Genomic DNA, 57,671 nt, shown 5'->3' with positions numbered 1-57,671 from the left:
ATAATCTCGATAGTACCATCAACCTTTTTTACGGTTAGCATTACTTTTGTGCCTTTTGGCCCTTTAATTAAACTTACAGCATCATCAAGGCGCATTCCAACAATACTTACAGGCTCTTCTTCATCTTCCTGTTTTACTTTCATGATAAGATCTCCTACTTCAACTTCATTACCTCTCCACGCAGGCCCTCCAGAAATGATCTCTATAATTTTTACATTATCATTTTTCTTTTGTAATCTAGCCCCGATTCCCTCTAATTTTCCTGACATGGCAATATCAAATCTATCTTTATCCTGAGGAGCAAAATAATAGGTATGAGGATCAAATTCTTCTACGATAGAATTGATATATATTGAAAACCAATCTTTTCGTTCTAAATCATCTGCAAATTCAAAATATTCTTTCAATGAAGTTTTTGTGATTTCACGAGCTTCTTTTTCTAAAACAATCGAGGTCTTACGGTTATAATTACTGTTTTTGGTAACAGAATCTATTTGCTCTTCAACTTTATCATAATAGCTAGATAATGCATTAAATTTAAGTTGCAGTCTCCAGCGGTCTTTCATTTCACTTTTACTCTCTACATAAGGTAAATCCTCATAGTTTGTATCGATACTTTCGTCTTTTTCGAAATTAAAAGGTTGTTCCAGGATTTCTTTATGCAACGTTCTAGCCTCTGCCATTCGTTGTTGTAAACGATCATAAGTTAGGTTAAAGAACGTAATTTCTTTATTTCTAATCTCATCATCAATCAGTTTTTCAAACTTCTTAAACTCTTCAATATCACTTTTATAAAAATATCGTTTCAGAGGGTCTAAGGCATCTACATAATCAGAGAAAACTTCCTTAGAAAAATCATCATTTATATCCTTCGCATCATAATGTCCTTTACCTAAGACATAGCTTATTAAATCGATTAGCAATTTATCTTTATCAGGATCATTTTCGACCTTTGTGGTAAAACTGCAAGAAGCTGCCGAAACGATCACGGTAAGCATCAAAATCAAAAAACTCTTTTTCATACGCTCATTTAATTTAGGGATTCTAGGCAAAATACATTAAAAATCGTGCCAATAACAGGTAATATTACTAAATTTTTCTTAAATGAGCTAATATTATTTCTTACTCTATTATTCTCATAAAACTTCATCTGTTTGTATTTATAGTTTTATATTTTTTGAATGAAATTTTTAGCATTGTCTTTTTAGTAAATATTGCTTTTTTTAGTAATGCTTATTTCGCATAAAAAAAGTGTATTTTTACTCTCGTAAAATTTAAAGCTATGCCGCAAAAAAGACCATTGATTTTAGTTACCAATGACGATGGGGTCACTGCCCCGGGAATACGCGCTCTGATAGATGTTATGAATGAAGTTGGTGATGTTGTGGTAGTTGCTCCCGATAGCCCACAAAGTGGAATGGGGCATGCTATTACAATTAACAGCACCCTCTATTGCGATCCTGTTGTGATTAATAACAATGCGCCACAAAAAGAATATAGCTGCTCTGGGACTCCTGTAGATTGTGTAAAAATGGCATCTCGTGAAATCCTTGACAGGAAACCTGATTTGTGTGTAAGTGGGATTAATCATGGGTCAAACTCTGCAATTAATGTAATCTACTCGGGTACAATGAGTGCGGCTGTCGAAGCTGGTATTGAAGGAATTCCTGCTATTGGGTTTTCATTACTTGATTATAGTATGGAGGCCAATTTTGAGCCTTCGAAGAAATATGTGAAAATTATTGTAGAAAATGTCCTCAAAAATGGGTTACCCAAAGGAGTAGTTCTTAATGTTAATATTCCAAAATTAACTCAGGAAGATATAAAAGGTATAAAAATTTGTCGCCAGGCGAATGCACATTGGGTAGAAGAGTTTGATAAGAGAACAAACCCAATGGGGCGAGAATATTACTGGCTTTCTGGTGAATTTATTAACGAAGACAAAGGAGAAGATACAGATGAATGGGCATTACATCACGGCTATATCTCTATAGTACCTACTCAATTTGATCTTACCGCTCATCACTTTATACAAGAATTAAACAATTGGTCATTACATGATTAAAAAAGAGATTATTATTGGTTTTACAATCGGCTTACTTACGAATATAATAGGGTTTATCATATGCGTATTTATTTTTTCTGCACTCAGTTCTCAGGGATTATCATTTACCGAAATGATAAAAGCTTCTGCAGAGAATGATTCTTTAGGAAGCTTAATTGCCCTAGGAGCAATGCCAAATTTGCTTATTTTCTTTCTTTTTTTAAGAAAAAATAATATATATAGAGCTCGTGGCGTGCTTCTTGCTACGCTTATTGCGGCTATTTGTATTGCAATTAGTAAATTTGGGTAATCTTAAAAAGATAATATCATTTTTTTTAGATAAAATCGATAACGTAAATATTAGTTTTTGATACTTCGGAAATATTAAATTTGTAGTTGTTCGATATTTTGTTTGCCCTTTAGAAAATTAAAAAACATGAAATACTACCTCATCGCAGGAGAAGCATCGGGAGATTTACACGGTGCAAATCTTATGAAATCAATTCTTAAAGAAGACCCTCAAGCAGAGTTTAGATTCTGGGGCGGGGATCTTATGCAGGCAGTTGGTGGATCGATGGTAAAACACTATAAAGACTTGGCGTTTATGGGGTTTGTAGAGGTTTTATTAAACTTGTTTACTATCCTTAAGAATCTAAAACTTTGTAAACGAGATATTACAAGTTTTGAGCCAGATGTGATTGTATTTATAGATTATCCCGGGTTTAATTTGCGTATTGCAGAATGGGCTAAAGAAAAAGGCTTCAGAACACATTATTATATTTCTCCTCAGATATGGGCTTGGAAAGAAGGAAGAATAAAATCTATCAAACGATGTGTGGATATGATGTACGTAATTCTACCTTTTGAAAAATCTTTTTATGAAGATAAACATGAGTTTCCGGTTCAATTTGTAGGACACCCATTAATTGATGCGATTGCAGATCATAAGCAAATCATGCCTGAAACTTTTAAGGCAGAACACAATTTAGATGATCGACCTATTATTGCCATACTTCCTGGAAGTAGAAAACAAGAAATTCGTAAAATGCTTGAGGTTATGCTTACTGTTGTAGACGATTTCCCTAATTATCAATTTGTTATTGCAGGAGCACCAAGTCAGGAAGCTTCTTTCTACGCTCCTTTTATTAAAAAACAAGGAGTTCATTTAATTATGAATCGAACATATGATTTATTAAGTCTTAGTAATGCTGCCTTAGTAACCTCGGGTACTGCAACCCTGGAAACTGCCTTATTTAAAGTGCCAGAAGTTGTATGTTACAAAGGAAACTCTATATCTTATCAAATTGCAAAACGAATTATTAACCTAGACTATATTTCTTTGGTAAACTTAATTATGGACAAACCTGTTGTAACCGAATTAATACAGGGGGATTTTAATCCTAAACGACTTAAAGAAGAGCTTACTATAATAATTGATGATTATAAAAGAGCAGTTATGTTTTTGGATTATTATGATCTCGAAAAAAAGCTTGGCGGTAGAGGAGCTAATGATAAAACTGCAAAATTAATAGTAGAATCTATAAAAAATTGATTTTCTATTTATCACAACACACCATAATAGTTTCATAAAGCAATTCTGGGTCTACTGGTTTATTAAGAACAGTATATATTCCTACTTCATTAAATTTTTCTCTGTTCAATTTCTCGGATATTGCTGTTAATGCAACTATTGGAATTCCTTTATCAAATTGTTTTATATATTTTGTAGCTTCAAAACCATCCATTTTTGGCATCATAATATCCATCAAGATCATAGAATATTTATTTTTCTTAACCATATCTACTGCTTCCTTTCCATCATTAGCAGAATCACAGTAAAAGCCATAATTCGAAATTATCTTTTCTGTAATTAATTGATTAACCTTATTATCTTCAACCAATAAAACATTAATTCCTTCTGGTGATTCGTCATAACCATTTCCCGAGAACGTATTTTTTTCTATCACTTGTTCGGGAATATCAAATTTCATTGTAAATAAAACCAGAGTTCCTTTTCCTGGTTTCGACTTTAAAACAACATCACTTCCTTGTAATTTCAGTATTTTTTTTACGATCGACAATCCCAGTCCCGTACCTCCGTATTTTCTATTGATTTTAACCGATCCTTGATGAAAAGCTTCAAAAGCCTTACTAATTTGCTTTTCTGACATGCCTATCCCGGTATCTCGAATAGAGAACTCTATTTCTGCTATATTATCTATTTTCGAAACCAATAAGGCCTCAACATAAATATCTCCGTCTCTCGTAAATTTTAAAGCATTATCCAATATGTTTAAGAAGATTTGAGAAACCCTAAGAACATCTCCTTTTAGATCATCAGGAATATTGCTATCAATTTTTTTATGAATTTGATTATTATTATCCTTCATTAACGCAGAAGAATCTACTAAGTTATTCAATAACACTCTTAGGTCGAATTTCTCATTTTTTAGTTCTAGCTTTCCTTTTTCAAGATCATTTAAGTGAATTACATCGGCAATCAGGTTTAATAAATAGTCACTAGATAAATTAATTAACTTCATTTGATTTACCTGGTGCGATGTTAATTCTTCTTTTTGCAGTAAGAATGTTGTGCCTTTTATTGTATTTAAAGGAGTGAGAAGTTCATGAGTTACAGAATCTAAAAACTCTGATTTAGCCTCTAGTGCTTCGTCTACTTTTTGATTAGCTTCTACTAATTCTTCATAATTCTTTTGGAGCAATTTATTTATTTTCGTTTTATATAAAGAAACTCTGTATTGAATTATACTCATTAGAATTAATCCGAGAATAATTATTACACTTAACAAAATAATATGTCCTCTATTTCTTAATTGTTCTGCTTTTAAATCATTTTCTAATTTTATCCTTTTATTTTCTTCTTCTTTCAGGTTTAACTGGTTGGATAGCGCAAGTGTGGTACTTACTTCTCTTGTTCTTTGACTGTAGTATTTTAAAAGATTATTGAAGGATTGACTATAAAAAAGTGCTGCCTTTTTATAATCCCCCGTTTTTTCATAATACAATCCTTTATTAGAATATAATCTTCCTTCAAAGTTCAAATCTCCAGAATAAGCAGATTTTTCCTTTTCTATAGTATCAAAATAACGTTCTGCTTTTTCAAATTCTTTTAGATTAATATAACTTTCTGCTAAGAAAAGATTTAAATTCTTCCTTCTATCCTTTTTAACCCCTGTCTTTTTTATTGCATTTAGCGATTTTAATGCATGCTCGATGGCCTCATTCCATCTTTTTACCATCATATATCGTGAACAAAGATTATAATTGATATCAATCACATCTTTAGTTTTCCCATACTTCCGTAATAGTTGTTCTGCAATAAGATAAGCTTGATACCCTTCTTCTTTTTTCTCTTGCATAGACTTGTGCACTCCAAGCCCTTCATAATACAACCCAAGTTGCCTTTTATTGTCAATTAATTTAATGATTTTTAGATTTTTGGCTAAATATTCTTCAACTCTAAGGGTATCTCGAGTACCAAGAAAAAAATCTATTTTCTTTCTATTAATATGAATCTCAAGCAAGGGGTCATTAACTTTTTTTATCAGTTTTTCTGCTAGTTCTAAAAAATAGATTCCTTTTTCTTTTCCTTCATTCGTTTGCGTTAAAAATGATCTTGAGGATTCTTCCAGAATTTCTTTTATACTGTCTGAGTTCACCTCTTTATCAGCAACTTGAGCAGTTAAAGAGGTAATAGTAAAATGTATTAAAACACACACACTATGTAAAAGTACCTTCAATTTCATCTGAAGAATATTAATAAGTATTTAACTAATAAGATATTAAATTATATTGTCTTTTACTCTATAACCTTAAACAAATACTGTAAAAGCCGTAATTACAAGGCATAAATAACAATTTATACTAGGATAAAACGCTTATTTATGGCAATAATAAAAATTGAAAGCCTCTTAAACAATTTTAAACTCTTGAACATTTTGACCAAAAACATGTATTTTTGTTATAAACCCAAGTCTAATGAAAAGAGTAATCTTTTATCTTTTAATTATTATAGTCATAACTTCTTGTGGAAGTTCTTCTAAAAACAAAGCGGTTATATCTTCAAAAAACAGAACTACTGCTAAAGTCAAAACAGCCAGAAGTTCCAACTTCAAAAAAATTAAAAGCATTGTAAGTTATGCCAAAACCTTTGGTGGTACCCGGTACAAGTTTGGAGGTACTACAAGAAAGGGAATGGATTGTTCTGGCTTGGTATATACTTCGTTTAAGAAAGAGAATATTATTCTTCCGAGAACTTCTAAAACTATGGCTACACAAGGGAAGGCAATATCATTAAAAAAAGTGAATGTGGGCGATTTGCTTTTTTTTAAAACCAATAAAAGAAAAAATGTTATTTCTCATGTAGGACTGGTAATTGAGACCAAAGGAGTCATTAAGTTTATACATGCATCTACATCAAGAGGAGTTATCATATCAAGCCTTAATGAGAAATACTGGAACAAATGCTTTGCCGGCGCCAGAAGAGTTTTATAGCCAACAGTATTGTTAAGCAAATAACTAAATCATCCTCTTAATAAATTTCTCCTTCCTTTCTAAACAGTATTGTTTCTATTTTTCTTATTAATCCCAGTTCCGAAAAATGAAACTGGAGTCTCTTATCATTGTACTATGAACGCTTTTGAGTAATTAATAATTACTCGACATAATCCTTTATTAAGTCTCTAATGTGAAACTTATTAATATTCCATTCATAGTCATCACTATTTCTACCCTACTTGGAATACTTGTAGGGCATCATTTGACTATTGCTCCAGAAATTGTAGTATTAAGTTTCTCAATCTCTATCTGTATACTCGGTGTTTCATGGAAACGATCAAAAAAGATGTTTAGCAAAGGACATTCTTTTATTATTACAATGGTGATTGTTTTTATCATTTTTGGCATCGCTTTAGTCAAAATTCACAATCCAAAGAATTACTCAAACCATTACAGCAATCATGTAAATCTCAAAGAGCAACCCGATGAAATAGGGATTCAATTTTATATTAAAGAACGATTAAAACCATCATCCTACTATAATAAATACATCGTATCTGCTAAGTTTTTAGAGGGTAAAGCAGTACATGGTAAAATATTACTTCAGGTCGCAAAAGATAGTACCCAAAATGTTTTGAATATAGGCAATACGTATACCACATTTACTGCATTAAAACCTATTCCTCGTGCTTTAAATCCATACCAATTTGATTACTCAAAATATTTACAAACACAATATATATCTCATAAGATCATTGTATTACCTAATCAGCTTATCGATAACCATAAAATCGAATATTCTCTGGGTTATGTAGCTGATCAAATCAGAAAAACCTGTACTTCAAAATTATTTAAATACAATTTTACCTCTACACAGTTATCTATTATTAATGCTTTACTTTTAGGACAAAGACAAGATATAAGTCAAGATGTTTTTGACCATTACAGAGATGCAGGAGCTATTCATATTTTGGCAGTATCGGGACTTCATGTCGGAATAATTTTACTACTATTAAATTTGATCCTAAAACCACTTCGCAGGTATTATAAAAACGGAAAAATAATCAAATTAATTCTCACCATTTTATCACTTTGGTGTTTTGCAATTATTGCGGGGTTATCCCCATCTGTACTTAGAGCTGTCACCATGTTTTCTTTTCTTGCTATAGGAATAAACATTAGATCCAAAACAAGTATTTATAATTCATTATTCATTTCTCTATTCATACTTATTTGTTTTAATCCTTTACTATTGTTTTCGGTAGGATTTCAATTAAGTTATTTAGCAGTTTTTGCAATCGTCTGGATACAACCATTAGTATCCAAAATATACAAGCCTAGGTTTTATCTTTCAAAAAAACTCTGGGAAATATTTACAGTTACTATAGCTGCTCAACTTGGATTATTACCCCTTACATTATTATATTTTCATCAGTTTCCTCTTTTGTTTTTTATTTCTAATCTTATTATTCTTCCTTTTTTGGGAGGTATTCTTGGTTTTGGTATTTTGGTCATTCTACTCGCTTATCTAAATATTCTCCCTGGATCTATAGCAGCTTTATTTGGTGGTTGCATTGACATTATGAACATTATTATTGAATGGATAGCCAATCAAAAAAGCTTTGTTATCAAAAATATTCCTTTCTCGATCGGTATGTGTATCATTTCATATATGACTATTATTCTTTTGGTCATGACCTTCAAAAAATATGACAGGAGAAAATTGTATGGGTTGGGGGTATCTATACTTATACTGTGCTCTGTTATGGTGTATGAAAAGTACATTACTTCGAACCTACAAGAATTAATTGTATTTCATAACCAACGTAATACTGCTTTAGGGATCTTAGAAAACCAGCAATTTAGAATATACAGCAAAGATTCTATTACAATAAAAACTCAGCATTTTTTATTTGGCAATTATCTTATTAAGAATCGGGCTACTTTAGATACAGTTATGCAATTAAAAAACATCTACCAATATAAAAAACAAACGATTATGGTTATTGACAGTACTTCAATCTATCGTATCAAAAGCTTTCATCCCGACATTATAATTTTATCAGGTTCTCCAAAAATTCATCTGGATAGAGTAATAGATAGTTTACACCCTAAACAAATCGTGGCAGATGCAAGTAATTACAAAAGTTATATCGATCAGTGGGAAATTAGTTGTCAAAAACAAAACATCCCTTTTCATCGTACAGACAAAAAGGGAGCATTTATATTAAAATAATCTTCTCAAAATCTTATAACAGTACTAAAGATTCCTTTAGTAATTGATCTTTCTGAGTCGTCATTATTTCTTGTATCATTTTATAAATGGTAGGTATACAATCTTTGGCCATTTTATTTTGACTATTAAAGAGCACACAAATCCCCAAATCTTCATTTGGGTAAATTGCAATCTCGCTTCTATAGTTATTAACACTTCCTCCATGGTGTACAATAGTACTTGGTTCTTTAGTATCGGCATCTACAAAAGAGTGTACACGCCATCCTAAACCATAAGAAGATTTTGAATATCCCGGCCATTTTTGATAATACTGTCTTCTTCCTCCTACTTCTATTTTTGGGCTAAATACAGTATGCATTGTATTAGGCATCATTACTTCTGGATTATTCCCAAGTAAAAATTTCATCCACTTTCCCATATCTGTTATACTGGCATTAATTCCTCCTGCAGCAATAGCATTGTTATAATATTTTTTATTAATACGTGTAGGTCGCCATCCGTGTCTAATACGCTGGTGTGGTAGTGCCACATTATCAGACGCTTTAAGAGCTTCATAACTTGCCGACGCAGAGGTCATTTGTAAAGGTTCGAAAATTTTATTTTGAATAACTTCTCTTAAAGACTTACCTGTAACTTGTTCTATCACCTTACCACTTAATGCAAAAACAGCATTTTGATAGCTATATATATTACCTGGCTGCTCTATAGGGAGTACTTTTTTAAAATAACCTGCTATTGTTGTTATCGGTAGCCCATCTTCTACAAGATTAGTAAAGCTATGATATGGTAAACCTGTAGTATGTGACAATACATGAGACAAGGTTACTTTTTTTGTTTGCTCTTTACTAGTCATTTGAAACTCTGGAACATAATCTACAATTTTATCTTCCCAATTTATTAGACCTTCTTCTACATGAATTCCTGTAAGAATACCGGCAAAACCTTTAGAAACCGAACCAATTCTAAATACAGTTTCTTTATTAATCTTGTCTTTTAAAGTTATATTCCTTTTACCATAACCATCTGCATAAATAATAGAATCACATTTTACAATGGCAACGGCTGCTCCTACAATTTGATGTTGATCTATTGCCTTGTTAAAATACGCTTTGATAGCATCTGCCAATCGTTCTTTATCTGAATTCGGAAAATAAATTTCTGCTGGTTGTGATATTTGAATAGCTTGAGATTCTTGAGATAATTCTGGTTGTTCTGTCGAAACAAAAGAAAAAAGTAGCGCAACAAACAACATAGATGGGACAGCTATGACTAGTATTCTTTTCATAAGTAGGTTTACGATTCGAAAAGTAGAATAAAATCAAAAAAAGGTAATTACAATTTGTAGGTAGGTATTAAAATCGAATTAAGCCAGATTAGTTTTTATTTTCATTTCCTGAATCAGATTTGGGTATTATATTTAGGTTTATTATTAACTAACGAATGGATCTTCAATTAATTGTACTATCCTCATGGTGAGATTAACACTAATGCACTTTGAATTTACTTAATTCTATGAATACAAAAGCTAATTACATACAAGCTTAATATCAAAATCATTCTATTTTTTTGAATTTGAAAGAAAAATCTTTCGCAAAAACAAAAAAACATTCTATTTGAATGTTATTACGGCCAATTTACGATAAAAAGACAAAAAAACAAGATAAAATACACAAATCTACAAACAAAGTTACTTTTGTAATCATACTAGTTCTGATTTGAAGTTGCTTATAAGAGAAATATTATGTCTTTAGTTTAGGCGAAAAAGAAAAATAAGCAGTCAAATAAAAAGACATGGTTTTTTATCGGGTAAATACTCACAGGATAAAAAAGCCTCCATTTGATCATATGATCAAATGGAGGCTTTTAAACGTATAGTAATTTGTATTAGTTCTCGAAAGTACTTACAAAAGATCGTTCATATTTCTGCCATGCATCTGTACTGGTTAACTTTTTATAATCGTTATTATGGATCATCTTAAGATATATCTCTAACTGTTGAGGTGTTTTATAACCCACCACAGGAGCAATAAGATTTCCTTTTTCATCAAAAAACACCATACTGGGGTATCCAGTTATTTTAAGTGCATTTGCAAAAAAATGTTGACTGTTTCTACCTTTCCTATTCGGATTATAATTTGGATTGGTATAGGTAAAATCATTATATTTTATTTCTTCTGTTCCTTCTGCATTAAACTTTACTGCATAATAGTTTTTATTCACATAAGAAACTACATCCTTATTATGAAATGTTTTTTTATCCAGAAGTTTACAGGGCCCGCACCAATCTGTATATACGTCCATAAAGATCTTTTTAGGTTCTTTCTTCTGAGCCTCTAAAGCATCATTCATAGACATCCATTTGATTTCTTGTGCCGGGGCGTAGCAGCTTAGTAGAAATCCAAAAATAAAAAGTAGGTTTTTCATAAATTCATTTTTTTAACTAGTCGGAAACAAAAACCATTCCTTATTAAAACTTATTTGCCTTTGGGAAACAAGTAAAGTTATATATTTTATTACATATTAATGCACTCCATGCATCATTTTCTTCATTTTTGAAGTAATTAAAATTAATATGACTCCAACAGTTACCGGAACAATAGTAAAGATCAAAAAGAAAGCCGACATTGAATATTTATTAACAATCACATCGATATAACTTCCTACAAAACCTGCTAATTTGTTACCAATAGCAATAGCCAAATACCATAGACCAAACATTAATCCTATCTTTTTCGCTGGTACTAATTTAGATACATAAGATAATCCTACCGGAGATAAACATAATTCTCCCATAGTATGCAACAAATAAGCCACAACTAGCCATACCAGGCTAACAGATGCCGTTTTTGCTCCCTGAGGAATCGATGCAGAGCCCCATGCTAGCATTCCGAACCCTACACCCAATAATATCATTCCTAACCCAAATTTCACAGTGGCAGAAGGGTTATACTTACTTTCCCACACTTTAGAAAATAAAGGCGCAAGAGTAATAATAAATAAAGAGTTCAAAATTAAAAACCAGGATGCAGGAATTTCAGTTGTTTCTTGAGGAAGAATTACAGAAAGTTTCCATAATGCAATTGCCCATACACTTAAAAAACTTATTCCCAAAACAATATTAGATAATGAGATTTTTTTAAATGTTTGTGCAAATAATTTCAATAAAACCCAGGTAATAACTCCTAGAGGCACTATTGTTATTAGTGTATCTACTATTTTAAATATTGATGCAGATCCACCACTTAGTACACGTTGTGTAAATTTATTTGCAAAAATAGTCATGGATCCACTGGCCTGCTCAAAAGATGCCCAAAAGAAGACAACAAAAAATGCCAGAATCCCTACAACAATATAACGATCTCTTTGGACATGTGCGGGTACTTTTTCCTCAACTTCTTCTGTCTTGTTTTCAATAGCATCAGATAAATCTACCTTTTTTGATGGCTCTACTCCTACTTCTCCAAAAATACTCCTACCAAACCAAAATTGTAACATCCCAAGCAGCATAAAAATACCTGCTAAACCAAATCCCCATGCCCAGCTCAAGTTTTCACCTAAAAAACCACAAAGCAAAACACCTATAAATCCACCTGAGTTTACACCCATATAGAATATGGTAAAAGCTCCATCTTTTCTTTCTGGAAATTTCTCATACAGACCACTAACAATTGACGTAATATTTGGCTTAAATAAACCATTACCAATGATCAAAAGGCCAACACCAATATACAATGTAGTCTCTGTTTCTAATGCCATAGCACCATGGCCCAAAGTCATAACCAGAGCACCCAGAGCTACTGCCTTTTGATATCCTGTAAATTTATCGGCAATCCACCCTCCTATAACAGGGGTTACATATACTAAAGATGTGTATGTTCCTAAAAGTGCTAATGCTCTTTCATTAGACCATTCCCAACCACCTTCTGCAAAAGTAGAAGTTAAAAATAGCACAAAAATTGCGCGCATTCCGTAGTACGAAAAGCGTTCCCACATTTCTGTAAAAAATAACACATATAACGCGGGTTTATGACCTAATAAACTAAAGTCATTTGAATCGTCTTGAACCGTCATGATATTATTTTATGAGTTATCTGCTAGTTCAAAACCTTCGGCCTCTTCATGTAAAGTTCCTTCTTTATCTTCTACACCATGTGTAAGAACTTCTAATTTTTTTCTAAAAATCATAACAAGTAATCCAAAGATTACACAAAAAACGGCAATCCCGGTAAAGATGGTAAACTCACCAAGGTTTTCTGCAGATTCTCCTAATAATCCAGCAAGTTTATTTCCTAAACCTGTCATAGCAAAATATACTCCCATCATTAAAGCTCCATATTTAACCGGAGCTAATTTTGTAATAAACGATAGTGCCACAGGCGATATACATAGCTCACCAATTGTATGAAACAAATATGCTAATACTAACCAATACATTGCAGAAGATCCATTAGAGTTAAACTCCATAGACGCAGCTGTCATGAAAAAGAATCCGGTTCCCATAATAATAAGTCCAATAATCATTTTGAATAAAGAACTTGAAACCTTTCCTTTTAGCTTTCTATTGGCCCAATACCATGCTACAGAAGTCCCGAGGAAAATGATAAACATTGCATTTAGAGATTGAAACCATGAAGCAGGTACTTCCCATCCCATTAACATTCTATTTGTCTTTTCTTTGGCATAAATATTCATTAATCCTCCAGCTTGCTCAAATGCTCCCCAAAACACAATTACCAATAAAAAAGAAATAAGAAGAACTACTATTCTATCTTTTTCAATTTTGGTTAGTGGTTTTTTCATCGCCTCTTTATCCTCTACTTTTTCAGAAGTTCCTAAAAAGTTACCTACATTGGCAAGGTATTTTTGACCCAACAAATATTGTAACAATCCTAATGCCATTCCTATTCCGGCAAGACCAAAACCATAATGCCATCCATGAACTTCTCCTACATAACCTACAATCAAACTAGATAAGAATGCCCCCAGGTTAATGCCTATATAAAAAATAGTAAATCCTTTATCTCTTCGAATATCTCCTTGTTTATACAAACCACCAACCATAGTTGAAATATTAGGTTTTAGCATTCCTACTCCTGCTATAATTAGTCCAAGACCAGAATACCACGCCCACATTTCTTCTACAGCCAAAATACTATGTCCGGCAACCAGTAAAATCCCTCCGACTAAGACTGATTTTTTTTGCCCCAAAAATTTATCTGCAATCCATCCCCCAGGAATTGATGCTACATAAACCAACATTGTATACCATCCATATAATGCTAAAGCTTCTCCAGATGACCAGCCTAAACCTGCATTTTCATCTACGGTTTTAGCTGTTAGATATAACACAAAAATTGCTCTCATACCATAGTATGAAAAACGTTCCCACATTTCTGTAAAAAATAAAATGTATAATCCCACCGGATGCCCAAAAAGCTCTTTCTGATGAGCTGCTTTAACTGTATTTGCCATTACGTTTGTTTAATTAATTATAAGTTGTTTTTAATGAAGTTAGTCATCTTATTGAATAAATGTAATCTAGTATTACCACCGTAAATTCCATGGTTTTTATCGGGATAAATTGCCCAATCAAAATCTTTATTTGCTTGTATCAATGCTTCAACCAATTGCATTGTATTTTGAACATGTACATTATCATCTGCACTACCATGTACTAATAAGAATTTTCCTTTCAATCCATTCACAAAATTAATAGGCGAATTATCATCATATCCTTTCGCATTTTCCTGAGGAGTCATCAAATATCGTTCCGTATAAATGGTATCATAAAATCTCCAACTTGTAACCGGTGCTACGGCAATTGCCATTTTAAAGGTATCCGGAGCTTTAAATAAGCAATTACTAGACATAAAACCTCCGTAACTCCATCCCCAAATCCCAATGCGGGATGCATCAATATACTCTAACCCTCCAAAATATTTAGCTGCGGCAATCTGATCCTGAACCTCTAGATTTCCTAAGTCATTTTGAGTAGCTTTTTTAAACTTGGCTCCTTTTAGGCCAGTTCCTTTACCATCAACACATACAACTATATACCCTTGTTGCGCCAACATCATATACCAATAATCATTTGCTCTGTTCCATGAATTTGTTACCGATTGAGATCCTGGTCCAGAATATTGATACATAAACAGTGGGTATTTCTTTTTTGGATCAAAATCTTTGGGTTTAATCATCCAGGTATTTAATTGTTCTCCATTAATTTCTATTGTAGAAAACTCCTTTGGTCTTACGTCATATTTTGCCAGTTTTTCTAGTAATCCTTTGTTGTTTTTGATTTCACGAACAACTTTTCCTGTCTTGCCATCATTTAGGGTATATTCATAAGGAGTAGTTGCGTTAGAAAAATAATTAATATATAAACTGAAATCTGCGCTAAAGTCTGCATCATTAGTTCCCTCTTTTTGGCTTAATCGTTTTTTGTCTTTTCCATCCAAGGTCACACTATAAATATCTCTATTGATACTCCCATTCTCTACACTTTGATAGTATATGGTTTTATTCTTTTTATTATAACCATAATAACTGGTTACTTCCCAGAGGCCTTTGGTTACCTGATTGATTAACTCACCAGTTGCCGCATGATGATATATATGATTATATCCATCTTTTTCGCTTGTCCATATAAAACTATTATCCTCTAAGAATGTAAGATTGTCTGTAATATCTATATAAGCATCATCTTTTTCATTAAGTACAACTTTTGCCGCCTTGGTCTTAGCATCTACAAAAATTAAATCCAGATTATTTTGATGCCTGTTCATTACCTGTACACTCAAAATATCTGGATTTGCAGTCCATTTTATTCTAGGGATATAAAAATCTTTATAATCGCCTAGTTTAATCTGATCCGAAGTCATTGCATTAATATCTGCAACAAACAAGGAGACTTTTGCATTTTTCTCTCCTGCTTTAGGATATTTAAATACTTCTTGTTTTTGATATAAATCTTTACCATATACATCCATAGAAAATTCTGGCACCTCTCTTTCATCAAATCGTAAAAAGGCAATCTTGTTACTATCGGCGCTCCAATCAAAGGCTCTAACAAATGAGAACTCTTCTTCGTACACCCAATCTGTAATCCCATTGATAATTTCATTTTTCTTACCATCATCAGTTAATTGTACCTCCTTACCGGTTACAAAATTTAACATATAAATATTATTATCCAGAACGTATGCTATCTTATTTCCATCAGGTGATAACATAGGGGATTGTATTTTTTTATCGCTAACTTTAAAAATACCTTTAGAAGGAACGTCATAAATATGATAAATCCCTTTTGAAGAACGACGATATATCTGTTCTAGCTCACTAGAAAGTAAAACTCTATTTTCATCTTTACTAAAAGAATATCCTTGAAACGTAGATAAATCATCAATAGAAGCAGTACTTATTAAAGTTCTTACTTTCTCACCTGTTTCATATGAATAGGCTTCAATATTAATTGCTCCAGAAGCTGCATCCCTTTCTATAACCGAATATTCAGTCCCATTTTTCATAGAGTGTAATGATTGCAACCCTTGAGTTCTAAAAGTTCCTCCCCAGATTTCCTGTAGAGTAAAAGCTTTGTCTTGTGCAGATGTTACAAGACTTATAAAAATCGTAATTGTAAAAAACAATTTTGTAATTTTCATTATGATATAATTTTTAAAAATTGCTGACGCCAAGAATACTAAAAAATCCGTGAAAAATACAACAATTGCTGTTAAATACAATAAAATCATAAAATCATAGGTGTTTTTTTTAGCATATTATCAATAACACCTAGAATTTTGCGTGCTCATTTTACTATTCTCAAACCATATTCTGCACAATTATTAATCAACTTAAAATTCATAAAACAATCATTTATAACAATTTATTGCATAAAATAGTACTATTAAAAAACTTCTATTTCTCAATTCATATCTATACCAGTTTATCAAGAATAATGTTTTCGATATATCTAAAATCATTTAGCTATGCGTATGACAAAACAGAATAGTATATTTGAAGCCACTAATAATAACAAACATAATGACACCTGTAGTTTCTGGGTTTTCTAAACTCTCTAAAGCTGATAAAATCAAATGGTTGGCAAAACACCATTTTAATGATGATCAAAATGCAGTAGATACTTTAGTAACCTATTGGAATTCTGATGACGGGCTTCAACAGCTTCATGATGAATTCACCGAAAACACTATTTCTAATTATTACCTGCCTTTTTCGGTAGCACCAAATTTTCTTATTAATAATAAGCGCTACACCCTGCCCATGGCTATTGAAGAAAGTTCTGTGGTTGCAGCGGCAAGTAAAGCCGCTAAATTTTGGCAAACCCGTGGCGGTTTTAAAGCCGAAGTATTATCAACTATAAAAGTTGGACAGGTTCATTTTACATATAACGGAAAACCTGAAAAACTACAACAATTTTTCTCTATAATTAAACCTAAGTTATTAGCTTCTGTGTCCCATATGACCAAAAATATGGAAAAACGAGGTGGTGGTGTAATTGACATAGAACTGCGGGATAAAACCTCAGAAATTGATGACTACTATCAATTGCATTGCACTTTTGAGACTGTAGATGCTATGGGAGCTAATTTTATTAACTCCTGCCTGGAGCAGTTTGCAAAAACAATGACTACAGAGGCAAAAGAACACCATGATTTTTCTGCCACAGAAAAAGATATTGAGATTGTTATGAGTATTCTCTCTAATTATGTCCCACAGTGTTTGGTAAAAGCTTCTGTATCTTGTAATATCAAGGATCTACCCAGCAGCCCATCACTTTCTCCTCTGCAATATGCCAACAAATTTGTGAGAGCGGTACGCATTGCCGAGGTTGAACCTTACCGTGCAGTAACACATAATAAAGGGATTATGAATGGTATTGATGCAGTAGTATTAGCTACAGGAAATGATTTTAGAGCGATAGAAGCAGGAGCACATGCTTATGCGTCGAGAGATGGTAAATATACAAGCCTTACTCATGCCGAAATACAAAATGAGATGTTAACTTTCTCTATCAAATTACCTCTTGCACTAGGTACTGTTGGCGGTTTAACTTCTCTTCACCCTTTAGTAAAATTCGCATTGCAGCTTCTCGAAAAACCTAATGCCAAAAAACTTATGGAAATAACAGCTGTTGCAGGACTCGCCCAAAATTTTGCGGCCATAAACTCACTGATCACTACGGGAATTCAACAAGGGCATATGAAAATGCATTTGATGAATATCTTAAATCAATTTAAAGCTACAGAAAACGAAAAAAAACAACTTATAAAATATTTTGAAACAAATGCGGTTACCCATAGTGAAGTAGTAACACAGATTGAAAAATTGAGGGCTTAAAATGAAAAAATCCTTTTATAGTCATGGCAAATTATTGCTTACAGCAGAATATTTGGTATTAGATGGAGCATGCGCTCTAGCGTTACCTACCAAAAAGGGGCAATGGTTATTAATTGAAGAAGATGATTCTTCTCAAATTATATGGAAAAGCTTTGATGAAGAAGGACATTGTTGGTTCGAGACTAATCTAACTCTAGAAGACAATACTTTTAAACAAACCCAAGATACTAGTGAAGAAAATAATATTGCTACTATTCTTATTGATATTCTTAACGTCGCAAAAGAATTAAATCCTAATTTTCTTTCTTCTGGGAAAGGATATCGTATAGAAAGTAGATTAGAGTTTCATAAGGAATGGGGACTTGGATCCTCCTCTACTTTAATTAATAACATTGCACAATGGGCAAAAGTAAATGCATTTACTTTACTCGAAAAAAGTTTTGGAGGTAGTGGGTATGATATCGCATGTGCTCAGCATGATTCTCCTATTTTATACAAACGAAATGAAGGTAATCCTACAGTAGAAACGGCTAATTTTGATCCTCCATTTAAAGAAAATATTTTTTTTATTTATTTAAATCAAAAGCAGGATAGCAAAGCTTCTATTAAGCATTATCAGGCATTACCATTAAAAGATTTTGATAATGCTGAAATCGGAATAAACGAAATTACGTCTAAAATATTAGATTGCTCTACTCTTGCTGAGTTTAATACACTACTAGATGTACACGAAGAAATTATTTCTAAAATTATTAAAACTCCTACAATAAAGTCTACCTTATTCTCTGATTATCCTGGTAGTATTAAAAGTCTTGGTGGCTGGGGAGGAGATTTTATATTGGTTACCGGTAATTCTTCAGAAATGGAGTATTTTAAGAAAAAAGGATACCATACTATACTTCCTTATGCTGAAATGATTTTATAATATTAATTGAAATATAGTATCAAAGAGTAACCCAAAATACATCATTTTTTTTGATGAGAATGTTTTACTAAGTCAAATACCTCCTAGCGCTCGATTTTAATTACCATCTAGCAGATGTGGCTATCTCTATAAAATTCTAATTAACCCTTCTTTTTTAATAAGTTACCCACTTATTAGGTATCAAAAAAATGTGTTAAAAAATTGTTTTCATTCAATTATTCAATATATTTGTTGAATAATTGAATGAATAATGAACAAACAAGAATTTAAAAACAGTATTTACCAGGAGATTGCCAATGTGGGGAAAGCTTTAGCAAATCCCTATAGACTTCGAATCCTTAACCTGATATCACAAGATGATTATTCTGTAGAACAAATTGCAGATGAGATAGGAGTGTCAATTGCCAACGCTTCACAGCATCTACAGGTGCTTAAAAAAGTTAAACTTCTTAAAACAACAAAGAAAGGACATTATGTGATTTACTCCTTATCTAATAAAAATGTATATACGCTTTGGAACTCTCTACAAAGTTTCAGCCTACAAAATAGCCTCGAAATACAGGCAACTCTACAAAACTTTAAACAAGAGAAATTTGCAACCGTACCTTCAATTAACATTGATAAAATAATGGCGAATAATAATCTTGATGATTTATATTTCTTAGATGTTCGACCAGAAAAAGAATTTAAAAAAGAAGCAATTGCAAATGCAAAATCTATACCTATAGAATCCCTCAAAGACAACATAGCTCAACTTCCAAAAAATCAACAAATCATAGTGTATTGTAGAGGCCCCTTATGTGTTTTTGCAGATGAAGCAGTTCAATACCTTCAAGAAAAGGGTTATGATGCAATTCGTCTTCAGGAAGAAGTCTTAGAATGGAAACAAAAAGGATTACCCGTTAATTAAAATAAAGAGTACTATGAATTTGAAAAATACAAAGACCATCAAAGTAGCAGATCTCAGAACCTTATTAGAAAATAAGATTCCTATTCAAATTTTAGATGTGAGACCTAAAGAAGAACGCAAAGAATGGAAAATTCCTGAAAGTGATTTTGTAGATGTCTATACGCAACTAAAAGCAGGAGAAAAAAATCTATTTTCTGGTATTAATTTTTCAAAAGACATACCAGTTGTGACGGTTTGTGGTGCAGGAAAAACCAGTTTAATCGCTGCAGAACAACTTCAAGAAAGAGGAATAAAAGCGTACTCTTTAGAGGGTGGAATGCGCCAATGGACAACAGCATGGAATACGGCACAAACCAAGGACAGCCAAGAAACTACAATTATTCAAATTCGAAGAACAGGAAAAGGCTGCCTATCTTATATTCTAGAAAACAATGGAGAAGCAATTATCATTGATGCTTCTATAGACTCTAATGTTTATACCAATATCGCTCAACAAAATAATTGGACAATAAAATATGTTATAGATACTCATATACACGCAGATCATTTCTCGAGAGGAAAACAGTTAGCAGAAAAATCCAATGCTATTTTATTACTTCCTAATCAAAATATAGTAACGTATAAGTTCGAACCAATTATAGATGGCACTATTCTTAATTTTGGCAATGCCAAGCTCGAAGCAATTCATACACCTGGGCATACACATGAAAGTTATTCTTACTTAGTAAATAATGAATCCTTATTCTCTGGAGACACATTATTTACAACAGGTGTCGGAAGACCTGATCTAAAAGCTACAAAAGAAATCGCGAAACAAAAGGCCAGTTTACTATACCAATCATTACAAAAATTAGTCAAACTTCAAAGCTCACTTATTGTTTACCCCGGTCATATTAGTCAACCTGTTTCATTTGATAATAACATGGTATGTAGTAGCCTCGAAGATATACATAACAATGTGAAGGTATTACAACTTAATGAAGAAGATTTTATTAATAGCTTACTTCAAAAAATTCCTGAAACTCCACCAAATTATGAAGAAATCGTAAAGTTAAATATAAAAGGAAGTGCAAAAGGAGCAGATTTAATTGAACTGGAAGCAGGTGCAAATCGTTGTGCCATATCTTAATCTTCTTTTTTAAACAAGTTAATTATAAACACATGGAAGAAAAAAACATACGACTAGGGCTGAAAGAAAACTGGAGGCAATTTACACTTTTGTTAATTGTAAATGCTTTTGTTGGAGGAATGGTAGGATTAGAACGTACTATACTTCCAAAATTAGCAGAAGAAGAATTTTCGATTATTGCTACTTCTATAGTATTATCATTCATCATTGTTTTTGGAGTTGTAAAAGCCTTTACCAATTATTTTACAGGAGTATTAGCAAATAGTATAGGGCGTAAAAACCTATTAATTATCGGTTGGTTAGTGGCTGTTCCTATTCCATTTATCTTAATCCATGCTCAACACTGGAACTGGATTATTTTTGCCAACGTATTATTAGGGATTAATCAAGGTTTAACCTGGTCAAGTACTGTAGTAATGAAAATCGATTTAGTAGGTGAAAAACACCGTGGATTGGCCATGGGACTTAATGAATCTTTCGGGTATTTTTCTATTGCTCTTGTTGCATTTACTACAGGATGGATAGCTTCTGAATACGGTCTACGCCCATATCCATTTTACCAAGGTATTGGTTTTGTTGTATTAGGTTTATTGATTAGTATTTTTTTCATAAAAGATACTGCAAAACATGTTGCAGCAGAAACAAAAATAAATGGCATAGAACCTCTTAAAAACATTTTTTGGGATACTACATGGAAAGACAATAATTTAGGATCTATCTCACAAGCAGGATTTATTAACAACCTAAACGATGGAATGATCTGGGGGGTACTCCCAATTATCCTGGCCAATAGAGGTTTTAGTTTAAAAAATATAGCAATCATTGTTGCTGTATATCCTGCTATATGGGGAATTGGACAATTAGTAACCGGAAAACTATCTGATCACTACAATAAAAAGATGATGCTATTTATAGGAATGGCATTACAAGGCTTGGCATTAATTTTAATGTTTTGGGCAACATCTTTAAGCCAATTTCTTATACTCTCATCGATCTTAGGAATAGGAACAGCTATTGTATATCCAACTTTTTTATCTGCCATCGCAAGCTTTACTCACCCTAAACAAAGAGCGCAAAGCATTGGAGTTTTTAGGTTATGGAGAGATTTAGGGTATGCTTTTGGTGCGTTATTAACCATAAGTATGGCTCAATTTTTTGAGGTAGATATCACAATAATTACAATAGGTATATTAACCATAATATCATCAATCATAATAAAAATAAGGATGACTTAATATGAACACACCATTTATATATTTAGACCATAACGCTTCTACACCAATCGATTCTAGAGTGGCAGATGTAATGTTTCCTTTTTTAACTAATCATTATGGGAACCCATCTAGTATTAACACCCAAGGAATAAAAGCTAAAGAAGCGATCAAAAAAGCTCGTAAACAAGTAGCAAATCTTGTAGGAGCCACTCCCGAAGAAATTATATTCACTAGTGGTGGAACAGAATCAAATAACTACGCAATTATCGGTACAGCATTGGCTCATAAAACAAAAGGAAATCATATTATCACATCCTCAATAGAACATCCTGCTGTACTAGAAGTCTGTAAGCACTTAGAAAATCAAGGGTTCAAAATTACTTATGTAGATGTTGATAAAAATGGAATTGTCGATATTAATAAAATTGAAAATGCAATATCGCCAGAAACTATTTTAATTTCTATTATGCATGCCAATAATGAAATTGGCAGTATACAACCGATACAGGAAATAGGTAAAATCGCAAAGAGACACAATGTTATTTTTCATACAGATGCCGCACAATCTATAGGTAAGGTAACAGCTAACGTTATCGACCTAAATGTTGATTTATTAACTATTGCAGGACATAAATTTTATGCTCCAAAAGGCATTGGCGCATTATATATTAAAAACGGAACCTCTTTGCATAAATTAATGCATGGTGCAAGTCATGAATTTAACAAAAGGCCAGGAACCGAAAATGCAATGTATATAGCAGGTTTAGGAAAAGCTTCTGAAATAGCTCATCAAGAATTTGAGATAAACACAACACAAATGCAAATAATGAGAGATTATTTGTTAGAACAATTAAACAATCTAAATCTAGATGCTATTGTAAATGGAGATTTACAAACAACTCTACCCAATACTCTTAATATCAGTTTTAGAAACGTTGATGCAAATGCGGTTATATTCAGTATAAGAAATGAAATAGCTATATCTGCGGGTTCAGCCTGTCATTCTGGCGCAACTAATGTATCTAACATACTGAAATCAACTTTGTCTGATTATGAATATGCCCAAGGGACGTTCAGGTTTTCGGTAGGTAAAAACACCACCAAACAAGAAATTGATCGTGCAATACTTATTCTTTCTAAAGCTTTTACAAAGCATCATACTGTATAAAAAGCAATACTATGAAAGACTCTATTACATCTCTACAAATTAAGCTATAGATTCTTATTTTGAATTTTTCAAAACAAAAGCGCTTCAGTTGAACAACTGAAGCGCTTTTGTTTTATACTAAAAACTTTATTTATAACTCTAAAGCTTTAGTTACATTATTATCCATAAGTAATTCTTCTGGGTTCTCTAATGCTTCTTTTACCGCTACAAGGAATCCTACGGATTCTTTACCATCGATAATTCTATGATCATAAGATAGTGCCACATACATAATAGGCGCTACTACAATTTGCCCATCTCTTACAATTGGACGCTCTACAATATTATGCATCCCCAAAATAGCACTCTGTGGTGGGTTAATAATCGGTGTAGATAACATACTACCAAAAACACCACCATTAGTTATAGTAAACGTTCCTCCCGTCATTTCATCAACAGTAATCTGACCATCACGTGCTCGAATTGCTAATCGTTTTACCTCAGATTCTACTCCTCTAAAACTTAAATTTTCTGCATTACGAATCACAGGTACCATTAATCCTTTAGGACCAGAAACTGCAATACTGATATCCTGAAAATCATAAGAAATCATTTCTTTACCATCAATCATCGAATTTACCGCCGGGAATAATTGCAATGCTCGCACACAAGCCAAAGTAAAGAAAGACATAAACCCTAAGCTTACTCCATGTTTACTTTTAAATGTTTCTTTATATTGACTACGAAGGTTAAAAATAGGTTGCATATCCACTTCATTAAACGTGGTTAGCATTGCCGTTTCATTTTTAACAGATACCAAACGTTCTGCCACTTTACGACGAAGCATCGATAATTTCTTACGCGACTCCCCTCTGCTTCCTAATCCTGGGGTTCCCATAGCTGGTTTTGCATCTAATGCATCAGCTTTAGTAATACGCCCATCTCTACCTGTTCCTTTTACCTGGCTAGCGTCTATACCTTTTTCGGCAAGTACTTTTTTAGCCGCCGGAGAAGCAGTTCCTGTTGCATAAGTTTCTGTTTTAGCTGGAGCAGCTGGAGCTGTTTCCTTTTTCTCTTCTACTTTCGGAGCCTCTTCAGCAGGAGCTGATTCTGCTGCACCACCTTCGGGTTTAGCTGCCTCAGTATCAATAAGACACACGACTTGACCAACCGCCACTGCATCACCCTCTTCTGCCTTGAGCGTTATAACTCCACTTGCTTCAGCGGGTAATTCTAAGGTTGCTTTATCACTGTCTACTTCGGCAATTGCCTGATCTTTTTCGACATAATCACCAGTCTCAACAAGCCATTGAGCTATTTCTACTTCTGTAATAGATTCTCCCGGTGATGGGACTTTCATTTCTAAAGCCATAATTCTGAATTTATCCTTTGTATAATTTCCTTCGGAAACTTTTAACTATACTTACTTATTTACTAAATTTTATCTTCTTTGATTATTTTTTGTTTTATCAAACACGTAATCAATTACTTGTTGATGTCTTCTCTTAGATCTGGTTGCACTACCTGCTGCAGGAGCCCCATATGATCTTCTACTTACAAATCTAAATGTTTTTGCTTCATCATAATTCATTAGCATATGACTTAACGCACCCATATTACGTGGTTCTTCTTGTGCCCAAACCACCTCATCTGCTTTATATTTTTTGATTATAGCATCCATTTCTGCCACTGGTAAAGGGAATAATTGCTCTATTCGTACCAAAGCAACATCTTTCCTTCCTAGTTTTTCTTTTTCTTCTAATAAGTCATAATAGAATTTACCTGTACAAAAAACCAGTGTTTTTACTGCTGTAGCTTTTGCATCCGGGTCATCTAAAATTGTTTGAAATTGCCCATTAACAAGCTCATCTACTGAAGAATGTACTTTAGGATGACGCAATAAACTCTTTGGTGTAAATACAATTAATGGTTTACGGTATTTTGCTTTCATTTGTCTACGTAGCAAATGAAACAAATTAGCAGGTGTTGTTACGTCGGCAACAAACATATTATCTTTTGCACAAAGTTGTAGATATCGTTCCATACGCGCCGAAGAGTGTTCTGCTCCCTGCCCTTCATAGCCATGTGGTAATAACATCACCAAACCGTTTTGCAATTTCCACTTATCCTCTGCAGAAGAAATATATTGATCCAGCATAATCTGTGCTCCATTACTGAAATCTCCAAATTGCGCTTCCCAGATCGTTAATGTTTTCGGACTTGCCATCGCATATCCATAATCAAATCCTACAACTCCATATTCTGATAACAATGAATTATAGATATAAAAATCTGACTGATCACCTTTTAGGTTATTTAGCAGCACTACCTCCTCTTCACTATCTTCTACTTTGATAACAGCATGCCTATGTGAGAATGTTCCTCTTTCTACATCTTGCCCACTCATTCTTACATCATATCCTTCTTTTAGCAAAGAACCATAAGCTAACAGTTCTCCCATTGCCCAGTCTAATTCATCTGTTTCAAAGAATCTTTTATATCGGTCATTTACTATTTTCTCTATTTTACGAAGAAACTTTTTATCTGAAGGAAGCTTAGTAATAACTTCTGCTATTTCGGTAAGTTTATCTTTTGGGTAAGTAGTATCAACTACTTCCATCATCTTATCTTCTTGTATTCTTTCAAAACCAGCCCATTCATCTTGCATAAATGGAGTTATCACTGTTTTTTCCTGCTTACGAGAATCTTCTAATTCTTCTTCGAGAGATGCTTTGTATTCTTTTTCAAGTTTAGCGACATAATCTTTATCTATAATACCTTCAGAAATCAATTTTTCTGCATAAATATCTCTCGGATTTTTGTGCTTGGCAATAGCTTTATATAGCTTAGGTTGCGTAAAGCGTGGCTCATCTCCTTCATTATGACCATATTTACGATATCCAAGTAAATCTATAAATACGTCACGACCAAAATTCATTCTGAAATCTAACGCAAAATTAGTTGCATGAACTACTGCTTCTGCATCATCTGCATTTACATGTAAAACAGGCGATAGGGTAACTTTACCCACATCGGTACAATACGTTGATGAACGCGCATCTAAATAGTTAGTGGTAAATCCAATTTGATTATTCACTATTATATGTATAGTTCCTCCGGTTTTATATCCATCTAGCTGAGCCATTTGAACAATCTCATAAACGAGTCCTTGTCCAGCTACAGCTGCATCCCCATGAACCACTATTGGCAACACCTGAGAAATATTTTCTTTATAATGTGTATCTTGTTTTGCTCTGGTTATTCCTTCTACAACAGCACCTACTGTTTCTAGATGCGACGGATTAGGAGCAATATTCATATTAATTGCTTTTCCAGAATCTGATTCTCGTTTAGAAGTCCAACCCAAATGATATTTTACATCTCCATCAAATATTGCTTCTTCGTAATCTTTACCATCAAATTCGCTAAAGATATCTTTTGGACTTTTTCCGAAAATATTTGTAAGTGTACTTAAACGACCACGGTGAGCCATACCCATCACAAATTCTTTTACTCCTAGATCAGCTGCCTTTTCTACCAGTGCATCTAAAGCAGGGATAAGAGACTCTCCTCCTTCGAGAGAAAATCGTTTTTGACCAACATATTTAGTATGTAAAAAGCTTTCGAACGAAACTGCCTGATTTAATTTCTTAAGAATATGTTTCTTTTGCTCTACAGAAAATTTAGTTCTATTGGTATTAAAATTAACACGGGCCTGTATCCACTCTCGTTCTTCAGGATTACGAATATACATATACTCGATACCAACAGAATCACAATATATTTGCTCTAGGTGAACAATAATATTACTTAATGTATTGGGACCAATCCCAATAATCTCTCCTGCATTAAAAACTGTATTAAGATCGGCCTGACTTAATCCAAAATTTTCTAAAGCTAATGTTGGGATATATTTTCTTCGCTCTCTTACAGGGTTTGTTTTGGTAAACAAATGCCCTCGAGTTCTATATCCGTCTATTAATCGAACTACCTGAAATTCTTTTTGAACATTTTGGGGAATAGCAACAGTTTCTCCTGGTGCCTGATCAACATACATAGTTTCTTCTGAACCATTAGCATTTTCTATTCCAAAATCAAATCCTTGAAAAAATGCTCTCCAACTAGGTTCTACACTATCAGGATTCTGTATATATTGATCGTATAAATCTGCAAAAAATGCGGTATTAGCCGCATTCAAAAATGAATATTTATCCATATGTAAGTATTCAACTGTCTTTTAAATAATAAAGCGCCACAAAAATACAATAATTACGGTATATTAGGTATCGAATTATTTATATTTATATTATAATTTTTTATAAAATTAACAATGAAAGTAAATGTTCATCAAAATATTAAAATCCTTGTCTTAGTTCTTTCAATTTTATTTTCCTTACAAAAAAGTTATTCTCAAAACGATAATTTTTGGTCTAATGTAAGTTTTGGAGGTAATTTGGGAATTGGTTTTGGCAATGATACTTTTAGTGGAGTAATCGAACCGTCGGCACTGTATAATTTTAATGAACAATTTGCTGCCGGAATGGGAGTTAGTTTTGGATATATCGAATCTAACAATTTTACAGCAACCAATTATGGAGGAAGTCTACTTGCTTTTTATAGCCCAATACGAGAAATTCGACTCTCACTTGAGTTTCAGGAAATGGGAGTATCGAGAACTCTTGAAATTGAAAACGCACAAGATCTGAAAGAAAATTATTGGTATCCGTCATTATTCGTTGGTGGTGGTTATCGTATGGGTAATGTAAGTGTTGGTATTCGTTATGACCTTCTTTATGATAGTGACAAAAGTATCTACGGAAGCGCTTACACTCCTTTTGTTAGTGTATTTTTCTAAAAAGTTATCTTACCACAAATAAAAAATACAATTATGTGGCTTTCCTCCATATTTTACGAGTTTTTTTTCAGCTTTGCGAAGTGTTCTATATTTATAACGTAGATCTTCAACATCTATAGTACAATCTGCTTTTTTAAAATTAAGGGTATTAAAAAAATCCTGATCCCACTCTGATTGTTTTTTCATATCCTGCCTTTCATGACACATTACAATATGATTTTGCCGTAAAAAAGTTCGATTTTCGGTAACATCTAACACTTTCTCCATTGAAAAAGACGATTCTCTTTCGCTCTTGGTATACCGAGTATTAGATCGAATAATCTCGGTAAATGTTGTAAATAACTGTAGTGTATCATTTTTGATATAGTAATATTCTAAACTATTATCCCAGTTTTGCTTATAGATATGTTTTATCAATTTTAATTGATCATCTTTATAATAATAATAAATGTTCCCTGAGAAATATTCTGAACAATGATATCTCTTAGATATTTGTGTAATCAAAGTGTCTCTTTCTTTTTTACCAACTTCTCTCAAAAACTCTTCGTAGGAAATGTTTATTTTATCCTGAGAAATATCCTGACCATAATTAATCGTTAATACGAAAAATAAGAAAATACTGCTATAGAACTTCATACATTTAAAATTTCTAGTTATCCTACATTCTATTTTACCTCTAAGATAGTTTTTTGATCCATCGAATCTCATCCTTTGTTTCTATACCAAACCTTTTGCCATTCTCGTTTTAAAATCAAATATGTAGCATGCTCTGCTATATCGACACTATCTTCAGAATCCAGGCTTCTTATCTTAGTTTCAGAAACATCTACAGCATACAATAAATTAAGATACTCATTAAAAGCATTCTGCAATTTTTCAACAAGCAAGTACGTCACTTCAGAAAACAAATCCTGAGGCGTTTTACTTTTGATATCATAATCAATCCCTGCGCGATTCAAATCTTTTTGTAACTGCGCCAGAAACTGAGGATACAAATCAGAATTAGAAACCTCATCTATTAATTGCTTTGTAGTAATAAGATTATACTTGTTAGACACTTCGATTCATTAATTGTTCTCCAAATGATTTCAATATGGCTTTTTTATCCTCTGTAATAGAGAGGGTTTCTAAAACCGAAAATGCTTTATTGGTATATTTTTCGATCTCTAATCGTGTTTTGTCTTTTGCGCCTGTAGTCTCAAAAAGATCTTTTACTGTATCTATTTTTTGAGACGGATCATTAGGAGAAAGAGAAAATAATTCTCTTAATTGTTTTTGCTCATCTTCACTCGCAAATTCTAAAGCCTTTAGATATAAAATAGTCTTCTTATTCTCTATAATATCTCCTCCTACTTGTTTGCCAAAAGTTTTAGGGTCGCCAAAAGCGTCCAAATAATCATCCTGAAGTTGAAATGCTAATCCTAATAATTTTCCAAAATCATAAATCGATGATCTGCAATCTTCTGAAGCATTAGCAACGATAGCTCCCATACTCATTGCCGCACCAACTAAAACCGCTGTCTTATATTCTATCATTTGGATATACTCGGGAATAGTTACATCATCTCTGGTTTCAAAATCAATATCATATTGTTGTCCCTCACATACTTCTATTGCTGTCTTCGTAAATAATTTAGCTAACTCTCTAAAAGTATCTCCTTCATAATTTTCAAACAATTGATAAGCATTAATCAACATGGCGTCTCCAGAAAGAATCCCTGTATTTATATCCCATTTTTCATGAACAGTTTCTTTTCCTCTTCTAAGAGGGGCATCATCCATAATATCATCATGTATTAATGAAAAATTATGAAAAACCTCTATAGCCAATGCTGCATCTAAAGCTTTTTTGTAATCTCCTCCAAAAATTTCGGAAGCCATTAATACCAAAATTGGCCGCAATCGTTTACCGCCAAGATTAAGAATATAAGATATTGGCTCGTAAAGATTCTTGGGTTCTTTAGTTATCGTTTTTTTAGACAGATATTCTAAAAAATATCTCTGATAATCAGAAATTGTATGCACAGTATTTTTTTATGCTAAAGTAATTGAAACTTTTTAAAAAACTAATGCTAATCGTAATCTGGTCTCTAAAACATTTTTGCCGATCAAAATCTGGGTGTTATGTTAAAAATTTGTGAAACCCAGGAAACTTTTATTGTTTTTAAAGTTTCCGTATGTACATTTGGCAAAAAATGAATCCCTTTAATGAAAGACAAAATAATAGAAAAAGCTAATGATATGTTTTTGAATCTGGGTTTTAAGAGTGTCACTATGGATGATCTTGCTACCGAGATGGGAATTTCTAAAAAGACAATTTACACACATTTTCAAAATAAAACAGCACTGGTAAAAGCAACTACAGACCATCTTTTTTGTACTATTTCTGATGGAATAGATGCTATTGTAGATCAAAAAAACGGGCCTATAGAAGAGTTATATGAGATTAAAGCCTTTGTATTACGACATCTTAAAAATGAAAAGACTGCACCGCAATACCAGCTTCAAAAATATTATCCCAAGATATACAAAGCTCTTAAAGCCCGACAATTTGATATGATGCAGGAATGTGTTATTGAAAATCTTGAAAGAGGAATTAATGAAGATGTTTTTAGAAAAAACATAGACATCCAATTTATTTCAAGAATATATTTTATTGGAGCAATTGGAATAAAGGATCAAGAAATGTTTCCGATGCAAAAATTCCCCATAACTCAACTTATGGCAGATTACCTCGAATATCATGTTAGGGGCATTGCCACAAAAAAAGGATTAGAAATTTTAAACAATCTACTAATAAAAGAGTAATATCTATGAGAAACAACCTTTGGTTAATTTGTTTGAGCTGGTTATTTACAACCACAATATTAGCTCAACAACCACCAGCAAATTCTTCATATTCCTTTACACTAGATGAGGCGATAGAATTCGCACTAAAAAACAGTTATCAATCTATTAATGCAAGACGTGATGTAGCAAAAGCACTTAAAAGAAAATGGGAAACTACAGCAGATGGTCTTCCTCAAATTAGTGCATCGGTCGATTATCAAAATCAATTAAAGCAACCTGTTTCGCTATTACCAGGAGAAGTTGTCGGTGGAGAACCTGGAACTTTTGTTCCTGTTGTTTTTGGAACAAAACAACAAGCATCGGCAACAGCAACTCTAAGTCAACTTATTTTTGACGGATCCTATTTAGTTGGTTTACAGGCTGCAAAGAGTTTTTTACAATATAACAATGATGTTGAAGAAAAAACCCAACTCGAAGTTCGTAAAGGTGTTATTAACGCATATGGAAGTGTACTTGTCGCTCAGGAAAGCGTAAAGATTCTTGAAAATAATGTTGCTACTCTAGAGAAAAACTATCTGGAAACAAAAAAGATTTTCGAGAATGGTCTGGCAGAAGAAGAAGATGTAGAGCAACTACAAATTACTTTATTACAAATTAAGAATCAGTTTAGTAATGCAGAACGGTTAGAAAAAATCGCTATGCAAATGTTTAATCTAACTCTTGGAGTGCCTGTTGATTCGAATATTGTGCTTTCTGATAATTTAGATGGTCTTGCTTTAAAAAACATGGATCAATCTGTTATCGCAAAACCATTTAACATAGAAAATAATATAGATTATAGATTAGCATATCTTCTTACCGAACAAACGCGGTTAGAGTTAAAACTAGAAAAAAGCAGGGCACTCCCCTCTTTGTCTGCTTTTGTTAATTATGGTACGCAAGCTAATAGTAATTCTTTTACTTTTTTAGATAGTGATCAACGTTGGTTTCAATCGTCTATTTTGGGAGCGAGCTTGAAGATTCCGATTTTCAGTTCTTTAAAAAGAAGCGCCAGAACACAACAAGCCAAAATAGCCGACGAACAATCGAGAACCGATTTTTTGAGAATTCAGCGAGAAATACAACTTAAGTATGATACTGCAATAAGTGATTATAAGTTTTCGATAGAAAGCTATAATACTTCAAAGCAAAATCTCACACTAGCAGAGCGAATAGAGAAAAAAAATCAGATCAAATATACAGAAGGCCTTGCCTCTAGTTTTGAATTGAGACAAGCGCAATTACAGCTATATTCTTCTCAAAATGAAGTGTTAAATGCCATGCTTGATATTATAAATAAAAAAGCTGAATTAGAAACGATTTTAAACACACCAAACAACAATTAACCATGATATGAAATAAGCCATCACTATTTTATTAACATTAACTATAATTAGTATTGGTGAATTCTATTTGGTCATTGAAAAACAATAAAACAAAAACAAATGAAAAAGGTACTTTCCATATTATCTATATCACTTCTTATCATTTCGTGTGGACAAAATAATACAAAGTCTATTGACAAAATTATAGAAGACGGTAATCTGCAAGCATTACGTGCAAAAAGAACCGAAATAGTAGCCGAGCAACAAGCTGTTGCTGATCAATTAAAACAATTAGACGAGGCAATCGCTTCTTTAGATTCTGTAAAAAAACTTCCTTTGGTAACTACAATTATGGCCAAAGATACTTTGTTTAATCATTTTCTGGAGTTACAAGGAAATGTTGAAACCAAAAAGAATATAGTTCTATATCCAGAAATGGGCGGTATCTTAACTCGAGTTTATGTTAAAGAAGGGCAAAAAGTCTCTAAAGGGCAATTATTAGCCAGAATTGATGATGGTGGATTAAGCCAGCAATTATCTCAGGTAGAGGTACAGGCACAATTAGCAAAAACAACATTTGATCGTCAAAAAAGACTATGGGATCAAAAAATTGGTTCTGAAATTCAATATCTTGAAGCTAAAACAAATTTTGAAGCTCAACAAAATGTGGTAAACCAGATCAAACGTCAATTAGCAAAAACAACTGTAACTGCTCCATTTTCTGGAGTTATTGATGATGTAATTACAGAACAGGGAAGTGTTGTCTCTCCTGGGCAGTCTGCATTAATACGCATTGTTAATTTAAATGATATGTATATCGAAACAGAAGTTCCAGAGCGTTATATCCCAAATATTACAAAAGGAAAAGATGTAGAAGTATACTTCCCAATTCTTGGAAAAACAATAAACACAAAAGTTCGTCAGGTAGGAAATTATATCAATCCAAACAATCGTTCTTTTATGGTAGAAGTTGGTATTCCTTCGAATGGAGGAACCATAAAACCAAATCTTACTGCCAAAGTAAAAATTAATGATTACACTAATGAAAAAGCGATACTAATCCCACAAAGTATCATTTCTGAAAATGCAGAAGGAGATCAATACACTTATGTTACTCTGGATAAGAATTCTGAAAATATTGCTGAAGCCAAAAGAGTAATTATTAAAACTGGAAAAACACAAGGAGATCTCATAGAGATCACCGAAGGCCTTACTAGTGGTGATGCCATTATTAGTGAAGGTGCAAGAAGTGTAAAAGATGGTCAGAAAGTTAAAATTTTAAACTAACACTCCTATGGAAGAAGTTAATAAGAAAAAGGTAGATAAGGAATTTAGATTATCGTCTTGGGCGATAAACAATCCAACTACCATCTATGTAATGATTGGTATATTCTTGATTTTGGGGCTTTCTGCATACTTTTCTATGCCACGAGAAAACTTCCCTGAGATTAATGAAACCAAAATATACATCAGCGTACCTTACCCGGGAAATACGGCCGAGGATATCGAACGTCTAATTATAGATCCTCTAGAGGACAAATTAAAAAATGTAAGCAATGTAGTAGAGATTCTTTCAACTTCACAAGAAGACTATGGTATTATAACTGTAGAATTTGACGAGGAGCTTTCTGTACCAGCAGCTAAGCAAAAAGTAAAAGATGAGGTTGATTCTGAGAAGGCAAATGAAGATTGGCCAACTTTTAATGGTGCCAAGGTAGAGCCTAATGTTTTTGATTTAAGTATTTCTGAAGAAACCCCTATTATGAATATCAATATTTCGGGGGATTATCCGGTAGAAAAACTAAAAGAATTTGCCGAATATCTTGAAGATGAAATAGAGGATCTTTCTGAAATCAAAAAAGCTGAAATTCGCGGTGCTCAGGAAAAAGAAGTAGAAGTAGCAGTAGATATTTACAAAATGATGGCTGCCAAAGTGAGTTTTGATAATGTTATTAATGCTATTCGTAATGGTAACATGACAATGTCTGCAGGAAATATGATTGCTAGTGGACAAAGACGTACCATACGAATCCTTGGAGAAATCGAGCGTCCATCACAACTGGATGATTTTGTAGTCAAATCTCAGAACGGAGCTGTCTATTTAAGAGATATTGCCAAGGTAAGTTTTAAAGAAGAAGACAAAACAACATATGCACGAGAATTTGGCCATAATGTAGTCATGCTGGATGTTATGAAGCGTTCAGGAAAGAATATGATTGAAGCGGTAGAAAAAATAAACGTAATTCTTGATGATGCCGCAGAAAATATATTTCCGAAAGATTTAGAAATTACAGTTGCAAATGACCAATCTGAAAAAACAAATAATCAAGTAAGTGATTTGGTTAATAATATCATCTTTGGTATTATCCTGGTAGTTGGAGTTTTAATGTTCTTTTTAGGATTTAGAAATGCATTATTCGTTGGATTTGCAATCCCAATGTCTATGTTTATGTCTTTCATGATTCTTTCTGCCTTAGGGTACACAATGAACACTATGATTCTTTTTGCATTAATCATGGGATTAGGGATGCTTGTTGATAATGGTATTGTGGTAGTAGAAAACGTATATCGTTTAATGGAAGAAGAAGGTATGTCTAGAATTCAGGCAGCCAAAAAAGGTATTGGAGAAATTGCGTATCCAATCATCATTTCTACAGCTACAACTATCGCAGCTTTTATTCCGCTGGGAATGTGGCCTGGAGTAATGGGACAATTTATGATTTATTTCCCAATCACATTATCTGTAGTATTAGGATCATCATTATTCGTCGCCATATTTATCAATTCTATGCTGGTATCACAATTTATGGAAATTGGCGAAAAGACATTAACTGTAAAACAGTTGATTCGATTAAGCATCATATTGGGAGGTATTGGGATTTTTATATTGATTTTTGGAGGAGCTGTAAGAGGATTAGGAAGTCTTATGATTTTTACTGCTGCAATGTTTTGGGTATATAAATATGTCCTTAAAAAAGGGGCAAATTTCTTTCAGAAAAGAATTCTGGCCTGGTTAGAAAATCAATATCAGCGTTTTCTGAGTTCTGCATTAAGAGGTTGGAGAGCCTATGGGTTTGTATTTGGTACATTTATGCTATTATTTATAGTTTTTGCTATGTTTGGAGCTTCTATCGGAAGTCAACGTACCAAAGTAGAATTCTTCCCCGATAATAAGCCCAATCAAATTGTTGTATATATTGAATATCCACAGGGAACTGATATCGATAAAACCAATGCTATTACCAAAGAAATTGAACAACGTGTTTATGCCGTTGTAAACGATGCAGAATATATAGAAGGAAAAGAGCATAATTTCCTTGTAGAATCTGCAGTATCACAAGTAGGAGAAGGAGCCGGAAATCCTCAAACTGATGGAGGCAGCAATGCCGAAATGCCTCATAAAGCAAAGATTACGGCAACTATGAGAGAGTTTAAATATCGAAAAGGAAAAGATTCTGAGGTCCTTCGAAGTAAGGTTCAGGAAGCACTAAAAGGAATTTATCCCGGTGTTGCTATTTCGGTAGAAAAAGATCCTGTTGGCCCTCCTGCGGGTTATCCTATTAATATAGAAATTGAAGGGCCGGATTATGACGAATTGATCAATATCGCAGAGCAGATGCGTAATTTTATTAATGAAAAAAACATTCCTGGTATAGAGGAATTAAAAATTGATGTTAATAAAGGAAAGCCAGCGATGCAAGTTGTTGTAGATCGTGAAAAAGCTGGTGAATTAGGTGTAGCTGCCGGCCAGGTTGGTAATCAACTGCGTCGTTCAATCTTCGGAGAGAAAGCTGGTGTATATAAGAAAGAAGGAGAAGATTATGATATCTATGTTCGATTTAACGAAGACAATAGATATAATACAAGTGCATTATTTAATCAAAATATTACATTTAGAGATCAAGCTTCGGGACAGTTAAAAGAAATACCAGTTTCTGCAGTAGCTTCACAAAGAAATACCTCGTCTTTTAGTGCTATCAAGCATAAAGATACAAAGAGAGTCGTTACTGTATATTCTGGGCTTCAACCTGGTTTTACCGATGCAGGAGCAATTGTATCTCAGATCCAGACCGAAATGGCTAGTTTTATTGAATTGCCTAGAGGTGTTAAGATTGATTATACGGGTCAGATAGAAGAACAAGGTAAGCAAATGGCTTTCTTAATGGGTGCCTTTTTCTCTGGATTAGGGCTTATTATGTTGATTTTAATTTTTCAGTTTAGCTCTATTTCAAAACCTACTATTATCATGATTGCAATTTTCTTAAGTTTTATTGGAGTGTTTGGAGGTATATTAGTTACAGGAGCTTCTTTTGTAATTATGATGACGATGATGGGAATTATTTCATTGGCTGGAATTGTAGTAAATAATGGTGTAGTTTTATTAGACTATACGCAGCTATTAATTGATCGTAAAAAAGTAGAACTTGGTGTTCTTGAAAAAGAGCTTTTACCTAATGAAGAGGTGATGAAAATCATTATTAAAGGAGGTAAAGCTCGTTTACGACCAGTATTATTAACTGCTATTACCACCGTATTAGGGTTAATTCCTTTGGCAATAGGTTTCAATATAGATTTCTTCTCTTTATTTTCTAGTTTTGATCCCAAAATTTATTTAGGAGGAGATAATGTGATTTTCTGGGGACCATTGGCCTGGGCAGTAATATATGGATTGATTATAGCAACATTCTTAACTCTGATTATCGTACCATGTCTGTTTTTTATCATACATAGAATTAAAGTAAGATTTAGTAAAAAGAAAGTTGCAGTAATACCAGCAGTCACTGCAACAGCATAACATTTTATAAAATTAAGTACAAAAAAGTCACGGCTTATACCGTGACTTTTTTTGTTTAGTTCTTATATCTTCTAGTTAATGGTGATAAATGAATCCTAAAAGGCGGCAGGAAAACTTCTATTACTACGAAACAGCGTCTATAACTTAAAAAAATAAACAAAAAACGGCCTCTATACTGTTGTATAAAAGCCGTCTGGGGAAAATATAATTTTGTTTCTCACTTGCTGACTATCTTTAATATAAGTGAGTTTGTATTATGCGACGAAATTAGGGATTCTTCTTCCATAATTAGTTTCACTTTTTAACAGTAATTATGTCACTTTTTGACAGTAATTCTATTTTAGTAAGTTTTTAAAAGTCTTGACCTTGTTTTATTTAAAATAGATTATAATCAATAATGAAGCTTCACTCATATTATTTGCTTTTCATTCTAACTTAATCATAATGAATTTATTATAAAGTCTACATAATGAAGTGATTTAATTCAAAAAATAATTCTAGGGCTGGGTTTTTACTTTTTGAGAATCTAAAACCTGCAATTTTCAATTCTTCTTGAACTGGGGTATCTTCTTTTATTATGGATACTAGATAATGAACACTTTTATCTGGATTTTCAATAGAAATAATAGTGTAGGTTACAACTTCTCCTATTTCAAAAACTATATGTCTCTAATCTTTGGAAATATTTTAAATTTAGATTGATCAAAGTTAACTGCTGCTAGACTAAAATTAAGGGTATCGGATTGATACCATTAGCTATAGGATTCAATTTAGATTTCTTCTCCATATTCAGTACAAGAGATCCCAAAGTACATTTAGATTGGTGGTAATATAATTTTATGGGAGTCATTAGCATGGACAGTTTATATGGGCTAATTATAGCTACATTTTTAACTTTGATTATTGTACCCTGTTTATTCTTTATAGTAACATTACATAAAAGTAAAATATAGCAAAAAGAAAGTTGCAATCATACTGTTTACAGTAAAATCAGTTTAATCACTTTTTCGCTATAGCTAAAGGTTCAATATTTAAAAATACTGCGCTTTTTTTACGGAATAACCTTATATAATTGCTTATTCCCCTTTTTAACAAAACAAACACAAGCTTTTCAAAATCTGCATTTTAACCACTAAAGATTTATAAATCTTTAGCACATTCTCATAAATTTAAAATAACACTTCTTGTTTTCAATAGGTCATTGATCTATATTTGTTATGTTAATTTTATAATAAAATTAATTCCCAACTTAGAGCTATTACATATTGAAACTAAAACTACTCATCCTTTTTCTAGGCGTTACTTTAATTGCTTCAAGTCAAAATCTCGAGCAAATAGGAAAAGTTCCCTTACTTCGTTTTAATGGTGGTATTTCTGGTAATGGTGTATTTTATGATGGTACTGCAAATCGAGATCCTTTTACATATTTTATAAATGGTAATCTTAATTTTAATATTAGCGGGGTATATAACATTCCATTATCTTTTTCATATACTAATCAAGATTTTGGTTATAGTACACCTTTCAAAATAAATCGTTTAAGTATTCATCCTTCGTATAAATGGGTTGCTACTCATATTGGAGATGTCGCTATGACTTTTTCTCCATACACCCTAAGTGGTCATCAATTTACTGGAGGAGGAGTTGACCTTACTCCTAATGGCCCTTTTAAGATAAGTGCATTATACGGTAGATTTCTTAAAGAATCTGAATATAATCCCGAAGTTCCTGAAGCAATACCCGCTTATAAGCGAATGGGATTTGGGTTTAAAACTTCTTATGCTTTTGAAAAAGCTTCAATCGGACTTATATTTTTTACTGCAAAAGATGACGAAACTTCAATTCAAAATTCATTTCCTGTAGAATTAGAATTAACCCCAAAGGAAAACGCCGTGGTAAGTGCAGAAACTAATTTTACAATATTTGAAAAAGCTAAAATAAATTTAGAGTACGCAATATCGGGAGTTACCGAAGATACTCAGGCATCAGAATCGCGAACGACAACAGGAATTCTTTCTTTTCTATTAAACGAGAACTTAACCACAAATTATTATAATGCATTAAAAGCCCAACTGGACTACCCTGCTGGCAATGGTTCTGTTGGTGTTGGATATGAACGTATTGATCCTGATTATAGAACTTTTGGCGCATATTACTTTAACAATGATCTCGAAAATATAACTTTAAATGCCTCTCAAAGTATATTTAATAATAAGGTTAATCTTAATGTTAATGCGGGACTTCAGCGAGATAATCTAGATGATACCAAAAGCTCAGAACTACAACGTATCGTAAGCGCGGTTAATGTTACATATACAAGTTCTGAAAAACTTTCTATTAATGCCGGTTATTCCAATTTTCAATCTTATACTAATATTCAGGATCAATTTGATTTTATTAACGAGGTTAATCAATTTGATAACATAGATACTCTTAATTATCGCCAAATATCTCAAAATGCAAATCTGGGAATTAATTACACGCTAAAAAAAACAGAAAGTCAACAACAAGCAGTTAATATAAATCTCACCTATCAAAGCTCTGACAATAAACAAGATGGAAGAACTATAGAGAATGGGTTATCAAAGTTTTATAATGTTGCTTCTGCATACACTTTGGGATATCCCAAAAACTCACTTAATTTTTCACTAGCTGCCAATGTTTCTTACAATACTGTAGGTGCGACCGACAATCTAACCTTGGGACCTACGCTTACTGCTACCAAATCTTTTTTTGATAAAAAACTAAGAACTAATTTCTCAAGCTCTTACAATGCTGCATTTAATAATGGTGAAAAACAAAATGATATTTATAATATTAGATTGGGAGGTAATTATTCTTTTTATGAAAGCCATAATCTAAATCTAAATCTGCTTTCACTATTTAGAAACACAACCACGGGAAGCAATACAGATTTTACAGCAACTTTAGGATACACATATACATTTGATACTTTCAAAATAAAGTTCAAGAAACGTAATAGAGAACTTTTAAATGAAGAAGATATAGCCAAGTTAGGCAAATTACAGTTTAGATATCGATCTGTAGTCTATAGTGGTACTATCCCAGAAATTACAGAGCAACTTACTAATGTAAAAAATAGCTCAAGATTTGTAAATATCCCTCAAGAAAAACAGGGAGATCTTAATTTCTTATTTGCTACAGTAAAAAAACAAACAAAATCAGAATTGTATAAAGAAAAAGCTTTAGAGTTTTTAGCAGCCCTTTATAGTTATGAAGATTTCTTAAAAGCTTACGACACTATACTCTATGAAGTTATTAAAAGTTTAAAAGAAGATATGCAGTTTATTGATTTTAAACTTGAAAGAAGTTTTGTAAAAACCAAAATAGAACTGGATGCACTTAAAAAAGAATCTCCTAATACTATAAAAGAAATAGAAAAACTTAAAAAAGAACTTGACAACAGACAGAAAAAATTAGTAGGCCACCGATGGATGAAAAAGAAATTCGACAGGTACACTAGTTTTGAAGTGGTTAAAAAACCAGATGATCTGATTGCTGCCTTTAAAAAACGTGAAGCAAAAAACGCTTTTAGGTTATACGAAAAAGAAAAAGATGTTAAAAAAATTAACTTATATTTGGAAGTCCAAATCATTGATTTCTACTACCATAAGTCGCTTGAAGAGGTAAATCCTGATAAGTTCGAACTTAGATATATAGATAAGATTTAAAACCAACTTAACCCATGAAGAAACGGTTACACTTTCTGTTCCTTATTGCACTCTTTGCATTGCAAGGTATACGATCACAGACTTTTCCGGTGACATTGCTACCTCAAACAATACCTCCTGCTCCTATTTATTTTTCTTCATATGCAGATGCATCCTCTACGAATAGTCCTTTACGACTCCAGATCATTCTAAATGACCTGTCTGTTGCAAATCGCGAGATTAAATTAAAGGCTTATTTTGAAGGTAATGGGATTGCTTTTCAGAGTAAAGATGTGGTTATTGGAGCCCCTTCTTTATTTATAGAAGGAGGTATCCCACTAACATTAACCAATGTAGAACTTGCTCCTTACTTTACTTTTGAAAATATCACTGGGATATCACCAACGGCTTATGGGCAAGTCATACCAGAAGGTTCTTACCAGTTCTGCTTTGAGGTTTTTGACTCACTTACCGGTGCACGTATATCTCAAAAAACATGTGCTACAACATATATTTTTCAGAATGAACCACCACTATTAGTCACTCCTTATAATCGGGATGATATTACCGAACAAAACCCATTAAACTTAATGTTTCAATGGACCCCAAGACATATCAATGTGAGTAATGTACAGTATGAATTGAGTATTGTAGAAATCTGGGATCAAACTATAAACCCACAAGCTGCATTTTTAGCGTCTCCCCCATTTTTTCAAACTACAACAACAAATACTTCTTACTTATATAGTCCTGCAGATCCTCTGTTTTTACCAAACAAACGATATGCATGGAGGGTACAGGCCAAAGCATTAAATGGTGCAGAAGAAATAGGACTATTTAAAAATAATGGTTTTAGTGAAGTTTACTGGTTTAATTATGTAGCACCCTGTGATACTCCTAATAATGCACGACACGAAGTAAAAGGAGCACAACAAGTAAATATATTATGGGATGACTTTACAACCGATGTCCCAGAATTTGTAGTTCGCTACCGCGAAAAAGGAAATAATAATGAATGGTTTTTCTCTAGAACCAGTGGTAATTGGATAACACTATGGGATTTACGCCCGGGGACAACCTATGAGTACCAGGTAAATAAAAAATGTCTTATCTCTGAAAGTGAATATTCTATTGTTCAAACGTTTACCACACTAGAAGAAAGTGATGAAACCAGTCTTATTAATTGTGGTATTTCTCCCGATATGAATATCGAAAATATGGAACCACTAGAACAGCTTTTACCTGGCAACATGTTTAAAGCAGGAGATTTTCCGGTTAAGGTAATAGAAGCTAATGGAAGTAATGGTCGGTTCTCTGGAAAAGGATATGTCTCTTTCCCTTATTTTAAAAACATTAAAGTAGCTGTAAACTTCACAAATATATTTGTAAATAATGAAAGCCAGCTTGCAGAAGGTACAGTCGTAACCGTGTATGATCCCTCATGGGGAAATATTCTTGATGTTGATGAGGTTATTGATGTTGTAGAAGATATTGCAGATGTCGTAACAGGTGGGGATAATATCGAAATTCCTCAATTGGATTATGATATCGACACCAATGATATTAGCATTACCGATGGACAGATAATCATTACAAAACCAGACGGCACTCAAGATACTTTTGATTATGATGAAGGAGATACATATACCATCACCGACGCCAGTGGAGATGAATGGACTGTAGATGATAAAGGTAATATTACACAGACTGGCCAGGGGGATCCATCCCCTCCATTGACTTCAAATAATGCAGATGGTATTAGATCAGGCACCCATGATGGTACCATAGATGATCCATATGTCGATACGATCACAAACGATATTGTTAATGTTACTTTTAGAACAGATAGTGATACTCGTTTTGCCCTGGATCAGGTTAATAATGATTATGAGACCTCAAAATACCCTAAAATAAATACTTCTGCCGATCAATCATATTACCCAGCTCATAAAGCAGCTGTACAAGGAGAAGATGATGTGTTTTATGCAGATATCGAAATTAGCGATGCCAAAATAAATATCGATAGTCTCATTATAAAAACGGTAGAAAATAAAGCGATAAAACATGAAAGAATAGCAGGAACAAATACCTATAAAATAACCGTATCTGGTGCTAATCCTTATCGTACCGAAGAGTGTGTTGTCACATATTTAGATCCTACTGATAATAAATATAAAATAGCTGCAAGTTTCTTTGTTCATCATATTAAGAAACATACAGAAGTACCAGTGCAAGTCGTAACTGTAAATGGAGGAAATGCTATAACTAATTTCGAAGCAGAGTTAAACGATATTTTTGGTCGTGCTGGTGGAAAATTCAAAGTCAAATCTGATGTTATAGATATTACAATAGCTCAAAACTCTTGGGATGAAAACAACAATAATATTATAGATTATGACGGAAGTGGGTTATTATCAGATTATCCGACTGAACTTAAGAATATTTATCAGGAATTTAAAAAACAATATCCAGATTACGACTCCCGGCAGTATTTCATTTTTGTATTAGGCAAAGACCTTAGTGTATCGAAACCATTAAGCGGTTTTATGCCCAAAACAAGGCAATGGGGCTTTATATTTGAAAGTCATTTGGGAGAAGGTTTAGAAAAGAAAGATTCTGCTCTTAAAGTTGCTGCTCACGAGTTAGGACATGGGGTATATACTCTAGCGCATCCTTTTGGTGAAGATTCTGATAATTCTGGACAGGCCAATACCTGGCTAATGGATTATGGTAATGGTACCGAACTAGGTTACCCTAATTGGGCAACGATGAGTGATCCTAGCCTAAAATTATACTTGTTTCAGGATGATAGTGGTAACGAATTTGCTGGCAGTTATGCCTTAGCCCCCAACTTTAAATTTGTATTTATAAGAGAATCTTCGACACTCTATGTAAACCCAACCAAGAAAAAAATAACAGGTACATTGCCCGGTTTTATTGTAAGAGGTAAAAATGGTGAATCAGACACATATTATAATTGGGATTTTACTCAAAACAAATATGTTGATAAAGATAATCCAGAAAAAAGTTACCCTGTGACCCCAGAAAATACCATATCATACGATTCAAAAATAAATTTATTCTACAATTTGGATGCAGGGTGTGGTCAAAAAGGATCAATACAATTAGAATATAAAGATATCAGCAAGCATTTTGAACAACTTACCTCCAATAGTTTAACCTCTGAACAAAAGGCTAATAATGTAAATGCTTTAATAGCCAATCACACAAAGACCAAGTCCCGCCCGGTTCCCTGTAGTAGTTCTAATATCAGTAATAATGGTTGGTTCGAAATACCTATAGATTGTTCATCAAGTGATATCAAAGAATTAGTAGAACCAGAAGTAGACAAGATCAATGCTTTGGTTACTGAAACGGATATTGACGTTGTTGTAAAAACTATTAATGATATTAAGTACAAATGTGTATTTAATAATGTCGCTTACGATATACTCGAAAACTTAATAGAGAAATTAGCAAAAGGTTCGATTAAAGAACAAAAGGAAAGAGCTCTTGTTAAACTTTTAATTTTTGTTAAAAAAGAAGATATACAAAGCTTATTCGGCCTTCTTAATAAAGATGGAAATCTAAGTAATGTATTTAAAGAAGTCCAAAATGCTACCTTCTCATTATTTGGAGAACAAGATAATCAAGATAGGTTGTTAAAAGTTCTTGCAAACAAATTTAAAAACCTTAAAGAAGACCCCAACAAATGGTTGGTAATAAACACTTTAATAAAAGCAAAGTATAACGATATAAAAGATGCCAATAAAAAAGAGTTTATAGGTTTATTATTGGCATCTATGAAAGAATATGAAAATAACCGAGAGAAAATTGGAGGTATTGTAGAATTTTTCTCAGAAATGCTAATCGATGATTGTAAAAATCTTACAGATTACAAAATAGTCTTTGAACTAGCTTCATTGAGATTTGAAAATAAAGAGGCTTTTTCAAGCTTTACCCAAGGAAATCGTATTAAGTTAAAAGTACCAGGATTTATTTTTGACATTGATTGTTCTGTTAATGACTCAGGGTTAGGAAGAAAATGGTCATGGGTAAAACCAGGAAGGTTTTATTCCTATTGCAGTAATCAACAAACAAACGATTTCACTCAAGCTCAAGTTGATAATGCATTTTCATGGGCTGGATATTTAAGAGATAATGAAATGGCAGCTAATTTATATCCAGATAAAACAGAAGAACTTCTTAACATATTTAAAACACAGTTTTCTTTACATATTCAAAATACTAAAGAAGTAAATCAAAACTTTTGGAGTACCGCGGATATAGTTTGTAATAACCTGAATAGCATTCTAAATCATATTAATATAAATGAAAGCTCTACCTCATTAAAAGATGTTGATAAACAAACTAAATTTTCGGTATTAGAAAAATATTTTGAATGTTCTAATAACTCTATATCTATAAATTTTGAAAAAATAGACAATTCTATATTAAAGTTATTAGCCAGTTTTGATAAAGAAGACGTATCTGTTTTACATACACTAGAAAACATTGGAATAGACAAAATTCATCAAAAACTAAAACAAGATGAAAATTTCACAACGCTAGCAAAAGCATTTGTATGGATGGGAGGACAAGCCTTTAACTCCAACTATTATAATAAAGTTGACCTTGATCAAATATTAAACAAAGACGGAAAAATCAAAAACTATACCTCAGTTCTGAGTTTAGAATCCAACATGTTACAATTTGATAATTTCAGTGCTTCTATAGAAAGTAAAACAAAAATAAAAATAAATGGTACGGGTAAATCATATGATTACAATCAAATGATGGTTGTATATGCTGCTGACAATTTTAAATTTTTAGATAAAAACTTTAAAAAAGGTGATGTTTTGGTTATGCCACTAATCCAGGCTTATGCAATGAGCAAAAGCAATAGAAAAATTGTTGCAGAAAAAATAGCCTGGACAGCTGTAGATGGTGTTTTATTGTTCGTGGGAGTAGGAGAATTTAAAATATTATTTACGGCAGGAAATTATATAAGAAAAGCCATTGTAGCTTCTGATTTAATAGGAAATGCAGCAGGTATTTTAGGAAATGTACTTAACGAAAGTGCTCTTAGTCCTCAAGACAGGTACAAATTACAAATGCTCGCCATTATTGCTTCCTTACCACAATTGAGTACGTCAATAAAAGGAATAGACAACATGGTAAGTTCCCTGGATTCAAAAATTAATAAACTAAATAATGTTTCGCATAGAAAAGCTCTGAATGATTATTTCTCTGAAGTAAAGGCAAAATTACCTGCTGCATCTGGACTTAGTGATTTTATTGCAATTCTAAAACAGAAAAAGCTATTTGCAAAATATGATGGTTTATCTGATAGTTTGAAAAAGCTCTTTAAAGAAGATTTTTTAACTGCTTCAGACGAAGTACTTGAAGCCTTAAAGAATGAAGACGCCTTTAGTGCCTGGAAGCATTTTAGAGGAATTAACAAGACTAACATTATTTGTAATTAAGATATTATATAAATTTTAGAAAAAATGAAAAGTTTATTTAAAATATATAAATCCTTTGTAATAGTATTCTTTTTACTATTCGCCTCTCACATTTTTGCTAATCAACCATGTTGGTTCAAAGAATTATTAAAAGATTTAGCAAAGCCAAATGTTTCTCAGGAGTTTAAAACTTTCTTTAAAAATGCTCCTCAAGAAAATTATGATGCGTACAAAATATTGCATTATGCAAACAAGACAAAACTAAGGTATAATATCGACGCTCTGAACACAGTGAGGAGATTACGGTCGAGTGATGAGTTTGTAAATTTTGTTCAAGGGTTACAAATTCCTAACATAAAAAACATTGATGATTTCTTGGCAAAAGCTGCAACTTGGTATAACAAATCCAGTGGAGGAAAAGGATATGTTGCTGTTCTTAAGAATATGGAAGATTTTGTATCTACCTTGAACAAATCCAATGTCCAGTGTGATAATTGTGTTTATTTATTCAATAGGTTTATTGTAAATGATATTCCTACAGGAGTTAACAGACAAGCATGCTATTGGCTAATGGAAGATGTAGCTGCTAATCCAAACTTAGTGAAAAACAAAAAAATAGCAGTAGAACATCCTGTTACAGGACTTGATGGGACCACTCAAAGAGTCGATTTAAAAGTTGGAAGCTCTCCAGGAATAAACCTAGAGTACAAATGGTTATCGAGTAATGCTCCATTAGGAAAAGACACCTTTATCCGAGAGTTTGTAAAAAGAGATATGCATTCTATTAACTCATTAGATGAAGTACAATGGCGTATTAAATGGAATACAAATCAAACTAATAAATTAACCAAAAATCAAGTTGTAAACTGGATAGAAAATTTAGATTTTCAACCTACTACCAATCTTAATTCTGCAAAAGATAAAATGATGCGGCTTTTTCAGAGTTACGGTCGTAAAAAAGATCCAAACCTAACAATACTTGACTATGATGATTTAATTACTTTTTTAAAAAATAATGATGATTGGTTTTCTAAAATTTTCCCAAATATATGAGACTTGTAAATAGATTAGAAAACATATTTAGCTTTGATTTTTTCAATAATGAGCTTGTTTTTCAACAAGAAAGTAAGTTAATATTACAACCGGAAGGCTCTATAATTGAAGAAGGTATTAGTTCATTTTTGGTTAAGAATAATAATCTAATTACGAATAACACAGAGCAAATAAAGCTATACTTTTCAGATAAGTCCATAAATCTTGAGGGAACTTTTAGATTAGCAAATGGTTTTTTGGTAGATGAGTTTTACTTCAACATAGGAAAAGTAAATAAAGAGCGAAAAACTTATGTAATAAACTTAGAAAGTGGTGAGATAAATGATTTTCCATCCAAACCATATTACCCTCATCAAATTCTAAAAAAAGATAAAGCATTTATTTTTTCTCAAAAAATAGAGTTTTACAACCCTTTTTCAGGTGAAGTTTTTTGGAATAAAGACATTTCTGAATTACTTAAAACAACTAACACTGAGATATATGGAAAGCCACAAATAATAAATAATAAATTATTCTTCTTTTTATTCGATAGTAGTCATCAAACCGATGAACGTATCACACTTTGTTTAGATGTAGAAACTAAAGAAGTATTATGGGAAAGTAAAAAATTTGGAGGCTGGTTAACCACATTTGAAGATAAAATATATGCTATCAAGGATAAACAAGTACAAATTTTAAATCCTGAAACATTTGAAGTAACAAATTTAGATCTACAGGAACAATTGTTGGTGTTAGATAAAAAAATACATAAACCAGAGGATCAAATGATCTGGCAAATACCATTTTCTTTTTCTTCCAGTACTTATGTGATCAAAGACAATCATCTGTATTTTACTCAAGAAAAAAATAGTACAGTTGGTATTATCGATTTAAAAACAAAAGAATTATTATGGCATACTGACATAGAAATAAATAGTGGAGATATAATCCCAATAATAACAGATATAAAAGTACATGGTACAAGGTTGTACATTTTAGATTCGAGTAATACACTCCATATTTTTGAAAAAGATAAAATAATATAAAGAATATAGATAACCACACCACAAAGTCTCTAAATTTTGTGGAGTAATCAAAGGCAAAAAATAAAAACATCAAACAATAGTAGAAAGTAAACCAAAATCGAATGAAAAACTACCATATACTCTTACTTACCCTGCTCCTATCGGTAGCCTGCTTTGCCAATACTGGTAAAGATTCGCTATCGGTTGCCAAAAAGAATATGATATCACCTCCATATAAAAGTCCTATAACCAAAGGACTAGATTCATTGGCAGTGCAACGATTAGCGGCTTTTAAAGCAAAACGTATAAAGGATCAGGTGGGTAGTGCCTATGCTTTACGTAAATACGACACTAAGCAGTTTCGGTCTTTTCCAGAGTTAGAAACCCCTTCGACAGGCGCTCCTACCGAAAATTTCTTTCAGGGATTGGCAGAGTTTACCAAAGATTATATTAAAAAAATCTATAAACCTACTCCAAAAACAGATTCTTTGGTGAGTAAAGCCAAAGAACTATTTAAAGAAATAGAAAAGCAGGAAAACTTTATCAATATTATAAGTGGTCAAGAATTACTTCAATTTCCCGTTGGAATCAAAAAACAGGTATCTACAAATTCATCGATTACTATTGGTATTGTAAAAGCCAAGTTACATGCCAACTATTCTGAAGTCGACTTATTTGCCAAACTTACATTGGGTGAATTAAGTACCGAATTGTTTTTTGGAGCCAATAATGTAAAATTATCTCATGAAGGAGGAATATATGGCGAAGCACAATTAAACCTGTTAGGTGATTTTCCGATAGGGCAAAGCGGCGGACAATGGATTCTCACATTTAAAGGAGGATTAGAGAGTGATGGTAGTGCAACAAAACAAACATATATTACCATAGATTGTACAGGTAAAGTAAAAGAAATAGGGCTAGAAGCCGATGTGCGAATTGCTAAAACAGTAGCAATCCCATTAAATGATGATGGTACCAAAAAATTTCCGGGAGAAACAAAACCACAAGACGGTAAAAATCCTGCCGGTAACGAAAGCTATGTTGGAGCCAGTTTCAGTTTTGTAGCCACCTCTTTACAAGATCTTTTAATCGAATTGGATTTACCAAAATTCGAACTTAAACCTCTACCGGGCTGGGCGTTCAAAATGCACAATGTAGTATTAGATCTTAGTGATACCAAGAACTCTCCGCTAGTAGATTTTCCTAAAATTTATGATGAGCAACAACTAATTCCTTCTAATCAAAAAGAATTATGGCGTGGCTTTTATGGTGATGAAGTAAGTGTTACCCTACCTCCAGAATTTCAGATTACAAAATCTGAAAAACGTATTTCTTTTGGAGCTAAAGGTTTACTCATCGATAATTTCGGAGTTTCTGGAAACTTTTTTGCATCCAATTTGTTTTCTATTAATGAAGGGAATGCAAGTAAATGGCAATATTCACTAGATTCTGTAAATGTAGATATACAAGTTAACCATTTTATAAAAGCTGATTTCAGCGGAGAACTGGTACTACCCATTAGTAAATCAGATTCTAGTAGTAATGGAGCTTTGGGGTATAAAGGATTGATTACAGCAGATCAACGTTATAGTGTTCGGGTAGAAGTAACAGATGATGTAGATTTTAATATTTTTAAAAGTAAAGCAAAGCTATTTCCCGAGTCCTACATAAAAATGGAAGTAGAAAACGGAAAGTTTTATCCCGAAGCCAACCTTACTGGGCTCATGGCTTTTAATAAAGCTCAAAAAGATTCCTTAAATGCCATATCATCACAAGATAAAAATAGAGATGCAAGTGATATAGAATCTCTTAATTTTGATGGTCTCTCCTTTCAAAATTTTAAAATTCAAACCAAAACACGTCCCTATCTCTCTATAAAATATATGGGATTCAAAGATACTATTGCATTGCCCAAAATTGCAGGGTTTCAATTAGGGTTTTATGATATCAAAGCAAAAGTATATGAAGATGATCGTGCAGAAATAGGCCTTAATAGTTACCTCAATCTCGATAAATCAGGAATCAAAGGAGATGTTAGGCTTCGTATCATAGGTAAATTACAGGAAGGTGATTATTTAAAATGGCAATTCGATAAAATTGAAATCGATGAAGTTGAGGTTGATGTAAAACGCAAAAATTTTGAATTTTATGGTAAGCTTGCCTTTTTTAGAGATAATCCAGTATATGGGAAAGGATTATCTGGTAAACTTAGACTATATGCCGAAAGTCTGAAAATCGAATTGGAGGCTAAAGGAATTTTCGGAAAACAAGATGATTTTAGATACTGGTATGTTGATGCTTTTGGCAGACCTCTTTCTAACAAAAGCACAAAGAGTTTAAAAATTCATGATATTGGTGGTGGAGTCTATCATCACATGCGAAAAGCAGGGATGGATGAACGTGCACAAAGCATGTCGGGAATCTATTATCGCCCCGATATAGATACTGATTTTGGTTTTAAAGCTATGGCTGCTTTTGAAGTAAAAAAATCTGCAACCTTCACAGGGCTTTTCGCTATCGAAATGAGCTTTAACAGCCCTTCTGCTGGTGGAGGGATTAGTAGATTAGGATTCTACGGAGGCGCTGCATTAATGACCTCTGGAGGTAGTAGTGGTAGTAACACCCCTTTTGGCACCGTAGATGGTATGCAGAAGAAATTAGCAGAAAAAGAACAATCAATCAGCAACTTTCATGAGATGTCTATTGATAAGGAAGGTATTAAATATTTTGCTACCGAAGTATTTCCTAATATCTTAACTGGTAAAGAACAATTTGCTGCACAATTAGCCATCGATTTCGATTTTAGAAATGACACATATTGGGGAATGTTTGATGTATTCCTAAATCTTGGTCAAATCAAAGGTGCTGGAGAGAAAAACAGATTAGGATATATAGAATTTTATGATGCCCCAGACGATTGGTACATCTATATCGGTACTCCTACCAAGCGTTTTGGTGTCGCTGGTATCCCTATAGGCCCGTTTGATGCTGCATTTGATTTGTACTATATGACCGGAACAATTCTCCCCGATCCTGCTTTACCAAAACCAGAAGTTATAGATATTTTAAACCTTAGTGGAGATGAACTTCTTTTTGGCAGAAACTTTAACAGTCAATTAGCACAAGGTACCGGGTATGCTTTTGGGGCATATGTAGAAATAGGAAAAAGTTTCGATTGGGGAATAATCTATGCATCGGTAAGAGCTGGTGTTGGTTTTGATTTAATGATCAAAGATTTTGGAGATGCTCATTGTAAAGGAAAAGCAGGACCATTAGGTATGGACGGATGGTATGCGACAGGGCAACTCTATGCATTTCTGCAAGGAGAAATTGGTGCACAAATCAAAATTTTTGGCTTTAGAAAAAGAATTCCTATCCTAAAAGCAGGAGTAGCAGTTTTGGCCCAAGGTCAGTTACCAAACCCATGGTTTGTAAAAGGTTATGCCGGTGTAAAAGTAAGGATATTAGGTCTTGTAACCGTACAGGCCCGACTTAAAGTTACTATCGGAGAAGAATGTGAAATTGTAGGTAAAACAGGGTTACAGGAAGTAGTCATTATATCTGATATTTCTCCAGAAAATAACAGTGACAAAGTAGATGTGTTTGAAGCAGTACAGGTTGCTTTTAATGTACCTATTGGCCAAGTTGTAGAAATTAGTGATGATCTTGGAACTAAAAAATATCAGGTAGAACTCAAAGAAATTGCAATAAAAGATGGATCTACTACCCTTGCCGGGGAACAAGTATGGAACAGCAATAAAGACATAATGATCTTTGAACCAGATGATATTTTGCCTCCCGAGAAAAAAATAACCGCTACTGTAAAAGTACAATTTAATGAATATAAAGGAGGCCAATGGGTAGCCGTTCTCGAAAATGGACAACCTATAGTAGAAGAGAAAACAGTAAACTTTACTACAGGTAAAGCCCCTACAAAAATCCCTTATAAAAATATCGAATACATGTATCCGATAGTAGATCAACGTTATGTTCTTCCTAAAGAAAGCAACACAGGATACGTACAGCTAGAACGAGGACAAGATTACTTATTTGGTACAGAAGGGTTTAAAGACGAACTGTTCTTTATTACCGAAAATGGACAATCCATGAAAGTCCAGTTTTCTTATGATACTACAAACAATACCCTAACTTTCCCTCTTCCTAAATTACCTAATGAAACAGGAATTGTTTATAAACTATTAACTTCAAAATTAAACTCGGGAAATAATGATGGTGGAGTTTCAGAAGAGACGTATACCAATGTAAATGATGATGTATCTATTTCTCAAAATACACTTACAGGAAATGCTTCTACGAATGCTTCTTTAACACGATTAGAGTTCAATTTTAGTACAAGTAGATTTAACACCTTCAAAGAGAAAATAAGAGCAATGAATATAACAGACTACTATACTTTTATGGATGGTTCTTCTAATGCTGCACAAATGGAATTACGAATTGCAAAATTCGAACCTTTTGATGTTAATGAAGTGTTGGGTACTCGATATAGTTTAAACAAACCTTTAATGTCTGGTGTAGGAATGAAATCTGATTATTATTATGAAAAAGAAATTTATCCTCTCCTCTATCAAAACTATCCTTTGGATACTGATATTCGAGTAAATAGAGATGAAGCTATTTTGGGAACACCTCCAATGAAAAACATTAAGCCTTCTCTAACCTATAGCGAGTACGTTCAAAATAATCCAGAGAATACTTATTTAAAAGAACGTTTTCCTTTTAGATGGAACCTTGCCGCAGCATATAAAGAAGATTTTGTACATCTACAATATGTAGTTGTAAACAGGTATTTAAATACTAATCCAATAGACGCTAATGCTTATCAAAAATTTAAATATATCATAGATGGAATATTCCCATATATTAATGTAGAAAAATACCAGGTAGAGTTTCAGTATACACTGCCAAACAAGACATCTGGTAACAAAATCAAGGTAGATTATAAAAATTATTTTTAATGAAATAAGCATAAGTAAGAATTTCTATACCATTGAAATGATTACGATGTGATAACATCTAACAAATAGAAAAAACAAATAGATGAGATTAAAATATTGCATACTATATATAATATTACTTTTTGGAAGCTTAAGCATTTGCTTGTCTGCACAAGAGAAAAGTGCAGAAGTTCCTAAAAAAATAGTAGTAAAAGCTTTCGCAAAAAAAGATGCAATACTATTGCGCTGGGCAGTAACTGATAAGTATGCCTGGAAATATAGCAATCAATACGGTTTTGTTGTAGAACGTACCACGGTTCTGCGTGATGGAAAACCTTTAACCAATCCTGAAAAGAAAATAATTTCTGGAGATACTATTAAACCCAGACCTCCTAAAGACTGGGAAAATTTCATTCAGGAAAACGATATGGCGGCTATTGCTGCACAAGCAATTTATGGAGAAACTTTTCAGGTAGATAATCAAGAGGAGAATCAATTGCTTAGAGTTTTTTATGAAAGTGAAGAGTTAGACCGTCGATTTGGATTTTCTTTATTCGCTATTGATCAAGATTTTGAAGTAGCTCAATATGCTGGACTGGGATATGTAGATACCGATGTTAATGAAAATGAAAAATACCTCTATAATATAAAAAGTGCTATCCCAAAAGAACGAATGGACTTGGAACCTTCTGGAGTATTTATCAGTACAAAAGATGTTGAAGAACTACCTAAACCATCTGACTTTTTTGGGTATTTCTATAAAAATGCATTTGTTTTGGTATGGGAATACGACCAGCTACTACCCTACTATACGGCTTACAATTTGGAAAGGTCTGAAGATGGCCAGGTTTTTAATAAAATTAATGACGTACCCATTACAAAATTAGCAGATACACCATATTCTGGCGTTTCCTATACCGACTCTATACCTCAATACGGTAAAAAATATTGGTATCGTATTGTAGGTATCAATTATTTTAGTGAAACCAGTCCTCCATCTGATCCAGCAGAACTAATAGGGTTTAAAGAAATAAAAACTGAACCTGTATTTTCAGCGACAAATATTATTTCTGAAAATGAAGTAGAATTAGAATGGACTTTTGCCGAAGAAGAACAGTGGAAACTTAGAAAATACGAACTTTTACGTGCCGAAAAAGCAGTAGGACCCTATAAAACTGTAATCGATAGTATCCCCCCAAATCAGAAAAAGATTACTTATGGCCCGCTATCTGACATTAATTATTTTAAACTCAAAGCTTTTGGGAAACATCAGGATTATAAAGAATCTCCTGCTACCATGGTACAACCTATAGATAGTATTCCTCCAAAAAAACCACAAGGCCTCGAAGGAATTGTAGATACATTAGGTGTAGTCGCATTAAAGTGGGTAAAAAACGCTGAATTAGATTTAAAAGGATATGATATTTTGAGAGCTTATCGTAAAGATCAAGAATTCACAAAACTAAACAAAGCTAATCTTATCAATGAAAGTTTTATTGATAGTATAGATATGACTTCTTTCGACAAAGCTGTTTACTACCGATTAATCGCAGTAGATAATCGCTATAATGAATCTGTACCTTCGGATACTTTAGTACTTAAAAAACCAGATCGCATACCTCCAACATCACCTGTATTTAAAACGTATGAAATAAAAGAAGGTGCTGTCATTTTTTCATGGGTTAACAGTTCATCTGATGATTGGGCAACCACTGTAGTATACCGAAAAAATGTAACAGATTCTGTAACTCAGCCTTGGGAGAAAATATATGAGACAAGTGTAGATTCTATCACTAGCTTTACAGACACAAAAGCTAATCCCGGTAGAAAATATCGCTATACCTTAATTACCGTAGATCGGAGTGGTTTGGAAAGTGAGCCAACCCCTCCAATAGTAATTAATATGCCCGGAAAATTAATACAACCTGGTGTAAAAGGATTGTATGCGACTGTAGATCGAGAACGCAAATTTGTACAACTCACCTGGCGCTTTAAAGAAGAGAGCGCTATAGAGATACAGGTGTATAGAAAGAGTTTAGAAGATTCATATACCTTGTATAAAAGATTAGCACCAGAAGATAAACGATGGATAGATCAAAACCTAACTCCAAATACTACATATACATATGCATTTAAAGCAGTATTTAATGATGGTAGTGTGAGTGAATGGAAGGAGATTGAAGTAAGATATTAAAACCAGAAAATAAAATGAGGGTAATAATAATTACAATAACAGGGAAGTCGTATTTTTATTTTAAAAATACATTTCTCATTGTTTCTTTGTTTTTTTGTTTTTTTACGATACAAGGGCAACACAAATACAAAATAGAGTATGATCTTACCATGACTGCCCCAAAGCCTTTAAATAATGGCTTTGAAATTGTTCATTATGAATTAAGTGCATTTAATGACAATCAATTATTAGATAGAATATATTCTGCTAGCCCCATATATCTTAATCCTATAACAGAAACAAAAGATGAAGTTGTTGAGTATGCTAACCCTATCAATAGATTTGGTCATATTTCTGTAATAGATAGAATACATCCTTATCCAACTTGTGGATCTTATGATTATTATTACAATAATTATGACAACTCTTGTACTATATTTCAATATCTTGGTTTTTGTGAGACCCCAAAAGGTTTTGGAAAGATTTCTCCTATTGTCACTTTACAATCTCAAAATGCTAATCTTATTTCTAATGGTTTAAAAAAATGCGAAACACAATCGTTACAGGTTTTTGATTGTGGAACATTAATGAAATATTCTGTTCATTCTTTTGTAGGTGGTGTTCGAACCGAGCTTCTACCTTACGGTGAACATTCAGGAAATTTTACTTTTGATTATAATGATATTCCAAATGTAGGAACTGCACCTAATTTCCAAATTCAGGTCTATTATGTACAAAATCCAACTCAAAATAAAGATCGATCTGATCTAATTACATTATCATTTATTGATTGTTCTCCTGCGCTAAATGGCCCAATAATAGACATCCAACCTTTATGTAGTAATAGTATCAATCATAATGACAATGACAATGGTAGTTTTACTGTAACTTTTGATAGAGAACTTGATGATAGTGTTTCAGAAAAAATGAATCTACAGGTATATCGACAAGTAGGAAGCAGCTTTGATGGTTATGCATCAAAAGTAGTAACTAAAAGTGATTTCACCGGGACTTCCTATACCTGGGAACCTAAAAACTTACCTGGTGGGGTCTATAAACTATTCTGGCAAACCAAAAGTAACAATGAAGGTTTTGATGATATTAATACAGTACCTGATGCCTATGATGAAAGTAATCCTTTTACACTAACTACTCCTCCCGCTTTATCTGTTAGTGGTACTCCTTCTCCCGTACAATGTTTTCGAGGAAACGATGGAAGTATTACAGTAACTCCAAATGGGGGAACACCAGGAACACCGCCTACATCACCTCGATACCAATATTCTATCGATAATGGAACTACATGGCAACAAGAAACACTTTTTGACTCATTAACCAAAGGAGATTATACCATTCTTATCAAAGATAATAATGGTTGTGAAGCTACTAGTGCACCCATAACTGTTAACGAACGATTTCCTACTATTCCTGATGTAACTGGATTATCTGCACTCATCACCAATCCTACTCTCATTAATGGTAATAATGGACGTATCGCAATCTCTGTATCTAGTGGATCTGGGAACTATACAAACTATGCCTGGACCAAAGATGGAAATCCCTTTATACCTCCTTCAGGGTCTACAAATACAAATATCATCAACCTTTATGAAGGGGTTTATACCATCGTAGTAACCGATAGTAATGGATGTAGTTCTGATATCGAAACATTCACTCTAACCGATCCAGAACCTATCGACATCTCTATCAATATGACGCCCAATACTGTTAACTGTTCGGATACAAAAGTCAACCTTATCGCCAGTGCAACAGGGGGATTTTTAAACTCTGGTGGAGATTACACTTATCTATGGGATGATGGAACTACCGAAGCATCTCTTACCAATGTAGGAATAGGAAACTACCAGGTAACTGTATCTGATCAAGGAGGAAATAGCCAATCTAAATCTTTTCAGGTACAAGGACCTGAGCCTATAACAGCCATACCTGCTGTAAGTAATGTAGGATGTAAAAATGGAAGTGATGGAACCATACAATTAACCATTAACGGAGGTACAGGACAATATACCGTTAACTGGACTAAACTATTCGATAACACC

General features: G+C 33.0%; 35 protein-coding genes (1 of these 35 running past the window's edge). 23 read left to right on the top strand and 12 right to left on the bottom strand.

Translation table 11 applies throughout. From position 1 onward, the window contains the following. A protein-coding gene (locus ATO12_RS23595) for a carboxy terminal-processing peptidase (RefSeq protein WP_034247376.1) crosses the window boundary here: on the bottom strand, positions 1 to 1,022 show its beginning. It extends 1,114 nt beyond the left edge of the window; the window shows 1,022 of its 2,136 coding nt (coding positions 1–1,022); the start codon lies at positions 1,020 to 1,022; its stop codon lies beyond the left edge, outside the window. A gap of 260 nt (positions 1,023 to 1,282) precedes the next feature. Between ATO12_RS23595 and surE the strand changes: the two genes are divergently transcribed. The 3 genes from surE to lpxB all read left to right on the top strand — a co-directional run bounded on the left by surE (position 1,283) and on the right by lpxB (position 3,596). Next, positions 1,283 to 2,065 carry a 5'/3'-nucleotidase SurE gene (gene surE / locus ATO12_RS23590; protein WP_034247375.1) on the top strand — a complete coding sequence of 261 codons (783 nt, stop codon included), beginning with the start codon at positions 1,283 to 1,285 and terminating at the stop codon, positions 2,063 to 2,065. Further along, entirely contained in the window at positions 2,058 to 2,354 is a 297-nt protein-coding gene (locus ATO12_RS23585) for a hypothetical protein (RefSeq protein ID WP_025667589.1), read from the top strand. Before surE ends, ATO12_RS23585 begins: the two co-directional genes overlap by 8 nt. A gap of 126 nt (positions 2,355 to 2,480) precedes the next feature. Beyond that, positions 2,481 to 3,596 (top strand): lipid-A-disaccharide synthase, encoded by a 1,116-nt coding sequence (lpxB, locus tag ATO12_RS23580; RefSeq protein ID WP_034247371.1) that lies wholly within the window; start codon positions 2,481 to 2,483, stop codon positions 3,594 to 3,596. Between the two features lie 4 nt (positions 3,597 to 3,600). Here lpxB and ATO12_RS25195 read toward each other — a convergent pair whose 3' ends face one another. After that, positions 3,601 to 5,811, bottom strand: coding sequence for a response regulator (locus ATO12_RS25195; RefSeq protein ID WP_051576057.1), 2,211 nt, complete (start codon positions 5,809 to 5,811; stop codon positions 3,601 to 3,603). Between the two features lie 232 nt (positions 5,812 to 6,043). Here ATO12_RS25195 and ATO12_RS23570 point away from each other — a divergent pair, with 232 nt between their 5' ends. Together ATO12_RS23570 and ATO12_RS23565 are read left to right on the top strand one after the other, a co-directional pair. Beyond that, positions 6,044 to 6,559, top strand: a complete 516-nt coding sequence (locus ATO12_RS23570) for a C40 family peptidase (protein ID WP_034247370.1) — start codon at positions 6,044 to 6,046, stop codon at positions 6,557 to 6,559. A 193-nt stretch (positions 6,560 to 6,752) separates the two neighbouring features. Then, positions 6,753 to 8,798 (top strand): ComEC/Rec2 family competence protein, encoded by a 2,046-nt coding sequence (locus ATO12_RS23565; RefSeq protein WP_034247368.1) that lies wholly within the window; start codon positions 6,753 to 6,755, stop codon positions 8,796 to 8,798. Positions 8,799 to 8,811: 13 nt separating this feature from the next. On the opposite strand, the gene ATO12_RS23560 is transcribed toward ATO12_RS23565, so the two are convergent. The 5 genes from ATO12_RS23560 to ATO12_RS23540 all read right to left on the bottom strand — a co-directional run bounded on the left by ATO12_RS23560 (position 8,812) and on the right by ATO12_RS23540 (position 16,459). Then, positions 8,812 to 10,083, bottom strand: coding sequence for a serine hydrolase domain-containing protein (locus tag ATO12_RS23560; protein WP_051576056.1), 1,272 nt, complete (start codon positions 10,081 to 10,083; stop codon positions 8,812 to 8,814). A 599-nt stretch (positions 10,084 to 10,682) separates the two neighbouring features. Continuing rightward, the gene (locus ATO12_RS23555) at positions 10,683 to 11,222 is read right to left on the bottom strand and encodes a thioredoxin family protein (RefSeq protein WP_034247366.1); all 540 of its coding nucleotides are present in this window, start codon (positions 11,220 to 11,222) and stop codon (positions 10,683 to 10,685) included. Positions 11,223 to 11,318: 96 nt separating this feature from the next. Continuing rightward, positions 11,319 to 12,869, bottom strand: coding sequence for a peptide MFS transporter (locus tag ATO12_RS23550; RefSeq protein ID WP_034247364.1), 1,551 nt, complete (start codon positions 12,867 to 12,869; stop codon positions 11,319 to 11,321). A gap of 9 nt (positions 12,870 to 12,878) precedes the next feature. Continuing rightward, on the bottom strand, positions 12,879 to 14,270 hold the full coding sequence (locus tag ATO12_RS23545) for a peptide MFS transporter (RefSeq protein ID WP_034247362.1): 1,392 nt from the start codon (positions 14,268 to 14,270) through the stop codon (positions 12,879 to 12,881). 17 nt (positions 14,271 to 14,287) lie between these two features. Continuing rightward, complete coding sequence (locus ATO12_RS23540; RefSeq protein WP_034247396.1) at positions 14,288 to 16,459, bottom strand: S9 family peptidase; 2,172 nt, start codon at positions 16,457 to 16,459, stop codon at positions 14,288 to 14,290. A 382-nt stretch (positions 16,460 to 16,841) separates the two neighbouring features. On the opposite strand from ATO12_RS23540, the gene ATO12_RS23535 reads away from it, so the two are divergent. The 6 genes from ATO12_RS23535 to ATO12_RS23510 all read left to right on the top strand — a co-directional run bounded on the left by ATO12_RS23535 (position 16,842) and on the right by ATO12_RS23510 (position 23,504). Further along, complete coding sequence (locus tag ATO12_RS23535; protein WP_034247361.1) at positions 16,842 to 18,158, top strand: hydroxymethylglutaryl-CoA reductase, degradative; 1,317 nt, start codon at positions 16,842 to 16,844, stop codon at positions 18,156 to 18,158. A 1-nt stretch (position 18,159) separates the two neighbouring features. Beyond that, a complete protein-coding gene (locus ATO12_RS23530) occupies positions 18,160 to 19,083 on the top strand; it encodes a GYDIA family GHMP kinase (RefSeq protein ID WP_034247359.1) in 924 nt (307 codons plus the stop codon). Positions 19,084 to 19,333: 250 nt separating this feature from the next. Further along, positions 19,334 to 19,993 (top strand): ArsR/SmtB family transcription factor, encoded by a 660-nt coding sequence (locus ATO12_RS23525; RefSeq protein ID WP_034247357.1) that lies wholly within the window; start codon positions 19,334 to 19,336, stop codon positions 19,991 to 19,993. A 13-nt stretch (positions 19,994 to 20,006) separates the two neighbouring features. Beyond that, positions 20,007 to 21,122, top strand: a complete 1,116-nt coding sequence (locus tag ATO12_RS23520; RefSeq protein WP_051576055.1) for an MBL fold metallo-hydrolase — start codon at positions 20,007 to 20,009, stop codon at positions 21,120 to 21,122. 32 nt (positions 21,123 to 21,154) lie between these two features. Beyond that, positions 21,155 to 22,357: an MFS transporter gene (locus ATO12_RS23515; protein WP_034247355.1), complete on the top strand. Its 1,203-nt coding sequence runs from the start codon at positions 21,155 to 21,157 to the stop codon at positions 22,355 to 22,357. 1 nt (position 22,358) lies between these two features. After that, the gene (locus ATO12_RS23510) at positions 22,359 to 23,504 is read left to right on the top strand and encodes a cysteine desulfurase family protein (RefSeq protein ID WP_034247353.1); all 1,146 of its coding nucleotides are present in this window, start codon (positions 22,359 to 22,361) and stop codon (positions 23,502 to 23,504) included. 130 nt (positions 23,505 to 23,634) lie between these two features. On the opposite strand, the gene odhB is transcribed toward ATO12_RS23510, so the two are convergent. Next, positions 23,635 to 24,855, bottom strand: a complete 1,221-nt coding sequence (odhB, locus tag ATO12_RS23505) for a 2-oxoglutarate dehydrogenase complex dihydrolipoyllysine-residue succinyltransferase (RefSeq protein WP_034247352.1) — start codon at positions 24,853 to 24,855, stop codon at positions 23,635 to 23,637. Positions 24,856 to 24,924: 69 nt separating this feature from the next. Next, the gene (locus ATO12_RS23500) at positions 24,925 to 27,699 is read right to left on the bottom strand and encodes a 2-oxoglutarate dehydrogenase E1 component (protein WP_034247350.1); all 2,775 of its coding nucleotides are present in this window, start codon (positions 27,697 to 27,699) and stop codon (positions 24,925 to 24,927) included. 114 nt (positions 27,700 to 27,813) lie between these two features. Between ATO12_RS23500 and ATO12_RS23495 the strand changes: the two genes are divergently transcribed. Further along, the gene (locus ATO12_RS23495; protein ID WP_034247348.1) at positions 27,814 to 28,338 is read left to right on the top strand and encodes a hypothetical protein; all 525 of its coding nucleotides are present in this window, start codon (positions 27,814 to 27,816) and stop codon (positions 28,336 to 28,338) included. A 9-nt stretch (positions 28,339 to 28,347) separates the two neighbouring features. Here the strand turns inward: ATO12_RS23495 and ATO12_RS23490 are convergent, their stop codons facing one another. The 3 genes from ATO12_RS23490 to ATO12_RS23480 all read right to left on the bottom strand — a co-directional run bounded on the left by ATO12_RS23490 (position 28,348) and on the right by ATO12_RS23480 (position 30,363). Then, positions 28,348 to 28,974, bottom strand: coding sequence for a hypothetical protein (locus ATO12_RS23490; RefSeq protein ID WP_131248891.1), 627 nt, complete (start codon positions 28,972 to 28,974; stop codon positions 28,348 to 28,350). A gap of 68 nt (positions 28,975 to 29,042) precedes the next feature. After that, complete coding sequence (locus ATO12_RS23485; RefSeq protein WP_034247344.1) at positions 29,043 to 29,396, bottom strand: hypothetical protein; 354 nt, start codon at positions 29,394 to 29,396, stop codon at positions 29,043 to 29,045. Next, the gene (locus ATO12_RS23480) at positions 29,389 to 30,363 is read right to left on the bottom strand and encodes a polyprenyl synthetase family protein (RefSeq protein WP_034247342.1); all 975 of its coding nucleotides are present in this window, start codon (positions 30,361 to 30,363) and stop codon (positions 29,389 to 29,391) included. Before ATO12_RS23480 ends, ATO12_RS23485 begins: the two co-directional genes overlap by 8 nt. Before the next feature lie 183 nt (positions 30,364 to 30,546). On the opposite strand from ATO12_RS23480, the gene ATO12_RS23475 reads away from it, so the two are divergent. The 11 genes from ATO12_RS23475 to ATO12_RS23425 all read left to right on the top strand — a co-directional run. Next, entirely contained in the window at positions 30,547 to 31,146 is a 600-nt protein-coding gene (locus ATO12_RS23475; protein WP_025667568.1) for a TetR/AcrR family transcriptional regulator, read from the top strand. Between the two features lie 5 nt (positions 31,147 to 31,151). Then, the gene (locus tag ATO12_RS23470; RefSeq protein WP_034247340.1) at positions 31,152 to 32,513 is read left to right on the top strand and encodes a TolC family protein; all 1,362 of its coding nucleotides are present in this window, start codon (positions 31,152 to 31,154) and stop codon (positions 32,511 to 32,513) included. 99 nt (positions 32,514 to 32,612) lie between these two features. Next, a complete protein-coding gene (locus ATO12_RS23465; RefSeq protein WP_034247339.1) occupies positions 32,613 to 33,779 on the top strand; it encodes an efflux RND transporter periplasmic adaptor subunit in 1,167 nt (388 codons plus the stop codon). A 7-nt stretch (positions 33,780 to 33,786) separates the two neighbouring features. Beyond that, complete coding sequence (locus ATO12_RS23460) at positions 33,787 to 37,287, top strand: efflux RND transporter permease subunit (protein ID WP_034247338.1); 3,501 nt, start codon at positions 33,787 to 33,789, stop codon at positions 37,285 to 37,287. 1,265 nt (positions 37,288 to 38,552) lie between these two features. Next, a complete protein-coding gene (locus ATO12_RS23455) occupies positions 38,553 to 40,979 on the top strand; it encodes a TonB-dependent receptor (RefSeq protein ID WP_051576054.1) in 2,427 nt (808 codons plus the stop codon). A gap of 14 nt (positions 40,980 to 40,993) precedes the next feature. Then, on the top strand, positions 40,994 to 46,444 hold the full coding sequence (locus ATO12_RS23450; RefSeq protein ID WP_131248890.1) for a fibronectin type III domain-containing protein: 5,451 nt from the start codon (positions 40,994 to 40,996) through the stop codon (positions 46,442 to 46,444). A 24-nt stretch (positions 46,445 to 46,468) separates the two neighbouring features. After that, positions 46,469 to 47,476, top strand: coding sequence for a hypothetical protein (locus ATO12_RS23445; RefSeq protein ID WP_034247335.1), 1,008 nt, complete (start codon positions 46,469 to 46,471; stop codon positions 47,474 to 47,476). After that, the gene (locus tag ATO12_RS23440) at positions 47,473 to 48,501 is read left to right on the top strand and encodes a PQQ-binding-like beta-propeller repeat protein (protein ID WP_034247333.1); all 1,029 of its coding nucleotides are present in this window, start codon (positions 47,473 to 47,475) and stop codon (positions 48,499 to 48,501) included. Before ATO12_RS23445 ends, ATO12_RS23440 begins: the two co-directional genes overlap by 4 nt. 101 nt (positions 48,502 to 48,602) lie before the next feature. Beyond that, on the top strand, positions 48,603 to 53,459 hold the full coding sequence (locus ATO12_RS23435; protein ID WP_034247331.1) for a hypothetical protein: 4,857 nt from the start codon (positions 48,603 to 48,605) through the stop codon (positions 53,457 to 53,459). Positions 53,460 to 53,541: 82 nt separating this feature from the next. Next, positions 53,542 to 55,632: a fibronectin type III domain-containing protein gene (locus ATO12_RS23430; protein WP_131248889.1), complete on the top strand. Its 2,091-nt coding sequence runs from the start codon at positions 53,542 to 53,544 to the stop codon at positions 55,630 to 55,632. Positions 55,633 to 55,646: 14 nt separating this feature from the next. Then, on the top strand, positions 55,647 to 57,671 hold a 2,025-nt coding region (locus ATO12_RS23425; protein ID WP_131248893.1), incomplete at its 3' end, for a SprB repeat-containing protein.

This window comes from Aquimarina atlantica (genome assembly GCF_000626715.1).
GTDB classification, from domain to species: Bacteria; Bacteroidota; Bacteroidia; order Flavobacteriales; family Flavobacteriaceae; genus Aquimarina; species Aquimarina atlantica.
The sequence above is the reverse complement of the archived record's forward strand: the minus strand, read 5'-3'. Positions and strand labels throughout refer to the sequence as shown.

Excerpts from the sequence above, each read along its gene's own strand:
- surE (WP_034247375.1), top strand. The coding sequence starts at position 1,283 with ATGCCGCAAAAAAGACCATTGATTTTAGTTACCAATGACGATGGGGTC.
- ATO12_RS23585 (WP_025667589.1), top strand. The coding sequence starts at position 2,058 with ATGATTAAAAAAGAGATTATTATTGGTTTTACAATCGGCTTACTTACG.
- lpxB (WP_034247371.1), top strand. The coding sequence starts at position 2,481 with ATGAAATACTACCTCATCGCAGGAGAAGCATCGGGAGATTTACACGGT.
- ATO12_RS25195 (WP_051576057.1), bottom strand. The coding sequence starts at position 5,811 with ATGAAATTGAAGGTACTTTTACATAGTGTGTGTGTTTTAATACATTTT.
- ATO12_RS23570 (WP_034247370.1), top strand. The coding sequence starts at position 6,044 with ATGAAAAGAGTAATCTTTTATCTTTTAATTATTATAGTCATAACTTCT.
- ATO12_RS23560 (WP_051576056.1), bottom strand. The coding sequence starts at position 10,083 with ATGAAAAGAATACTAGTCATAGCTGTCCCATCTATGTTGTTTGTTGCG.
- ATO12_RS23555 (WP_034247366.1), bottom strand. The coding sequence starts at position 11,222 with ATGAAAAACCTACTTTTTATTTTTGGATTTCTACTAAGCTGCTACGCC.
- ATO12_RS23550 (WP_034247364.1), bottom strand. The coding sequence starts at position 12,869 with ATGACGGTTCAAGACGATTCAAATGACTTTAGTTTATTAGGTCATAAA.
- ATO12_RS23545 (WP_034247362.1), bottom strand. The coding sequence starts at position 14,270 with ATGGCAAATACAGTTAAAGCAGCTCATCAGAAAGAGCTTTTTGGGCAT.
- ATO12_RS23540 (WP_034247396.1), bottom strand. The coding sequence starts at position 16,459 with ATGAAAATTACAAAATTGTTTTTTACAATTACGATTTTTATAAGTCTT.
- ATO12_RS23535 (WP_034247361.1), top strand. The coding sequence starts at position 16,842 with ATGACACCTGTAGTTTCTGGGTTTTCTAAACTCTCTAAAGCTGATAAA.
- ATO12_RS23530 (WP_034247359.1), top strand. The coding sequence starts at position 18,160 with ATGAAAAAATCCTTTTATAGTCATGGCAAATTATTGCTTACAGCAGAA.
- ATO12_RS23525 (WP_034247357.1), top strand. The coding sequence starts at position 19,334 with ATGAACAAACAAGAATTTAAAAACAGTATTTACCAGGAGATTGCCAAT.
- ATO12_RS23520 (WP_051576055.1), top strand. The coding sequence starts at position 20,007 with ATGAATTTGAAAAATACAAAGACCATCAAAGTAGCAGATCTCAGAACC.
- ATO12_RS23515 (WP_034247355.1), top strand. The coding sequence starts at position 21,155 with ATGGAAGAAAAAAACATACGACTAGGGCTGAAAGAAAACTGGAGGCAA.
- ATO12_RS23510 (WP_034247353.1), top strand. The coding sequence starts at position 22,359 with ATGAACACACCATTTATATATTTAGACCATAACGCTTCTACACCAATC.
- odhB (WP_034247352.1), bottom strand. The coding sequence starts at position 24,855 with ATGGCTTTAGAAATGAAAGTCCCATCACCGGGAGAATCTATTACAGAA.
- ATO12_RS23500 (WP_034247350.1), bottom strand. The coding sequence starts at position 27,699 with ATGGATAAATATTCATTTTTGAATGCGGCTAATACCGCATTTTTTGCA.
- ATO12_RS23495 (WP_034247348.1), top strand. The coding sequence starts at position 27,814 with ATGAAAGTAAATGTTCATCAAAATATTAAAATCCTTGTCTTAGTTCTT.
- ATO12_RS23490 (WP_131248891.1), bottom strand. The coding sequence starts at position 28,974 with ATGAAGTTCTATAGCAGTATTTTCTTATTTTTCGTATTAACGATTAAT.
- ATO12_RS23475 (WP_025667568.1), top strand. The coding sequence starts at position 30,547 with ATGAAAGACAAAATAATAGAAAAAGCTAATGATATGTTTTTGAATCTG.
- ATO12_RS23470 (WP_034247340.1), top strand. The coding sequence starts at position 31,152 with ATGAGAAACAACCTTTGGTTAATTTGTTTGAGCTGGTTATTTACAACC.
- ATO12_RS23465 (WP_034247339.1), top strand. The coding sequence starts at position 32,613 with ATGAAAAAGGTACTTTCCATATTATCTATATCACTTCTTATCATTTCG.
- ATO12_RS23460 (WP_034247338.1), top strand. The coding sequence starts at position 33,787 with ATGGAAGAAGTTAATAAGAAAAAGGTAGATAAGGAATTTAGATTATCG.
- ATO12_RS23450 (WP_131248890.1), top strand. The coding sequence starts at position 40,994 with ATGAAGAAACGGTTACACTTTCTGTTCCTTATTGCACTCTTTGCATTG.
- ATO12_RS23445 (WP_034247335.1), top strand. The coding sequence starts at position 46,469 with ATGAAAAGTTTATTTAAAATATATAAATCCTTTGTAATAGTATTCTTT.
- ATO12_RS23440 (WP_034247333.1), top strand. The coding sequence starts at position 47,473 with ATGAGACTTGTAAATAGATTAGAAAACATATTTAGCTTTGATTTTTTC.
- ATO12_RS23435 (WP_034247331.1), top strand. The coding sequence starts at position 48,603 with ATGAAAAACTACCATATACTCTTACTTACCCTGCTCCTATCGGTAGCC.
- ATO12_RS23430 (WP_131248889.1), top strand. The coding sequence starts at position 53,542 with ATGAGATTAAAATATTGCATACTATATATAATATTACTTTTTGGAAGC.